Genomic DNA, 56,729 nt, shown 5'->3' with positions numbered 1-56,729 from the left:
TAGCCATTGCCCTGGCCGAGCGCGCGGTACTCGCTTTCGCTATAGCTGTAGGTGAAGTTCCACCAGCCCCACGGCAGGTTGTAAAACAGCACGCCGTTCTTCGAACCGACAGCGTGGTCACTGACCACATCGTGGCCACCGCGCAGCACCAGTTGGTCGGCCAGGCCCAGCGGGCTGTCCCATTCGAAGCCCAGGTTGACCTGCTGCTCGCTGGTGCTCTTCTGCCCGTTGTTGTTGCGCGAGATCGCTGCGCGCCAGGGTTTCTGTGCGGTATTGCGCACCAGCACGGTACTGCCTCCTACGGCAGCACCGGGGCTCAGTTCCATCTGTGCTTTGTTCGACAACAAGCGATTGAGCTGGTCGACCATCTGTTCGATTTCACGCAGGTTGACCGGTTCGCCTTCACGGCCAGGAAAGGTCATGCCCAGCTCGCGTGCGGACAGTTGACTGTCATCGGCACCGCGCAGACCTTCCAGTCGCCCTTCCACCACCAGCACCTGCAGGTGTCCTGAGGACAGGTCCTGTTGCGGCAGGTAGGCGCGGCTGGTCACCCAGCCCTTGTCGATGTAGAGGTTGGTGATGGCTTTGAGCACTTCATTGAGCTGGGTAACGCCCAGGCACTGGCCGATGTAGGGCTGCAGCACGCGGCTGCGCTGGGCGCTCGAGAGGCTGTCGGTGCCCTTGAGCTCGATGGTGTCGATCTGAAAGCAGCGGGCATCGGCCGGCGCCGGTGCAGTCTGGGTAGGGGCGGTGCTGCCAGGCAGCTCCTTGAGTTCCTGCAGTCGCCGCTGCTGCTCTTCAAGCAACCGCCCCTGACGCTCGCGAATCAGTTCCTGGTCACCCGGCAAGCTTGCGGCCGATACAGGGCCAGCAAGGATGCCCAACAACAGCCAGAAGCAGGACAGCTTTGTGCCAGACACCAAAAACGCCATCTTCCCATCCCTGGAAGCAAAAAACGAAGGCGCGATAGTAGAGAGACAGAACTATGGCGTCAATTTGCCATCATGGCAAATTGATTACATTTTATTCAAACAACGCATCCAACGCCTGCTCCAGGCGCGTCACCGCAATCACCTGCAGCCCCGGCGGCGCTTCCTTGGGCGCGTTGCCCTTGGGCACGATGGCGCGCTTGAAGCCGTGCTTGGCGGCCTCCTTCAGGCGCTCCTGCCCGCTCGGCACCGGGCGCACTTCACCGGACAGGCCCACCTCGCCGAACACCAGCAGGTCGTGTGGCAGCGGGCGGTTGCGCAGGCTCGACATCACCGCCGCCATCAAGGCCAGGTCCGACGCGGTCTCCAGTACCTTGACCCCGCCCACCACGTTTAGGAACACATCCTGGTCGTGGGTGGGGATGCCGCCATGGCGATGCAGCACCGCCAGCAACATGGCCAGGCGGTTCTGGTCCAGGCCCAGGGTCACACGGCGCGGGTTGGCCATGTGGCTTTCATCCACCAGCGCCTGCACCTCCACCAGCATCGGCCGGGTACCTTCCCAGGTGGCCATCACCACGCTGCCCGGCACTTCCTCCTGTGCACGGGTCAGGAAGATCGCCGACGGGTTGGAGACTTCCTTGAGGCCGCGGTCGGTCATGCCGAACACGCCCAGCTCGTTGACCGCACCAAAGCGGTTCTTCACCGCGCGCAGCAGGCGCAGGCGACCGTCGGACTCGCCCTCGAAATACAGCACGGTGTCGACCATGTGTTCCAGTACCCGCGGCCCGGCCAACGCGCCCTCCTTGGTCACGTGGCCGACCAGGAAGATCGCCGTGCCGCTCTGCTTGGCATAGCGCACCAGCAAGGCGGCACTCTCGCGTACCTGCGACACGCCACCGGGCGCCGACTGCAACTGTTCGGTGAAGATGGTCTGGATGGAGTCGATCACCATCACCTTGGGCTTTTCGACCCGCGCGGTGGCAATGATGGTTTCGATGCAGGTCTCGGTCATCACCCGCAACTGATCCTGCGGCAGGCCCAGGCGACGGGCACGCATGGCCACCTGCTGCTGGGATTCTTCCCCGGTGACGTACAGCGCCGGCATGCGCGTGGCAATGTTGCACAGGGTCTGCAGCAGGATGGTGGACTTGCCGATGCCCGGGTCACCACCAATCAGCACCACCGATCCATCGACCAGGCCGCCACCGAGCACGCGGTCCAGCTCGGCGCTGGCGGTGCTGAAACGCGGGATCTCCTCGACACTGACCTCGGCCAGGGTCTTGATCTGCGCCTGTTGCCCGGCCCAGCCGGTGCGCCCGGCAGGCGCCGCGGCGGCGCCACTTTCGATCATGGTCTCGACCAGGGTGTTCCACGCGCCGCATTCGCCGCACTGGCCCGCCCACTTGGGAAAGGTCGCGCCGCACTCGGTGCAGCCGTACATGCGCTTGGCCTTGGCCATGGGGCAGTCTCCTGGAAAAAGGGGCCATGATAGCCGAGCCGAACCAGCTGCGGGGCGCCGCCTGGGCGACAAAACTATTCGGCATAGCCGGGGTCTTTTACTGCAACGCGGAGCATGAAGCGCATAGCTGATTTACACTGCGATGACCAATCTCATCTGTTACAGGGAATAAACCATGGGCGTGATCAGTGAATTCAAGGCCTTCGCGGTCAAGGGCAACGTGGTCGACATGGCCGTCGGTATCATCATCGGCGCCGCGTTCGGCAAAATCGTTTCATCGTTTGTTGGCGATGTGGTGATGCCACCCCTGGGCCTGCTGATCGGTGGAGTGGACTTCAGTGATCTGGCGGTGGTGCTCAAGGCGGCCGAGGGCGACGCGCCGGCGGTGGTGCTGGCCTATGGCAAGTTCATCCAGACGGTGATCGACTTTCTGATCGTGGCCTTCGCGATCTTCATGGGCGTGAAGGTGATCAACCGCCTCAAGCGCGAAGAAGCGGTGGCCCCGACCCTGCCGCCGGTACCCACCAAGGAAGAAGAACTGCTGGGCGAAATCCGCGACCTGCTCAAGGCGCAGAACCAGCAGCCCTGAACCGGGCCTGCCTGACCGTAACGGCGCCTTCGGGCGCCGTTGTGCTGTCTACCAGTAGTTTTCCACCGCCACCTGGCCCGGCCGGCGGCTGAGGCTCAGCTGAAGATCACGTGCCTTGAGCACCTGGCGGGTGTCGTCGATCATCTGCGGGTTGCCGCAGAGCATCACCCGCGAATGTTCGGGGGTCAGCGCCAGGCCGGCCGCACGCTCCAGTTCGCCGTTCTCGATCAGGGTGGTGATACGCCCGTTCAGCGCACCCGGGTGTTGCTCGCGGGTGACCACCGGAATGAACTGCAGCTTGCCCGCATGTTCGGCCAGGTAGTCGCGCTGCTCCAGGCCGGCGATCTCCTGCTGATAGGCGAGCTCCCTGGCTTCGCGCACCGAATAGACCAGCTTGATGGTGTCGAACCGCTCCCAGGCTTCGAAGTCCTGCAGTATCGACATGAAGGGCGCAATACCGGTACCGGTCGCCAGCAACCACAGGTCCCGCCCGTCGGCGAAGCGATCAAGGGTCAGGAAACCGAACGCCTGGCGGTCGATCAACAGTTGGTCACCCTCGCGCAGCCGGCTCAGCTCACTGGTGAACTCGCCGCCGGGCACGACGATCGAGAAAAAGTCCAGGTACTCGTCGAACGGCGACGAGACCATCGAGTACGCCCGCCACACCACGCTGCCATCGGCACGGGTCACGCCCAGGCGAGCAAACTGGCCGGCCCGGAACCGAAAACCGGGATCACGGGTTACGCGCAGGCTGAACAGGTTGGGGGTCAGCGGCTGGACATCGAGCAGGGTCTGGCGGGTGAACTTCTCCGCACTGGCAGTCATGGTGTGCTCCACAATTCAGGTAAACACAGTGTCGCGCAAAGCTGACGGGATAAACACCGCCGCGATGTAATGGCATTACGCTCATGTGTTTCAACCACGTAACAAAACATGTAACGCGGGTTGTACAACCCTATTTTTATGTAGAGCACTGGAACATTTCTATAGCAAAAAAAACCTAGAACAACGTGCGACTTTTCCTACACTCGATCCAGGGTGACTAATTGTAAAGGTGCACGGAGGCTCAAATGCCATATTGGAAGCAGGAGCAGCTGCAACAACTGACGCAGGAGGAAAACCAGCAACAGATGTTTGCCACTGCACTGTCACTGGCCGAGCAACTGGACATGGAGTTTCTGGCATACCGCCTGAACGGCAGGACGGTCGCCGAAGGCCCGCAGGTCATGATGTTCAACAACTACCCGGCCGAATGGAACGAGCTCTACAAGAAGAACGAGTACGCGCGCATCGACCCGGTGCTTGTGCATTGCCATCATTCGAACATGCCGGTGCTGTGGTCCCCGCAGTTGTACAAGCAAGCCCCCGAGTTGCGACAGACGGCGTGCGAACATGGCCTGTGCCATGGTTGGAGCCAGGGCACCCAAGACCTGCGCGGCAACGAAAGCGTGCTGTGCGTATCACGCCGGCAGGGCGAAGTGAGCATGGCGGAACTGTACGAAAAGTCGGCCCAGACCCTGTGGCTGTGCAACCTGCTGCACACCCTGATGGTTGCCAAGTTGCATCCGCCCAAGGCCCGCGTGCAGGCACTCTCGCCCCGGGAACGCGAGGTGCTGCAGTGGACCGCTGCCGGCAAGACCGCCGAAGACATCAGTTGCATCCTCACGCTGTCCAGAAGCACGGTCAATTTTCATATCCGCAGCATCACCAGCAAACTCAACACCACCAACAAGACCAGCGCGGTCGCCATCGCCACCCAGTACGGGTTGATCTGAGGTTCTGCTCGCCAACACCCCCCTCCCCACCTGCAAAAACGCTGTAGAATCTGCGCCCGTCCAGCGCCAAGCCCCAGCGCGCGCGCCAAAGCCCAGAGCCCTACGCCATGCCCCTGTTGATCACCCCCTTCGCCGAGCTCGAGCTGCTTCGCCAGCCCGAATACGCCAACGACCCCTTGCAGGCCTTCGACGCGGCCGACGAGTACCTGCTCGAACACCTGGCCGCGCAGGCGCTGCCTGCCACGAGCCGGGTACTGGTACTCAACGACAGCTTCGGCGCACTGGCCATCAGCCTGCGCGCCCATGCCCAGGTGCTGGGCAGCGGCGACTCCTACCTGGCCCGGCTGGCACTGGAGAAGAACCTGGTGCGCAATGGCCAGGCATTCGACAGTGTGCCCTTCATCGCCGCCAGCCAGCATTGGCAGGGGCCGTTCGACCGGGTGCTGGTGCGCGTACCCAAGACCCTGGCGCTGCTCGAAGAGCAGTTGATCCGGCTGCAGGGCCAGTTGGCACCCGGCGCGCAGGTAATCGCCGGGGCGATGATCAAGCACCTGCCACGGGCAGCCGGCGACCTGCTGGAGAAGTACATCGGCCCGGTGCAGGCATCGCTGGCGCGCAAGAAGGCGCGCCTGCTGATCGCCACGGCCGAGCCCAGGGCGGCGGCAGCCTCGCCCTACCCCACCCGTTATCAGCTGGAGCAACCACCGCTGGAGCTGGTGAACCACGCCAATGTGTTCTGCCGCGAAGGGCTGGATATCGGTACCCGTGCCTTCCTGCCACATCTGCCCCGCGACCTGGGCGATGCGCGGGTGGCCGACCTTGGCTGCGGCAACGGCGTGCTGGGCATCGTCAGCGCGCTGGCCAACCCGCAGGCGCACTACACCCTGGTGGACGAGTCGTACATGGCGGTGCAGTCGGCCGAGCAGAACTGGCAGGCGGCGCTGGGCGAGCGAGCCGTGACGGTGCGCGCCGACGACGGGCTGGCCGGGCAGGCACCGCAGTCCCTGGACGTGGTGCTGTGCAACCCGCCGTTTCACCAGCAGCAGGTAGTGGGGGACTTTCTCGCCTGGCGCATGTTCCAGCAGGCACGCGAGGCACTGGTGGTGGGCGGGGCGCTGTACATCGTGGGCAATCGGCACCTGGGCTATCACAGCAAGCTGGCGCGATTGTTCCGGGGAGTGGAGCAGGTGGCAGCCACGCCGAAGTTCGTGGTGCTCAAGGCGCGCAAGTAGGCCGGGTACGGAGCCGACACCTTCGCCGGCAAGCGGCTCCTGCGCCAGGCGGCCGGAACAGGCAAAAAAAACCCTGCGCAGCTCACGCGGCGCAGGGTGTAAACCCGCCCAGGGCGGGATGGGAAATACCTTGGCTCAGTGGGTACTCAAGCCCGCCGCCGCCATGAACATCCGCATCAGCCAGGCCACCACGGCCAGGCTTGCCACGCTCACTGCCCAGATCAGCAGCAGCCAGCCCAGGCGCTGCATCAGCGGCTTTTTCTCCGGTTCGAAGGTGTCTTTGCCAGTCATTGCCAGGCCCTCCTAGTGATAGCCGTCGTCGTGGGTCACCTTGCCGCGGAACACGTAGTAGCTCCAGAAGGTGTAGCCCAGGATGAACGGGATGATGAACAGCGTGCCCACCAGCATGAAGCCCTGGCTCTGCGGCGGCGCTGCGGCGTCCCAGATCGAGATCGACGGCGGGATGATGTTCGGCCACAGGCTGATGCCCAGCCCGCTGTAGCCCAGGAAGATCAGCACCAACGTCAGCAGGAACGGGGTGTAGTGGGCATGGCGTGCCACCGCCCGCACCAGCCCGTACAAAGTGACCAGCACCAGGATCGGCACCGGCAGGAACCAGAACAGGTTGGGCAGGCTGAACCAGCGCGTGGCGATGTCCGGATGCGCCAGCGGCGTCCAGATACTCACCACACCGGTCACGGCCAGCAGCACGAAGGCCAGTGGGCGTGCCAGGTCATGCATCTTGCTCTGCAACGGGCCTTCGGTCTTCATGATCAGCCAGGTGCAGCCGAGCAAGGCATAGGCCACGATCAGCCCCACCCCGCAGAACAGGCTGAACGGCGTCAGCCAGTCCAGCGAGCCGCCTGCGTAGTTGCGTTCGACCACCTTGAAGCCTTCGATGAATGCGCCCAGTGCCACGCCCTGGAAGAAGGTTGCGGCCAGCGAGCCGCCGATGAACGCCTTGTCCCACAGGTGGCGCTTGTCGGCCTTGGCCTTGAAGCGGAACTCGAAGGCCACGCCACGGAAGATCAGCCCCATCAGCATCAGCATCAACGGCAGGTACAGCGCCGAGAGCACCACCGCATAGGCCAGCGGGAAGGCGCCGAACAGCGCCGCCCCGCCCAGCACCAGCCAGGTCTCGTTGCCGTCCCAGACCGGGGCGACGGTGTTCATCATCACATCGCGGTCGCGCTCGCCCTTGACGAAGGGAAACAGGATGCCAATGCCCAGGTCGAAGCCGTCCATCACCACGTACATCATGATGCCGAAGATGATGATCACGGCCCAGATAAGCGGAAGATCAATACCCATGAGTCAGTTCCCCTTGCTCAGGCTGGCGTGGTCGTCGGCATGGTCGTCGTCGGCAGCCGACAACGGCCGCGCCGGGGTGCGTTGCTGGCCAGGCCCGCCATGGGTCGGCTGGTCGCCCTCGCCGGTTTCCGGCCCCTTGCGCACCAGACGCATCATGTAGCCGAGCCCCGCGCCGAACAGCGCGAAGTACACCACCACGAACATCACCAGGGTGATGCCCAGTTGCGCATAGCTGTGGTTGGACACGCCATCGGCGGTACGCATCAGCCCGTACACCACCCACGGCTGGCGACCGACCTCGGTGGTGAACCAGCCGGCCAGGATCGCGATCAGCCCGGACGGGCCCATCCACAGGGTCAGGTAGAGGAACGGGCGCGAGCTGTACAGGGTGCCGCGCTTGCGCAGCCACAGGCTCCACAGGCCCACGGCGATCATCAGCATGCCCAGCCCGACCATGATGCGGAACGACCAGAACACCACGGTGGAGTTGGGCCGGTCTTCAGGCGGGAACTCCTTCATCGCCGGCACCTGCTTGTCCAGGCTGTGGGTCAGGATCAGGCTGCCCAGCGCCGGGATCTCCAGCTTGAAGTGGGTGGTCTCGTTCTTCATGTCGGGGATGCCGAACAGGATCAGCGGGGTCGGCTCGTCGCCGACGTTTTCCCAGTGGCCTTCGATGGCGGCGATCTTCACCGGCTGGTGCTTGAGGGTGTTGAGCCCGTGGAAATCACCGATCACCGCCTGCACCGGCGCCACGATCAGCGCCATCCACATGGCCATCGAGAGCATCTTGCGAATCGCCGGGTTGTCCTTGCCGCGCAGCAGGTGCCAGGCGGCCGAGGCGCCGACGAAGAAGGCCGTGGCCACGAATGCTGCCGTGGCCATGTGCGCCAGGCGGTAAGGGAAGGACGGGTTGAAGATCACCGCGAACCAGTCGACCGGGATCACCACGCCGTTGACGATTTCATAACCTTGCGGGGTCTGCATCCAGCTGTTGGACGCCAGGATCCAGAAGGTGGAGATCAGCGTGCCGACGGCGACCATGATGGTGGCGAAGAAGTGCAGGCCGCGCCCGACCTTGTTCCAGCCGAACAGCATGACCCCCAGAAAGCCCGCTTCGAGGAAGAACGCGGTGAGCACCTCATAGGTCAGCAACGGCCCGGTGATCGAGCCGGCGAAGTCCGAGAAGCGGCTCCAGTTGGTGCCGAACTGGTACGCCATGACCAGGCCGGAGACCACGCCCATGCCGAAGTTGACGGCAAAGATCTTCGACCAGAAGTGGTACAGGTCGCGATAGACGCTGTTGTGGGTCTTGAGCCACAGGCCTTCGAGCACCGCCAGGTAACTCGCCAGGCCGATGGTGATGGCCGGGAACAGGATGTGGAAAGAGATCGTAAACGCAAACTGGATTCGGGCGAGATCTAGAGCCTCTAATCCGAACATAGTGCTTCCTCTGTCAGGTTATCCGGCGTCAGGGTCACGGCCTTGGCGCCAACTGCCCCTACGTCATTGAGTGCGGCGAGTTGGAATTGTTCTGAAAACTTGCAATCGCAGGGAATTCGGCCCTCCGGCCACATCGTTGCATTTGAAACAGTTGCAAAAACAACAATTGATCCAGGTCAACGATTGCCTGAAAGCATAGTCCTGAACGGGCCGTATGGTTGTGTGGTGGTTTGCCGCGTGACCGGTTGCCTCACCCCCTTTACGCACACACGAATCGGTGCGCCTACCGCACAGGGATGACGGCTTTCGCAACCTGCTGTTACAAACTGGTGATAATCTGCCCCGCCGCCCCCGCAAAGGCTCTGTATCGCACATGTCAGACCATGCCCCGCTCCTGCTGCGCCATCACCGCCCCTTCCTGGCGTTCTGGTGCGCGCGAATTTTCACTGCCAGCGGCTTCCAGATGCTCACCGTGGCCATCGGCTGGCACCTCTATCAGCTGACCGGCAACGTGCTCGACCTGGGCCTGGTGGGCCTGGTGGAATTCGCCCCGCGGGTGCTGTTCATGCTGCACACCGGGCATGTGGCCGACCGCTATGACCGGCGCCGGGTGGCAGCGCTGTGCCAGTTCGCCCAGGCGCTGATCGCCCTGGCGCTGGTGGTGGGCAGCAGCACCCACAGCGTGACCCGCGAACTGATCTTCGTGCTGGCGTTCCTGCTGGGCAGTGCGCGCTCTTTCGAGATGCCGGCCACCCAGGCGTTGCTGCCCAACGTGGTGCCCTCGGCGCTGTTCCCGCGGGCAGTGGCCGCGTCGGCCTCGGCCATGCAGTCGGCGACCATCGTCGCGCCGGCGCTGGGGGGCTTTCTGTATGCGTTTGGCAGCGTGTGGGTGTATGGCCCGACCGTGGTGCTGTACGTGATCGCCTGCTGCCTGACCTTGCGCCTGAGCGCCGCCCGCCAGCCGGCCAACCGGGGCCGGGCGAGCCTGGAATCGCTGCTGGCGGGCATTCGCTTCATTCGCAGCCGCCCGGACGTACTCGGCGCGGTGTCGCTGGACCTGTTCGCCGTGCTGCTGGGCGGCGCCACGGCGTTGCTGCCGGTGTTCGCCAAGGACATCCTGCTGACCGGCCCGTGGGGCCTGGGCCTGTTGCGCTCGGCGCCGGCGGTGGGGGCGCTGCTGATGTCGGTGTGGCTGGCGCGCTTCCCCATCGAGCGCAGGGTCGGGCGGGTGATGTTCACGGCGGTAGGGGTCTTTGGCGTGGCGACCATTGCCTTCGGCCTGTCGACCTCGTTCTGGTTCTCGCTGGCGGTGCTGGCGGTGCTGGGCGCGGCTGACATGATCAGCATGGTGATCCGCAGCGCGTTCGTGCAACTGGAGACGCCGGACGAGATGCGTGGTCGGGTAAGCGCGGTGAACGGGTTGTTCATCGGCGCCTCGAACCAGCTGGGCGAGTTCGAGTCCGGGGTCACGGCGCACTGGTTCGGCACCGTGCCGGCGGTGGTGCTGGGCGGGGTGGGCACGCTGGTGGTGACGGGCGTGTGGATCAAGCTGTTCCCGACGCTGGCGGGGCGCGATCACATGCATACCCAGAAAAAGGGCTGACCGCGCGTACCCAATCGTGGGTCAAGCTTGCTCCCACAAGGGCCTCACTGAATCTGTGGGGGCGGGATTGACCCGCAATGAGGCCAGCCAGATCAAAGCATCAGGGTCATCTGCCGCTCATACCCCACCCGCCCGCGATACCCCTCGCCGCTGTCCACCCACCCCGCCGCGCGGTACAGCCTCAACGCCGCCTGATTGTCGGTATCCACCGACAGTTGCAGGCAACGCACCTGCGGCCACACTTCGCGCACCCGCGCCGGCAGCGCCGCCAGGCACCAGCGGCCAAGCCCCTGCCCCTGCGCCCGCCAGTCCACCTGCAGGGCATGCAAGGTGGCCGCATCATGGCGGGCCCACGGCGGCAGGTGTGCACCACGCTTGAGCAGCAGGAAGCCCTGCGGCACGCCCCCCACCAGCAGCGCCAGCCCGCGCACATCGTCGCCGGGCCGGTTCAGCAGGGTATGCAGCGCACCCTCGATGTCACCGCAAAACGCCCGCTGCGCCGCCAGCACCTCGATGCCGGGCAGGCCTGCGCGCTGGGCCGGGGTCAGCGCATCGTAGTGAATCAGCTGCACGGTCATGGTCCTGGTCCAAAAGTGGCGGTCTTGCTGATATGATGCGCGGCTTTTTTGCGGCCCATTCAAAAATCACTCAGTCCGGCACCCCGTGTCCGGTACAGTCTGTGCTTTGCTGATGGGGTCGAACATTCAAGGCGCCGCAGTGCGCCACGGGGAGCTGGCATGCTGGAAAGGCTGTTTCAACTGAAAGCGCACAATACCAACGTGCGCACCGAAATCCTGGCGGGGGTCACCACCTTCCTGGCCATGGCCTACATCCTGTTCGTCAACCCGAGCATCCTCGGCGAGACCGGCATGGACAAGGGCGCGATCTTCGTCGCCACGTGCCTGGCTGCCGCCATCGGTTCGGCGGTGATGGGGCTGATCGCCAACTACCCGATCGCGCTGGCGCCGGGCATGGGCCTGAACGCCTTCTTCACCTACACCGTGGTGCTGCACATGGGCCACACCTGGCAGGTGGCACTGGGGGCGGTATTCATTTCGGCGGTGCTGTTCTTCCTGCTGTCGATCTTTCGCATCCGCGAATGGATCGTCAACAGCATTCCGCTGCCGCTGCGTTCGGCAATTGCCGCCGGCATCGGCCTGTTCCTGGCGCTGATCGCCCTGCACAACGCCGGCATCGTGGTCGACAACCCGGCCACCCTGGTGGGCCTGGGCGACCTGCGCAACCCGGCACCGGTACTGGCCACCCTGGGCTTCTTCCTGATCGTCGCGCTCGAGGCGATGAAGGTACGCGGCGCCGTGCTGATCGGCATCCTGGCGGTCACCGTCGCCTCCATCGGCCTGGGCTACACCCCGTTCAACGGCATCGTGTCGATGCCGCCCTCGCTGGCCCCGACCTTCCTGCAGCTGGACATCAAGGGCGCACTGGATGTCGGCCTGATCAGCGTGATCTTCGCCTTCCTGTTCGTCGACCTGTTCGACAACTCCGGCACCCTGATCGGCGTGGCCAAGCGCGCCGGGCTGATGGGCAAGGACGGCCACATGCCGAAGATGGGCCGCGCCCTGATCGCCGACAGCACCGCGGCCATGGCCGGCTCGCTGCTGGGCACCTCGACCACCACCAGCTATATCGAATCGGCGGCCGGCGTGAGTGCCGGCGGACGCACCGGGCTGACCGCCATCGTGGTGGCTGGGCTGTTCCTGCTGGCACTGTTCTTCGCCCCGCTGGCCGGCAGCGTTCCGGCCTTCGCAACCGCGCCTGCACTGCTGTTCGTCGCCGTGCTGATGGCCTCGGGCCTGGCGGAAATCAACTGGGACGACGTGACCGAGGCCGCCCCGGTGGTGGTCACCGCGCTGGCCATGCCGCTGACCTATTCGATTGCCAACGGCATCGCCTTCGGCTTCATCTCCTGGACCGTGATCAAGCTGATCTCGGGCCGCCGGCATGAACTGAACTCGGCGCTGGTGGTGCTCTCCATCCTGTTCGTGATCAAGCTGGGCTGGTACGCCGCATGAGTTCCGTCTACGACCCGACTACCTACACCGCGCAGCTTGAGGCCAAGGTCGAGCGCCTGCGCGCACTGCTGGCGCCATTCGGCGCACCGGAGCCGGCGGTGTTCGACTCGCCGCGCGAGCATTACCGCCTGCGCGCCGAGTTTCGCCTGTGGCGCGAGAACGAGCAGCGTCACTACGCGATGTTCGCCCCGGGTGAAAAGCACCAGGCGATCCTGATCGACGACTTCCCCATCGCCAGCCAGCGCATCAACCAGTTGATGCCGCAGCTCAAGGCGGCGTGGCAGGCCAGTTCGGCGCTGAGCTTCAAACTGTTCCAGGTGGAGTTCCTGACCACCCTGGCGGGCGACGCGATGATCACCCTGTGCTACCACCGTCCACTGGACGAGCATTGGGAAGCCGCTGCCCGGCAACTGGCGACCGACCTGGGCGTGAGCATCATCGGGCGCTCCAAGGGCAAGCGCGTGGTGATCGGCCGTGACTATGCGGTTGAAGAGCTGGCCGTGGGCGGGCGCACTTTCCGCTATCGCCAGCCAGAAGGCGCGTTCACCCAGCCCAACGGCACGGTGAACCAGAAGATGCTCAACTGGGCCTACGAGGCCCTGGGCGAGCGCGAGGACGACCTGCTGGAGCTGTACTGCGGCAACGGCAACTTCACCCTGCCGCTGGCCACGCGGGTGCGCAAGGTGCTGGCCACCGAGATCAGCAAGACCTCGGTGAACGCCGCGCTGCACAACCTGGACGACAACGGCGTGGATAACGTGCGCCTGGTGCGCCTGTCGGCCGAAGAGCTGACCGAGGCCCTGAACGAGGTGCGGCCGTTCCGGCGCCTGGAAGGCATCGACCTGAAAAGCTATGCCTTTGGCAGCGTGTTCGTCGACCCGCCGCGCGCGGGCATGGACCCGGACACCTGCGAGCTGACCCGGCGCTTCGATAACATCCTGTACATCTCGTGCAACCCCGAGACACTGGCGGCGAACATCGAGCAGTTGAGCGATACGCACCGTATCGAGCGGTGTGCGCTGTTTGACCAGTTCCCGTATACGCACCATATGGAAAGCGGGGTGCTGCTGGTTCGGCGCTAGGCCCGGATCGGCGGTGTTCTATCGCGGGTCAAGCCCGCTCCCACAGGAATGTCACGGCTCTGAAGGGCAGTGGGGTACCTGTGAGAGCGGGCTTGATCCGCGATGGCCCTAATCTGAGTACATCAACAGCGGCACCACCTGGTCCGCGTCCGTCAACGCCCCATGGTGCCCGCGCCACTGGCTGGGGTGCTTCTCCTCCACGCTGCGAATGATCCCGCCGGCCCCGGTCGGAACCACGATCAGGTCCCCGATACGCCCCTCGGCCTGGCTCAGCATCACGTCCCCGAACAACCCCGCGCCAATCGCCTGGGCCTTGCTCAACACCCGGTATTCATCCCCCAGGCGGTTCTGCCAGCGCTCGTGCACGCGGTCCTGCTGATGCTCGTGGGTGTACAGGTAGCGCGCCCGGATGTCCCCGGCCATCGCCCGCACCCCGTCCTGCAAGGCACTGTCGGTATCGAAGTCATGCACCTGGGCGCGGTCCAGGTCGAGCATGCCGTGGTCGGCAATCACGAGCATGCGCGCCGAGCGCGGCAGGCGTCCGGCAATGTCGCGGGCCAGCTGATCGGCAATCTCCAGTTGCCTGCACCAGTCGGGCGAGCCCGGCCCATACAGGTGCCCGGCAAAGTCCAGGTCACCGAAATAGGCAAAGCAGAAGGCTGGCGCCTCCACCTCCAGTGCGCTACGCACCAGCTCGGGATAGGCATCGTAGGCCGGCGCGGCAAGGATGCCGCCGGCCTTGTAGATGGCACGGGTGAAGTCCGAGTCGGCAAAGCGCCCGAGCATGACCGTGCTGATCTGTACGCCCTGGGCGGCCGCGTCTTCCCAGGCGGTCTGCGGCACGATGAAGGAGGCCGCGACAGGCGCCGCGGTCGGCACGCTGCCCGTCTGCGCGGCCGCAGTGGTCCATGACAGCGGCGAGAACACCGAATGGGCATCCAGGGCGAAATCGCAGCCCACGATGCCATGCGCACCGCTGCCCATGCCGGAGGTCACGGCGGCCAGGCTGGCGGCAGTGGTGGCCGGGAAGCCGACCTTGAAATGGCTGTCGGGCTGCATCAGCGCGGCCAGGAACGGTGCATGCTCGGCGTGCGCCTTGAGCAGGTTCCAGCCCAAGCCGTCGATCAACAGCAGGCAGGTGGCTGTAGAGCGCTCGAGCCGGAACGGATTCCTGAAGCCCCTGGCGCCCAACCCGGCGAAAACCGACTGGGTCAGACTGGCCAGGCCCGGCCAGGTGTCGTGAACGTCCCGCATCTCTTCGAACTGCGCCGCCATGTCGCCCTCCGTGGTGCCGTGCAAAACAACAGGTTTAGCACAGCTTGTTCGATCAGCGAACAGAAACGATCAATGCACGGCCCGCCCCGATTGACCCTGTTAACCAGTCAGTACATTTTAGTCGTGACGCTCCCTCCCCCTGCCAAGAACAACAATGGAGTTTTACCGATGAGTTTGGCCTCCCCTTCCGGCATTCTCGCCGGCCTGATCGGCGCCGGCATCCAGGCCTCGCGTACCCCGGCCCTGCACGAGCACGAAGGCGCCGCCCAGGGCATCAACTACCTGTACCGGCTGATCGACCTGGACCAGCTGAAGCTGGACAGCAGCGCCCTCGAAGAACTGCTGACCGCGGCCGAGTACATGGGCTTTACCGGGCTCAACATCACCTTCCCGTGCAAGCAGGCGATCGTGCCCCTGCTCGACGAGCTGTCGCCCGAGGCGCGTGGTATCGGCGCGGTGAACACCGTGGTGCTCAAGGACGGTCGACGCATCGGCCACAACACCGACTGCCTGGGGTTTGCCGAGGGTTTCAGGCGTGGCCTGGGTGATGTTTCACGCCGTCATGTGGTGCAGATGGGGGCAGGCGGTGCGGGTGCCGCGGTGGCCCATGCGCTGCTCAGCGAAGGGGTGGGCCAGCTGACACTCTTCGATGTGGAGCCCGCCCGGGCCCAGGCACTGGCAGACAACCTCAACCAGCATTTCGAGGGCAGCCCGGCACGCTGCGGGCATGACCTGCAAGCGGCCATGGGCCAGGCCTGCGGGCTGGTCAACACCACCCCCATGGGCATGGCCAAGCTGCCGGGCATGCCGGTGCCCAGGGCTCTGCTGCGCGCCGAAATGTGGGTGGCCGAGATCGTGTACTTCCCGCTGGAGACCCAATTGCTGCGCGAGGCGCGGGCACTGGGATGCCGCACGCTCAACGGGGCCAACATGGCGGTGTTTCAGGCGGTGAAGGCCTTCGAGCTGTTCAGCGGCGTGGTGCCGGATGCACAGCGCATGATCGGGCACTTCAACAGCCTGGGGGATTGAACGCTTAGCCGGCACCTGTACAGGGTGGTCAACCCGCAGGTGCCGGCCCTGCCGGCGACTGGAGGCTCCCCGGCATCAGGCCTGCAGGTAGCGCAGCACCGACTCGCAGATCATCTCGCGGTGCTTGTCCTTGAGCGCCTTGTCCTCGAAATCCACCTGGAAGATCTCGCCAAAGGTGTGCCGGTTGGACACGCGATAGAAGCAGAACGAGCTGATCAGCAGGTGAACGTCCAGCGCCGTCAGGCCCTGGCGGAACACCCCCTCGGCAGCCCCGCGCTGGAGTATCTCGTCCAGCGCGGTGAGCACCGTCTTGTTCATCGAGCGGATCGCGGCCGACTGCTTGACGTACTCGCCGTGATGCATGTTTTCGTTGCACACGATACGCACGAAGTCGACGTTGCGATCATGGTGATCGAAGGTGAACTCGATCAGCCGGCGAATGCCCTGGCGCGGCTCCAGTTCAGCCAGGTGCAGGTTGCTTTCGGTGCTGCGGATATCGCCGTAAAGCTTCTCCAGCACCTCCACATACAGCTGCTCCTTGCTGTTGAAGTAGTAGTAGATCATGCGCTTGGAGGTCTGGGTGCGCTCGGCGATCGCATCGACCCGGGCACCGGCCAGGCCTTGCTGCACGAACTCGCTGATGGCCGCCTGCAGAATGTTCTCGCGGGTTTTCTCAGGATTGTTCTTGCGGCTCTTGCGCGGCGCCTCGGCAGGTGCCGCCAAGGGTGCTGGAGTTGTCGTCATACGGGGCTCTTGACCAGTCGGTTAACCGCGCGATTATGGCCCCGGGGTGCGCCAGAAGAAAGCCTGACGGGCGCTGACACGTTACAGCTTGGCATGCCGCAGCCCGCCGCTGCGCGCCTTGGCCATCGCTGCCAGGCGCACCGCGACGTTGGCCGCACCGTAACCGCTGTAGCCATTGCGCCGCTGCAGCACCTCGAAGAAGAAGCGCTCCTCGAACGGCTCGGTGTACACGTGGAACAGCTCGCCGCCCTGGGCATCACGGTCGTACAGCACGTTGTAGTAGGCCAGCTCGCTCAGGAACTGATCGTCGAAGTCGAACCGGGCCGCCAGGTCGTCGTAGTAGTTCAGCGGGATATCGAGCAGCGCCACGCCGGCTTCCTTGGCGCGCTTGACGGCGGCGAAGATGTCCTGGCAGTCGAAGGCGATGTGATGCACGCCCGAGCCGCGGTAGTTGGACAGCGCGTGGGCAATCGCAGTGTTGCGGTTTTCGGAGATGTTCAACGGCAGCCGGATCGAACTGCACTGGCTGCGCAGGGCGCGGCTCTTGACCAGGCCATAGGGATCGGGAAGCACCACCTCGTCATCGGCGCTGAAGTCGAGCAGGCTTTTGTAGAACAGCACCCAGCTGTCCAGGCTGTCGGCCGGCAGGGCCAGTGCCATGTGGTCGATGCGGGTCAGGCCCAGGCCACGGGCCGGTTGCTCGCTGAGGCTGAAGTCGGTGTCGTAGATGGTGCGTCCGTCCGCGCCCTGGTCCACCAGGTAGATCAGGCTGCCGTCGGGGGCGCGTACCGCTGCCAGCTCACGTTCGTTGGGCCCCACCAGGCCACGATAGGGCTGGCCGTGATAGGCCACCGCCCGGGCCAGCGCCTGGGCGCTGTGCCTGACCCGGATCGCCGTGGCGCACAGCGACGGGCCGTGGCTTTCGAAGAAGTTGTGCGCGAACGAATAGGGCTCGGCGTTGAGGATCAGGTTGATCTCGCCCTGGCGCAGCAGGCTCACATTCTTCGAACGATGCTTGCCGGCACGGGCAAAGCCCAGGCCTTCGAGCCAGTTGCCCAGCTTGGCGCCCGAGGCGTCGTCGACCGCAAACTCGAGAAACTCGATGCCATCGCAGCTGCTGGCCGGCGGCGGCGCGAACAGCAGCTCAGGGTCGGCCAGCGGTGCGGTGCGTTCGAGCAACTGACGGGTCTTTTCCTCCAGGTACAGCAGCGAACGCAGGCCGTCGGCGGCATTGGCCCGTGGCGGCGCGGCACGAAAACCGTCGTTGAAGATCTCCAGCGACAGCGGCCCGCGATAGCCGGCCTGCAGAATCGGCGCCAGAAACCCCGGCAGGTCGAACTCGCCCTGCCCCGGGAAGCAGCGAAAATGCCGGCTCCACTCCAGCACATCAATGGCCAGGATCGGCGCATCGGCCATCTGCACGAAGAAGATCTTGTCCCCCGGCACCTGCGCGATGGCGCTGGGGTCGCCCTTGAGCGACAGGGTGTGGAAGCTGTCGAGGATCATGCCCAGGTTGGCGTGATCGGCCTGGCGCACGATGTCCCACACCTGCTGCCAGGTGTTCACGTGCCGCCCCCAGGCCAGCGCCTCGTAGCCGATGCGCACACCGTGGGCGGCGGCCCGCTCGGCCAGCAGGCTCAGGTCGTCGACCAGCAGTTGCTGGCCGCCCAGCGCGTCGGCCGACACGTTGCTGCACACCAGCACCAGGTCGGTGCCCAGTTCCTGCATCAGTTCGAACTTGCGCTCGGCGCGCTCCAGGTTGCGCGCCAGGCGCCCGCGCGGGCAGCCCTCGAAATCGCGAAACGGCTGGAAAAGGGTGATGTCCAGCCCCAGGTCGGTGCAGCGCTGGCGAATCTCGCGGGGGCTGCCGTCGTAGTAGAGAAGGTCGTTTTCGAAGATCTCCACGCCGTCGAATCCGGCGGCGGCAATGGCTTCGAGTTTTTCCGGCAAGGTGCCGCTCAGGGACACGGTGGCAATCGAACGCTGCATCTTCAGGCTCCAACGGGCAGGCAGTGCCCAGCTGCACGAATTATTGGCTGGGGTTTATCCTAGCTCAATCAAAAGGTACGAACTGGTTAGTTTTGTGTGCGATTATCGCCCAGTACCCGCCCAGATCAATTGACCCTTTTTTGACCAATGCGCACCATTTCTTACCACCAGGCAGATGAGCATCTTGCCAAAAGCACCGACGAACCTGCCGTAGTCGACTGGTGTACCGCGTGTCATCCTGGCTTGACCCATAAACATAAAAATACGGGTAATCACCACATGATCCACAGCCAAAGCACTCCCCTGGCCCAGCCATCGGCCAGTACCCCGCACGCCGGCATCGGCGACAAGATCCGTGGCGCCATGGGCGTCGGCAAGACCCGCTGGGTGATGCTGGCGCTGGTATTCTTCGCCACCACCCTGAACTACATCGACCGCGCCGCACTGGGCGTGATGCAGCCGATCCTGGCCAAGGAAATGAGCTGGACGGCGATGGACTACGCCAACATCAACTTCTGGTTCCAGGTGGGCTATGCCATCGGCTTCGTGCTGCAGGGCCGGCTGATCGACCGCATCGGCGTCAAGCGCGTGTTCTTCTGCGCGGTGCTGCTGTGGAGCCTGGCCACTGGCGCCCACGGCCTGGCCACCTCGGCGGTGGGCTTCATGGTCTGTCGCTTCATCCTCGGCCTGACCGAAGCGGCCAACTACCCGGCCTGCGTGAAGACCACCCGGCTGTGGTTCCCGGCGGGCGAGCGGGCGGTGGCCACCGGCATCTTCAACGCCGGCACCAACGTCGGCGCCATGTTCACCCCGATGCTGCTGCCGCTGATCCTCACTGTGTGGGGCTGGCAGGCGGCGTTCATGGCCATGGGCGCGCTGGGCCTGGTGTGGGCCACGTTCTGGGGCCTGAAGTACTTCAACCCGGAAAACCACCCGAGCGTGAGCAAGGCGGAACTGGCGTACATCCAGAGCGAGGTCGAGCCTGAACAGGCGGCCGTGCCGTTCACCCGTATCCTGCGCATGCGTGGCACCTGGGCCTTTGCCCTGGCCTACTCGATCACCGCGCCGGTGTTCTGGTTCTACCTGTACTGGCTGCCGCCGTTTCTGAACCAGCAGTACAACCTGGGCATCAGCGTCACGCAGATGGGCATCCCGCTGATCGTGATCTACCTCAGTGCCGACTTCGGCAGCGTGGGTGGCGGGATCCTGTCCTCGTTCATGATCGGTCGCGGCATGGCGCCGGTGAAGGCGCGGCTGCTGTCGATGCTGCTGTTCGCCACCACCATCGTCGGGGTGATCTTCGCCGCAGGCGCCAGCAGCCTGTGGGTGGCGGTACTGGCCATCTCCCTGGCGATTGCCGCGCACCAGGCCTGGACCGCCAACATCTGGAGCCTGGTGATGGACTACACGCCCAAGCACATGATGAGCACCGTGTTCGGCTTTGGCGGCATGTGCGCGGCCACCGGGGGGATGTTCATGACCCAGATCGTGGGGCATGTGCTGACCAGCACCAACAACAACTACACCGTGCTGTTCACCATGATTCCGGCGATGTATTTCATCGCGCTGCTGTGGATGTATTTCATTGCACCGCGCAGGATCCCGACAGTCGAGGCGTAAGCCCGGGCTGCAATGCAGCCCTTCGCCAGCAACGCTGGCTCCTACAGGGAGCCGGCGTTCATTACCTTGCGGGCCTTCTCCAGCGCCCACTGCGCGCGCTGCAGCGCACTCACCCCCTGCTCCAGCAACTGGCGCGTGGGGATCTCCAGGCTCAGCGGCAGGTCGGCCGGCAAGCTGTGCAGCAACCCGTTCAGGTCGCACTCCCCATCCCCTGGAAAACGTCGCTCGTTACGCGCCTGACGCAGGATCTCGGCCATGTCGTCGGGGCGCGGGCCCGCCACGTCGCACAGTTGCGCGTAGCGGATGCGCGAGACCGGCAGGCGGCGCAGGTCTTCCAGGCGCGACGCCGAGCGATCGAAGTGGAAGGCATCGACCAGCACGCAGCCGTTGGCGCGCCCGGCGTTTTCGACGATGCGGGTGGCCTGGGTCAGGTCCTTGGCATCGGTCCACGGCATGAACTCCAGGTGCGGGTGCAGGCCATACGGCGCGGCCAGGTCGCACAGCGCCGCGAAGTTGTCGGTCAGGCGCTGTTCATCCGGGTCGTTGCCGGCAACCAGCAGCTCGCTGGCACCGAAGTCGGCGCCCACCGCGAGCAGGGCCTCAAAGTTGGCGACCAGGGTGTCGGGCTTGAGCCGCAGAATCTCCACATCGAGCACCCGGATGCCGGTGTCGCGCAGGCGCTCGGCTGTCTGCCGGCGCAGGCCGGCGTCGCTTGCCAGCGGGAAGTGATGCTCTTCGGGGGTGGCCGGCTCGAGGCGCAGGCCGACATGGCTGTAGCCGGCCCGGGCGGCGACTTCGACCATCCGGGGTGGGGACAGCTCAAGGACAGTGAGGGCGGCCAGGGACATGACACGTGGGTTCATGGAGGAGTCTCGGGTGCGTTGTTGTATTTGCATTATTTAGAACTTAGTTCCAATTTCAATGCAAGTACAAAAAAAACAGCTTTGCGCTCCGCAAAACTGCCTTTGTTTGCCTGAGGGCCGCTTCGCTGGCTTGCCAGCGAAGCGTCTAGACAAACAGCTCCGACGCCGGGCTGGCCGCCGACAGCTCGGCCGCCGCCGCCAGCAACGCCGGCGCCAGCTCGTGCAGGCGCGCCTCGTTCAGGCGCGCGGTCGGCCCGGCCACGCTCAACACCCCGACCACATGCCCATCCTGCGGGTGACGCACCACCGCCGCCAACGCCGACGTACCCAGCGCCGAACTCTCCACCACCCACGCATAGCCCAGTTCCCGCGCCATGCGCAGGCGTTCCAGCAGCTGGGCATTGGAAGCTGGCGCGTTCGGCCCGAAGTCCTCGCGCCGGCCCACGCCCTGGCGCTCCACCAGCAGCAACGCCTGGGCATCGCTCAGGCTGGCCAGCCAGGCATGCCCCGACGCGCTGTAGAACAGCGGCGCCTCACGCCCCATGTCCGGGTCGTAGCGCAGGCCGGAGCGGGCGCCCTGGGCCTTGGCGATCCACACCTGGCGCTCGCCGTCGATGATCCCCAGCCGCACCAGCTCGCCGGTCTGCGCGGCCAACTGGTCGAGAATCGGCTGGACGATGTCGGCACCGCTCTGGGCCAGGTAGCGAAAACCCATGCCCACCAGCTTGGTGCTCAGCAGGTACCGGCTGTTTTCCGGGTTCTGGCGCACGTAGCCCAGGCGCATGAGCTCGGCGAGCATGCGATGGGTCGCGCTCTTGGGGATGTCCAGCTGCTCGGCCAGGGTCTGCATCGGCAGCCCGCGCGGCTCGCTGGTGAGGCTTTCGAGAAGGCTGAAAGCACGTTCGATCTGACTGCCGGCCATGGTCACGGTCCCTGAAAATTTCGCCGATTCTAAAGAGCGCCGGGCAAAGCGCAAACCACTGTTCGATCTTCGCCCAACTTTGCAGGCGACGGCCTTGGCAGCCGACGTGCAATCATAGAATATGGAACTTCGTTCCAAAATAATAATTGCGCGCACTGCGAGGACCCAGCATGACTGCCCACACCCCTACCTCCCGCCCGGTGGACTGCGATGTCCTGGTCATCGGCTCCGGCGCTGCCGGCCTGAGCGCCGCGGTGACCGCCGCCTTTCACGGGCAGAAGGTCATCGTGGTCGAAAAGGACCCGGTGTTCGGCGGCGCCACGGCCTGGTCCGGCGGCTGGATGTGGGTACCGTGCAACCCGCTGGCACAGCGCGCCGGCATCGTCGAGGACCGTTCGCTGCCGCGCACCTACCTGCAACACGAACTGGGCGAACACTTCGAACCGGCGATGATCGATGCGTTCCTGGAGGCGGCGCCCCACATGGTGTCGTTCTTCGAACGCCATACCGCCCTGCAGTTCGCCGACGGCAACGGCATTGCCGATATCCACGGCGACACGCCCGGGGCCGGCACGGGCGGGCGCTCGGTGATCGCCGCACCGTATGACGGGCGCAAGGTCGGCAAGCTGCTCAGGCAGCTGCGCCGCACGATGCGCGAAACCTCATTCATGGGCATGCCGATCATGGCCGGCAAGGACCTTACCGCCTTTCTCACCCTGACCCGTTCGTGGCGCTCGCTGCTGCATGTGGGCAAGCGCCTGGCACGCCATCTGCTCGACCTCGCACGCTACGGCCGGGCGATGCAGCTGGTCAACGGCGTGGCCCTGATCGCGCGCCTGGCCAAGTCGGCCGAAGACCTCGGCGTGCTGCTGTGGGCATCGGCCCCGGCGCAGCGCCTGCTGCACAACGCTGGCCGGGTGACGGGGGCGGTGGTGCAGACGGCCAACGGCGACGTGAGCATTCATGCGCGCAAGGCCGTGGTGCTGGCAGCCGGCGGCTTCCCCAACGATATCGAGCGGCGCAAGGCGCTGTTCCCGCGTACCCCCACCGGGCATGAGCACCTGGCCTTGCCGCCGCTGGGCGCCAGCGGCGATGGCCTGCGCCTGGGCGAGAGCGTGGGCGCACACGTGGTCGACGACCTGGCAAGCCCGGTGGCCTGGGCCCCGGTGTCGAAAGTGCCGTACAAGGACGGCAGCTTCGGCCATTTCCCGCACATCATCGAACGTGCCAAGCCCGGCATCATCGGTGTGCTGGCCAACGGCAAGCGCTTCGTCAACGAAGCCAACGGCTATTACGACTACGTGAGTGCAATGGTCGCCAACGCGCCCGGCGAGCAGGTGGCCTCGTGGCTGATCTGCAGCCACGCCTTTCAGCGCCGCTACGGCCTGGGCATCTCCCGGCCCTTCCCACTGCCGGTGGAGCCCTTCATTCGCAGCGGCTACCTCAAGTGCGGCGACAGCATCGAGGCGCTGGCCATCGCCTGCGGCATCGACCCCCAGGGCCTGAGTGCCACGCTCAGCGACTACAACCGCCATGCGCGCCACGGCGAAGACCCGCAGTTCGGCCGTGGCAGCACGCCCTACAACCGCAAGCAGGGCGATGCGCTGCACCGGCCCAACCCGTGCGTGGCGCCCATCGAGCAGGGGCCGTTCTATGCGGTGAAGGTGGAGCCGGGCTGCTTCGGCACCTTTGCCGGGCTCAGGACCAATGCCCACGCCCAGGTACTGGATGCACAGCAGCAGCCAATTGCCGGCCTGTATGCCGCCGGCAGCGACATGCTCAGCATCATGGGCGGGCATTACCCGGCGGGCGGGATCAATCTGGGGCCGGCGACCACCTTCGGCTACATCGCCGGGCGGCACATTGCCGGGGTCAGTGCCTACGAGTAGGCGCGCCGGCTGCTGCTAGACTGGCGACCCGACTCCTTCATGAGAGCCAGCCGACCATGGACCAGATCAGCGCGATGCAGGCGTTTCGCCGCGTGGTAGAGAGTGGTGGTTTCAGCGCCGCTGCGGCCCTGACCGGGCAATCGCACACCGTGCTGTCGCGCCAGGTCAAGAACCTGGAGCGCCACCTCGGCACCCAGTTGCTCAGCCGCACCACGCGGCGCCTGCACGTCACCGAAGCCGGCGCACTGTGCTACCGCCATTGCGTGCAGGTGCTGGAGCAGCTCGAAGCCATGAGCCTGGAGATTTCCGAACACCAGCAGCAACCCACAGGCACCCTGCGCCTGAGCGTGGCCACGGCATTCGGTGAACTGGAGCTGGGGCGCTGGCTACCGGACTTCGTCGAGCGCTTCGACCAGTTGCAGGTGGAGCTCATCTGCACCGACCGCTTTGTGGACATGCTCGAAGAAGGGGTCGATGTGTGCCTGCGGGTGACCACCCACCTGCCCGACTCCAACCTGGTGGCCCGGCAACTGGCCGTCAGCGAAGTCGTGCTGGTAGCCGCCCCCGCCTACCTGCAGCGCTGGCCGGCCCCCATCGAACCGCACACCCTGGGCGAGCATGCGTTGCTCGGCTACAACCGCCTGGCCCAGCCGCAACGGCTGAGCCTGCAGGGGCCCGACGGGCAGCGTCTGGACGTGGCAATGCCCAGCCGGCTGAGCGCCAACTCGCCGATGGCGTTGCGTGCGGCGGCCATTGCCGGCCTGGGTATCGCCAGCTTCGACCGCTTCATCGTGCATGACGCCCTGCTCGACGGGCGCCTGGTACAGGTGCTACCCGAATGGCAGCAGCCCTCCCGGCACGTGTACGCGATGTTCCCCCAAAGCCGCTATCTGGCGCCCAAGGTTCGGGCATTGGTCGAGTATGCGCGGGCGTACTACGCTGAACCACGATGGGAAATCAAGATGTGATCTGTGCAAGAAGCACACAGGTTCTGGGCTGCTTCTGCCGTATTTGTGCGTTCGTTGTTTGATTAACCTTCTTTCGATTGTTCATCAGAGGGTTTCAACCATGAAAGCACTTCGAGTTACCGCCGCCGGCTTGCTGCTGGCAGCTTGCGCCACTACCGCCGTGGCTGCGGTCTGCTACTGCACCGCCCCACTCATCTCCCTGCCGAAAAATGCGCTGACCTGGAAAGTGGTACCGGGCACCAACAACAACGTCACCTACGCCAACGTGCAGGGCGACATCCTGGGCAATGGCGCCTACGAGGCCTTCGTCAGTTTCCGTCCCGGTGTGGACAATGGCTACCACACCCACACCGAGACGTTGCCGACCGTGGTGATGAGCGGCGTGTTCTACGCCCGCATCAAGGACAAGAACGGCAAGCTGGTCGAGACCGAGTACCCGGCCGGTTCGTACTACCAGTTGCCGGCCGGGCTGGAACATGAGAGCGGTTGCAAGATGACCGCCAAGAAGGAGCCTTGCCTGCTGTTCCAGTACCAGCGCAACCACTTCGACCTGAACCCGGTGCCCCGCTAGGCGGCCTCAGAAATCGAAGAACACCGTTTCGCCTTCACCCTGGATGCGGATATCGAAACGGTAGGCCAGCTTGCCATCCACTTCGCAGCGCCGCGCGACCAAGGTCTCGCGGCGTTGTGGCTGTTCGATCAGGTTGAGCACCGGGCACTTGGCATTGGCCTGGCCCTCGTCGTCGAAGTACAGCCGCGTGTGCAGATGGATGTTGATGCCGCGGGCGAACAGGCTGACATTGATATGCGGTGCCATCGGCACGCCGGCGGCATTGGCGACCACACCGGGCTTGACCGTATGCAGCGTCCATTCACCGGCATCGAAGGTGGTGGCGGTGCGTCCGAAGCTGTTGAACGGTTGTTCCAGGTTGAATTCGCTGTGGTACTGCCCGGCCGCGTCGGCCTGCCAGAACTCCAGGAACGAGTCGCGCACCAGGTGGCCGTTGCCGTCGTAGACGTGACCGATCAGCAGGATGTGCTCGCCGGGCGCATCGCTGCGCGCCATGCGGTTCCAGATTTCCTGGTCACGGGTCGGGTTGCCGGCCGCTTCCAGGGCCAGGCCGATGTGCACGTAGGGGCCGGCGGTCTGCGATGGGGTTTCCGGCAGCAGTTCGATAGGCATGGCGGGGCTCCTCAGCGGTTTTCGAAGTGGGTCTTGCGCTGGCCGCGCAGAACGATGTCGAAGCGGTAGGCCAGGCAGTCCATGGGGTTGGCATTGGCCATGTCGAGCCGGGCGATCAGGCTCTGTACCGCGTCCGGGTTGGCGATCGACTTGACGATCGGGCACATCGGGATCAGAGGGTCGCCTTCGAAGTACAGCTGGGTGATCAGACGCGTGGCAATCGACGGGCCGCTGATCGACACGTGGATATGCGCCGGGCGCCAGTCGTTGGGGCCGTTGCGCCACGGGTACGGGCCCGGCTTGATGGTACGGAAACTGTAGTAGCCCTCGCTGTCGGTCAGCGCGCGCCCCACACCCCCGAAGTTGGGGTCCAGCGGCGCCAGATAGCGATCGTTCTTGTGGCGATAGCGGCCGCCGGCATTGGCCTGCCACATTTCGACCAGGGTGTGCGGGATCGGCTTGCCATACTGGTCGCACACGCGCCCGGCCACGATGATGCGCTCGCCGATGGGCAGGCCGCCGTGGTTGAAGTTCAGCAGCAGGTCATTGTCGTGCTCGGCAAATTTCAGGTGGGAGAAATCCGGCCCAGTGCTTTCGCTGACGGACTGTGGAATGCTCACCAGCGCCTGGCGAGGCGAGCGCGCGACGGAGGTCTTGTAGTCGGGGGTAAGGGCTTTCGGATGCCAGTTCCGATCACGGATAACGAAACGACTGGTGTCTTGTGCAGACATGCCGTTCTCCTCTTATTGGATTTTTGGAGGCCTGTACGGGCAGGAGTGATGGGCAGTGTGGCCGAGGCATGCACCGGCGAACATTGAAAAGAATCCTTGAACCCATAACCGTATGGTTATGTCCAAAGCGCTGACGCCGCCGGGCCGGGTGGACTAATCTTTATCTTCATATTTCAAGCTTGGGAGAACGCTCATGCTCTGGCGAAAAGGCAGGCGCAGCGACAACGTGGTCGACGCTCGCGGTGAAGGCGGCGGTGGTGGTGGCATGCGCCTGGGCGGCAAGGGCCTGAGCCTGACGGCGGTGGTACTGATCGTGGGGATCGGCCTGCTGACCGGGCAGGACCCGATGCAGATCCTTGGCCAGCTGAGCGGGCAGATGAGCGAACAGAGCGCGCCGGCAAGCACCGGCGAGCGCAAGGCACCACCGGCCGGCGACGAACAGGCCGAGTTCGTCGCCAGCATCCTGGGCGACACCGAGGACACCTGGCGCGCCCTGTTTGCCCAGGCCGGGCGCCAGTACAAGGACCCGACCCTCAAGCTGTTCAGCGGTCAGGTCAACTCCGCCTGTGGCTTTGCCTCGTCGGCGACCGGCCCGTTCTATTGCCCGGCCGACCAGCAGGTGTACCTGGACATGAGCTTCTTCAAGGAGATGGAAACCCGCTTCGCGGCAGCGGGCGACTTTGCCCAGGCCTACGTGATCGCCCACGAGGTCGGCCACCATGTGCAGACCCTGCTGGGGGTGTCAGCCAGGATCGACCAGGCCCGTCGCAGCGGCCAGCGCCTGCAAGGCGACAACGGCCTGCTGGTACGTCAGGAACTGCAGGCCGACTGCCTGGCCGGCGTGTGGGCCTACCAGGCACAGCAACGCCATAACTGGCTGGAGCCGGGCGATATCGAAGAGGCCCTGAACGCCGCCAACGCGATCGGCGATGACCGCCTGCAGCAGCAGAGCAAGGGCCGCGTGGTGCCCGACTCGTTCACCCACGGCACTTCCGCGCAGCGCGTGCGCTGGTTCAAGACCGGCTTCGCCAAGGGCGACCTCAACCAGTGCGACACCTTTGGCGCCAGCAGACTCTGACGCCTGTAATGGGGTGTTTGCGGCCTGGCGCAAACACCCTAAACATTTTGTTGATGGTTTTCGTCGGAATTGGAGAAAAAGCGTTTCAGCTCTGCAACATCCCGCCGATAAAGGCAGCTCACGTCAGCTGGCCTCCAAGAAAAACAACCTCCAGCGATTTAGATCAAAGAGCGCACAGAATCCTGGAGGGATCGCATGAACAGCTGGTTTGCCAATATCAGCGTCAACCTGAAACTCGCCCTGGGCTTCGGCCTGGTGCTGCTGCTGACCGGCCTGTTGGCCCTGACCGGCTGGACCAGCCTGGGCGGTCTGATCGACCGCAGCAACTGGATGAGCGACATCACCCAGCTCAACAACGAGCTCACCGAACTGCGCATCGCCCGCCTGCAGTACATGATTGCCGACGGTGACGACAAGCTCGCGCAGAATGTCCAGGCCAAGCTGGATACCTTCAAGGCCCGCCAGCAGAACCTGCTGAACACCTTCAAGAGCCCGGAGAACGTCAAGCTGCTACGCGAACAGGCGCAGGTGGTCGCCGCCTACGAGGTGTCCCTGGCCAAGATGCGCAGCGCCTACAAGCAGGGTGGCGAAGCGCGCCGCAGCATGGGCGTTACCGCCAATGAGGCCGGTGCCCTGATGGAAACCCTGCTGGCCGACAGCCTGTCCTCTGGCCAGAGTGACAGCGAGCGCCTGGAACATCTCAAGCGCCTGACCACCGTACGCCAGCACCTGCTGCTGGCCCGCTTCGAGGTGCGCGGCTACATCGCCGACCTCACCCCGGAAACCGAACAGGTCGCCGCCCGCCAGCTCGACGCCACCCTGGCCGAAACCCGCCAGCTGGCCGCCACCGATGCTCGTGCCCGACCGCTCGAGGCCGCCACCCTGCACTACGCCGAAGCGGTGCGCAGCTTCAAGGCCGCCAACACGGCGATCGGCGAGGCGCGCAAGGAAATGACCACCCAGGGCTACGACATCGTGCGCCTGAGCGATGAGCTGTACGCCATCCAGCTGCAACGTCGCGACCTCGAAAGTGCCCAGGCGCGTACCTGGCAACTGGCAAGCACCCTGGCGGCGCTGCTGTTCGGCGTGCTGGCGGCGATCATCATCACCCGCCAGATCACCCGCCCGCTGCGCGAAACCCTGGAAGTGGTGGAGAAGATCGCCACCGGCGACCTGACCCACACCCTGCGCGTCACCCGCCGTGACGAACTGGGCGTGCTGCAACAAGGCATCCAGCGCATGGGCGAAACCCTGCGCGACCTGATCGGCGGCATCCGTGACGGCGTGACCCAGATCGCCAGCGCGGCCGAAGAGCTGTCGGCGGTCACCGAGCAGACCAACGCTGGGGTCAACAGCCAGAAGGTCGAGACCGACCAGGTGGCCACCGCCATGCACGAAATGGCGGCCACCGTGCAGGAAGTGGCGCGCAATGCCGAGCAGGCGTCCGAGGCCGCCACCGACGCCGACGGCCAGGCCCGCGCCGGTGACCAGGTGGTGGCCCAGGCCATCGCGCAGATCGAGCGCCTGGCGGTCGAGGTCAACCGCTCCACCGAGGCCATGGGCCAGTTGCAGCAGGAAAGCCAGAAGATCGGCAGCGTGATGGACGTGATCAAGTCGGTGGCCGAACAGACCAACCTGCTGGCGCTCAACGCCGCGATCGAAGCGGCACGGGCGGGTGAAGCCGGGCGTGGTTTTGCCGTGGTGGCCGATGAAGTGCGCGGCCTGGCGCAGCGCACCCAGAAGTCCACCGAGGAAATCGAGGTGCTGGTGGCGGGCCTGCAAAGCGGCACCCAGCAGGTGGCCAACGTGATGCATGGCAGCCGCAGCCTGACCGACAGCAGCGTGGAGCTGACGCGCAAGGCGGGTGCCTCGCTGGAGAACATCACCCGCGTGGTGTCGAACATCCAGTCGATGAACCAGCAGATCGCCGCGGCGGCCGAGCAGCAGAGCGCGGTGGCCGAAGAGATCAGCCGCAGCATCCTGAACGTGCGTGATGTGTCGGAGCAGACGGCGGCGGCGAGCCAGGAGACGGCGGCATCCAGCGTCGAGCTGGCGCGCCTGGGCAATCAGTTGCAGATGCTGGTCAGCCACTTCCGCGTCTGACCGAATCGGACGGCGTAGCCATCGCGGGTCAAGCCCGCTCCCACCAGGTTCAGCGAAACCTTGTGGGAGCGGACTTGGCCCGCGATGCTGTCAGCCCTTACTTGACGACCTGCCCCACCCCGCGTCCACGCGGGTCAGACGCGGTTTCCAGCGCCGAACCCGTCACCCGGATCGCCTGGATATCGCCCATCTCCCAGCCCTGGTCCTCCAGGGTGTAGCCCATCTTCTTCAGTTCCTCGGCCACCTTGCCATCGAGCGGCGCATAGGCGTCGTAGTAGATAGTGTCCTTGGGCAGCAACTGGTGGTGCACACGCTGCGCCGCCACCGCCTTCTCCAGCGGCAGGTTGTAGTCGTACAGGTTGTTGAGCACCTGGAAGATCGAGGTGAAGATCCGCGAGCCACCCGGCGTACCCAGCACCAGCGTGACCTTGCCATCGCGGGTCACCAGGCTCGGGGCCATCGACGACAGCATGCGCTTGCCCGGCTCGATGGCATTGGCATCGCCACCGACCACACCGAAGGCGTTCGCCACACCCGGCTTGGCACTGAAGTCGTCCATCTCGTCATTGAGCAGGAAGCCCGCGCCCTTCACCACCACGCCGCTGCCGTAGTCCCAGTTCAAGGTGTAGGTGTTGCTGACCGCGTTGCCCTGCTTGTCGACGATGGAGAAGTGCGTGGTCTGGTGCGGCTCCAGCCCCGGGCGCACCTTGGCGGTGTCGGAGATGGCGGTCGGGTTGACCTCTTGCGCGCGCTTGGCCAGGTAGTCCTTGGCAATCAGCTGCGCCACCGGCACCTTGGAAAACGCCGGGTCGCCCAGGTAGTCGGCACGGTCGGCGAACACACGCTTCTCGATTTCCGAAAGCAGGTGGATGTAGCGTGCCGAGTTCAGCTCGACACCCTTGAAGTCGGCTGCGCGGTTTTCCTTGATGCCCAGCAACTGCGCCAGCGCGATGCCGCCCGAGCTGGGCAGCGGCGCGGTGTAGACCACGTTGCCACGCCATTCGATGCCCATCGGCTCACGCCACACGGCCTTGTAGTCCTTGAGGTCTTCCTTGCTGACCAGGCCCTTGTCGGCCTGCATCTGCGCCACCAGCAGGTCGGCGGTCTTGCCCTGGTAGAACTCGCTCACACCCTTGTCGGCAATGCGCTCCAGGGTCTGCGCCAGCTCGGGCTGCCTGAAGGTCTCGCCCACCTTCATGCTGCCGAAATAGTCGTTGAAGTTGGTGCTGTCCTTGAACAGCCCCTGGGCATCTTCGCGGTACTGGTACTGCTTGGCGGCGATCTTGAAGCCGTTCTTCGCGTAGCCCACCGCCGGGGTCAGCAGCTCGGCCCAGGGCAGCTTGCCGAACTTCTGGTGCGCCTCCCACAGGCCCATCACCGTGCCCGGCACCCCGGCGGCCCGGGCGCCCACCAGGCTGAGGTTCTCGATGATCTCGCCTTTGTCGTCCAGGTACATGTTGCGGCTGGCCGCCTTGGGCGCCACCTCACGGTAGTCGAGGAAGTAGGGTTTGCCATCCATGTACAGGGTCATGAAACCGCCGCCGCCGATGTTGCCGGCCTCGGGGTAGGTAACGGCCAGGGTGAAGGCAGTGGCCACCGCGGCGTCCACTGCGTTGCCGCCCTTCTTGAGGATGTCGGCGGCGACCTGTGCACCATATTGATCGGGCGCGGCCACCGCGCCGCCGTCCAGCGTCACGGCATAGGCTGATGAGCTGGCGACGATCGCAGCGCTCAAGGTCAGCGTTCGAAACATCAGAGTGCGCATGCGGGTTTCCTTGGTGTTGTTTTTATCGAACAACCATTAAGGCGCATGCCCAGGGATTTTTCAAATGCCGCCTGCGGTTTTCAGCAGGCGTAGATCGACAGCTTGTGCTGGATGAAATCCAGAAAGCACTGGATACGCAGGGCCAGTTGCGAGTTGCGGTAGTACACCGCGTTGATCGGCTGGCGATAGCCGCTGTTGGCCTCGGCCAGCACCAGTTGCAGGCGGCCGGCCTGGAGGTCTTCGTGGGTCATGAAGTGCGACAGGCAGGCGATGCCTTCGCCGGCCAGCGCCAGGTGGCGCAGGGTTTCGCCGCTGGAGGCGCACAGGTCGGGGCGGATCGCCAGGCGGTCGCCTTCGGTGTGGCGCAGCGGCCAGTGATTGAGGGTTTCGGTCTGGGTGAAGCCCAGCAGCGAATGCCCGGCCAGTTCCTCCACATGCCGTGGCGTACCGCGCCGCGCAAGGTACGCGGGGCTGGCCAGCACATGCAGCGGGCTGCACCCCAGCGAGCGGGCGTGCAGGCTGGAGTCGGCCAGCTCGCCGATGCGGATGGCGATATCGGTGCTCTGTTCGAGCAGGTCGATGATCAGGTCGTCGGTGTTGAGCTCCAGCTGGATATCCGGGTACAGCTGGCGGAACTCCCCCACCCAGGGCACGATGGCATGCAGCATGAACGGCGCCGCCGCATTGATGCGCAAGCGCCCGGACGGGGTCTGGCGGTGCAGGCTCAGGCGCTCTTCGAGTTCGTCCATCTGTTGCAGGATGGCCTTGGCACGCTCGAAGAAAAACCGCCCCTCTTCGGTGAGGTCCATGCGCCGCGTGGTGCGGTTGATCAGCGTTGTGCCCAGCTTGGCCTCCAGCCGCGACAGGCTGCGGCTGATGGCCGACGGGGTCTGCCCGCCCTGTTCGGCGGCGGCGGAAATAGAGCCGCACTCGATGACCGAGACGAACATCTGCAATTCATCGGACCTGGCTTTCACGGCTGTTCCCTGGTGTGGCGTTCAGCCGTGATAGATAGCCGCTTGGCGTTGCCCGCGCAACCCTTCATCAGGCGCCAGTGTGGAAAACCCGGGCCAGGTGCTGCTCGTAGCCGGCCACGGCAGCCTCGACGTTGGGGTTCTTCATCACGTCGGTGGCCAGGTAGGTCGGCAGACCGCTCATGCCCAGGAACTGGTTGGCCTTGTGGAACGGGAAGTACACCGCGTCCACGCCCTTGCCTTCGAAAAACTGCGCCGGATCGTCGAACGCTTCCTGCGGTGCGTTCCAGGTCAGCGACAGCATGTACTGCTTGCCCTGGATCAGGCCGCCGCTGCCGTACTTGCTCGACGCATCGGAGCGGGTGCGCCCGTCGCTGGCGTAGAGGCTGCCGTGGCCGGCGGTGAACACTTCGTCCAGGTACTGCTTGACGGTCCACGGCGCGCCCATCCACCAACCGGGCATCTGGTAGATGACCACGTCGGCCCAGAGGTACTTCTGCACTTCTTCGGCAACGTCGTAGCCGCCATCGATGTAGGTGCTCTTGACGTCGAAACCGGCGCGGTCGAGAAACGCCAGCGCGGCCTCGTGCAGGGTCTCGTTCAGGCGGCCATCGGAGTGGGCGAACTGCTTGCCGCCGTTGAGCAACAGGATCTTCTTCATCATCTGCCTCATGTGTGTTCGGGGCGGCCAACAGAAGGGCGGCCCGGTGAATGTGATGGCGGCAGATTAATCAGTTCAGCGCAGCGGAAATACCCTCGCGCGGGCAAAACGCTTTTGACCAAAAAGCACGAATTGAGCGCTTATTGTTGAAATAAGATTGGCTCACTTTTTACAGGAGCCTCCCCATGAGCGAACCCTACGGTTTCATCCTCAAAGCCAAGACCCGCCCCGAAAAGGCCGAGGAGTTCGAGGCGCTGTTTCGCAGCTACGTAGAACCCAGCCGTGCCGAGCCCGGCTGCATCGAGTACCACATGCTGCGCGACCGGCAGGACCCGAGCCTGTTCGTGTTCTACGAAATCTGGGCCAGCAAGGCCGCATTGGATGTGCATTCGGCGCTGCCGCACATGCAGCAGTTTGCCGAGCGGCGCATGGAGTACCTTGAGCGCGACTTCGACATCCAGCTGATCGAGATGCTCAGCCCGTCCTCGGCTAGCCGTTGAGCGCCAGATGGGCGCCCAGCAGCGCCAGGCCGATGAAAAAGCAGCGTTTGAACAGCACGGCACTGATGCGCTGACGCAGGCACTGGCCCAGCCACATGCCCAGCAATGCCGGTATCAGCACCACCAGCGAGGCCCCCAGCGCCTCGCCGCCCAGTGCGCCCTGCCCGGCAAGGCCCACGGCCAGCGCCAGGGTCGAGACGGTGAACGACAGGCCCAGCGCCTGCACCATCTGTTCACGGTGCAGGCCCAGGGCCTGCAGGTACGGTACGGCCGGTATCACGAACACCCCGGTGGCGGCGGTGATGATGCCCGTCACCAACCCGCACAGCGGGCCCAGCCAGCGCTCGTGGCGGGGGGCCAGGTGCAGGCCTGGGTGGCACAGGCCGTACAGCGCATACACCAGCAACGCCGCGCCCAATGCGTGCGCCGCCCACGCGCCACTGTCGATGCCCAGCCAGACACTGCCCAGCAAGGTACCGATGAAGATCATCAATTGCATCGGCCAGAGCCTGCGCAGCAATGCACGCAAGTGGCCACCCGCCGCCAGCTGCCAAAGGTTGGTGACCGTCGACGGCACGATCAGCAGCGCGGCAGCCTGCGCCGGTGACATAGCCAGCCCCAGCAACCCCATGGCCACGGTGGGCAGGCCCAGGCCGATCACGCCCTTGACCGTGCCTGCCAGCACGAAGGTAAGCACAACCAGCAGCGATAGCGCCGGGCCGATAGCCTGATAGAAGCCGAATAAAGTCGTCATGGGCCCATGCTGCCCTGCCCGCACGTCTCTGAACAGTTGCCATATACTGAGCCAGACTATTGCCCAGGCAGAGGCTCATGCATTTCGATCTGATTGACCTACGACTGTTTCTGCACACCGTGGAGTGCGGCAACATCACTGCCGGCGCCCAGCGCAGCCACCTGTCGCTGCCGGCGGCCAGCGCGCGCATTCGCGCCATGGAAAGCTCGCTGGGCGTACCGCTGCTGCAGCGCAACCGGCGCGGCGTGCACCCCACGGCCGCCGGCCAGGCCCTGGTCAACCATGCGCGCCAGATCGGCCAGCAGGTGCAGCGGCTGCAATTCGACCTGGGCCAGTATGCCCAGGGGTTGCAGGGCCAGGTGCGGCTGCTGTGCAACACCGCGGCGCTGACCGAGTACCTGCCCGAACTGCTGGCGACGTTTCTGGCCCACCACCCGGCCATCGACGTGGACGTGGTCGAATTGCCCAGCCTGCGTATCGTGCAGGCGATCACCCAGGGCGAGGCCGACCTGGGCATCATCTCCAATGCCGTGGCCAGCGAGCACCTGCAGAGCGTGGCGTTTCGCGACGACCCGCTGGTGCTGATCATGGCGCCGGATCACCCGCTGGCCAGCCACCCGCACCTGCGCTTTGCCGACACCCTTGAACATGGCCATGTCGGCCTGCAGGCAGACAGCGCCCTGGCCCTGTACATGGAGGAACAGGCCCTGCACCTGGGGCGCCGGCTGCAGGTGCGGGTACGTGCCGAAGGCTTCGACGGGGTGATACGCATGGTGGCCCATGGCGCAGGCCTGGGCATCGTGCCGCAGGCTGCCGTGCAACGCTGGCAAGGGGTACTGGCGCTGCATAGCCTGGCGCTGGACGAACCCTGGGCACAACGCCAGCTGCGCCTGTGCAGCCGCAATTTTTCGGCGCTTCCCGGGCACACGCGCACACTTCTGCAAAGCTTGTCGGCAGGCGCTATTGCCCCGGCAGGGACAATCCACCCACAATCGCCTTCGCGCACCGCTATGTAACAAGACAATGCCGTGCCTACGAGCCGTAAAGGGAGTTTTCCGTGCCGTCGATCTACCAGTTGAAACCGCGCTTCCAGGCGCTGCTGCGCCCTATGGTCAAGCGTCTGTACGAGCGCGGCATAACTGCCAACCAGGTGACGGTCGCCGCCGCCGTGGTCAGTGTGGCGCTCGGCCTGCTGCTGGCCGCCGCACCGCACATCACCTGGCTGTTCGCCCTGGTGCCGGCCTGGATGCTGCTGCGCATGGCGCTCAATGCCATCGACGGCATGCTCGCCCGGGAATTCGGCCAGCAGTCACGCCTGGGTGCCTACCTCAACGAGCTGTGCGACGTGGTCGCCGACAGCGCACTGTACCTGCCCTTCGCCCTGCTGCCGGGCGTGTCGCCGGCGCTGGTGGTGATCGTGGTGCTGGCCGCGCTGGTGAGCGAATACGCCGGTGTGATGGGCCCGCTGGTAGGCGCCGAACGCCGTTATGACGGCCCGATGGGCAAGAGCGACCGTGCCTTCGTGTTCGGTGTGCTCGGTGCCGGCGTGGCCACCGGCCTGCTGAGCGCAGCGTGGCTCAACGGCGTATTGCTGGTGGTGCTGCTGCTGTCGCTTCATACCCTCTACAACCGGGTGAGCCGAGGCCTGGCGCAACCCCGCTGAAGCCCTCCGAGCCAGATAAGGATATTTGCCATGCGCACCGCGCAATCCCTGCATTTCACCACCCATGACGGCGTAGAGCTGCATTACCGCCACTGGCCGGCCAACCGCCAGCCCGGCCAACCGCGCCGCGCCGTGGTGCTGTTCCACCGTGGCCACGAACACGGCGGGCGCATGGCCCACCTGGTGGATGAACTCGACCTGCCCGGCCATGACTTCTTCGCCTGGGACGCCCGTGGCCATGGCGAGTCGCCCGGGGCCCGTGGCGACAGCCCGAGCTTCGCGTGCAGCGTGCGCGATGTGCAGACCTTCATCGAGCACATCGCCCGCGAGCACGCCATCGACGAACAGGACATGGCGGTGCTGGCGCAAAGCGTCGGCGCCGTGCTGATCGCAACCTGGGCGCATGACTATGCGCCGAAGGTGCGCTGCCTGGTGCTCGCCTCGCCGGCCTTCAAGGTCAAGCTGTACGTGCCGTTCGCCCGCCCGGGGCTCAAGCTGATGCGCGCCTGGCGCGGCAACTTCTTCGTCAACAGCTACGTCAAGCCGCGCCTGCTCAGCCACGACCCCGAGCGCATCGCCTCGTATGAAAACGACCCGCTGATCAGCCGGCCGATTTCGGTGAACATGCTGCTGGGGCTGTACGAAGCTGCCGATCGCGTGGTGGCCGATGCCCAGGCGATCCAGGTGCCGACCCAATTGCTGATTTCCGGCGCCGACTTCGTGGTCAAGCGCCAGCCGCAGGAGCAGTTCTTCGAGCGCCTGGGCAGCGTACACAAGGAAAAGCACGTGCTGCCCGGCTTCTTCCACGACACCCTCGGCGAGCGTGATCGCGGGCATGCGCTGGCGCGTATCCGGCGCTTCGTGGAGCACTGCTTCAGTGTGGCGCCCCAGCGCCCGTCGCTGCTCGATGCCGACCAGCTCGGCGCCAGCTGCGCCGAGGCCGAAAGCCTGGCCGCGCCGCTGCCACGCAACTCGCCGGCCGACCTGTACTGGCGCGCAACCCGCGCCGGCCTGCGCCTGGGCAAGGGCCTGTCGAGCGGGGTCAAGCTGGGCTTCGACACCGGTTTCGATTCGGGCAGCACGCTGGACTACGTCTACCGCAACCAGGCCACCGGCAAGGGCAAGCTGGGCCGCATGATCGACCGCAACTACCTCGACGCCATCGGCTGGAAGGGCATCCGCCAGCGCAAGCTGCATGTGGAAGAGCTGTTGCGCCTGGCCATCGAGCGCCTGCGCGAACAAGGCGCACCGGTGCATATCGTCGACATCGCCGCCGGCCATGGCCGCTACATTCTCGAAGCCCTGCAGGGCCTGGAGCAGCGCCCGGATTCGATCCTGCTGCGCGACTACAGCGAGCTCAACGTGCGCGAAGGCACGGCGCTGATCGAACACAAAGGCCTGGCCGACATCGCCCGCTTCGTGCAGGGCGATGCCTTCGATGCGCAGAGCCTGGCCACCCTTGAACCGCGTCCGAGCCTGGCGGTGGTATCGGGGCTGTATGAACTGTTCGCCAGCAACCAGATGGTCGGCGACTCGCTGGGTGGCCTGGCCCAGGCCGTGGCGCCGGGCGGCTACCTGGTGTACACCGGCCAGCCGTGGCACCCGCAGCTGGAGATGATCGCCCGCGCCCTGACCAGCCACCGCGCCGGTCAGGCCTGGGTGATGCGTCGGCGCAGCCAGGTGGAGATGGACCAGCTGGTGGAAGCGGCAGGCTTTCGCAAGGTGTGCCAGCGCATCGACGAGTGGGGCATCTTCAGCGTCAGCCTGGCCCAGCGAGTTGCTGAATGAGCACAGTGCGCGAGCCGGGCCTGATCCGGCGCGGCGTGCTCTGGCTGCTGTTGCTCGGGCCGCTGTTCTTCTTGAGCTATGGCCTGAGCAACACCTTCACCGCCGGGCGCAGCGACGTCGGCAGCCTGGTGTTCGCCTGGGAAAGCAGCATCCCGCTGTGGCCGTGGACCATCCTGCCGTACTGGTCCATCGACCTGCTGTACGGGTTGTCCTTCCTGCTGCCGCTCAGCCGCCTGGAGATGGACCGGCATGCCTTGCGCCTGCTGAGCGCACAGTTGATCTGCATCGCCGGCTTTCTGCTGTGGCCGCTGCGCTTCACCTTCGAGCGCCCTGAACTGCAGGGTGTGTTCGGCTGGCTGTTCGATGTGCTGATGGGCTTCGACAAGCCGTTCAACCAGGCCCCTTCGCTGCACATCGCGCTGTTGGTGATCATCTGGGCGATGTTCGCCCGGCACACCCGTGGGCGGCTGATGCGCTGGCTGCTGCATGGCTGGATGGGGTTGATCGGTTTGTCGGTGCTGACCACCTGGCAGCACCACTTCATCGACGTGCCCAGTGGCGCAGTGGCAGGCGCGCTGTGTGTATGGCTGTGGCCCGTGGAGGGCCGGCCGGTACTGGGCAGCCTGCAGCCGACCCGTGACCGCCGGCGCTGGCGCCTGGCCGCGTACTACGCGCTGGGTAGCGCCGTGCTGGGTGGGCTGGCGCTGTATGCCGGCGGTATCGCCCTGTTGCTGCTGTGGCCCGCCCTCGCACTGCTGATGGTGGCGCTCAACTATGCCGTGTTGGGCGCCGAGGGGTTTCAGAAAGGCCCGAGCGGCCACTTGTCGTATGCCGCGCGCTGGCTGCTGGCGCCGTACCTGATCGGCGCCTGGCTCAATTCGCGTTGGTGGACGCGCCGCCATCCACAGGCCGACGAGGTGTGCGAGGGGGTGTACCTGGGGCGGGTGCCTGCACGAGGTCAGGCGGCATCGTTTGCTGCGGTGGTCGACCTGTGTGCAGAACTGCCGGTGGCACACACGCCGGGCCAGGCCTATTGCAGCCTGCCCTGCCTGGACCTGGTGGTGCCCAGTGCCGAACGTTGCCGCGAGGCGGCCCAGGCCATCGAGCGACTGCGCCAGCAGGGCCCGCTACTGGTGTGCTGCGCCCTGGGTTACTCGCGCAGTGCCTGCGTCGTGGCCGCCTGGCTGGTACTCGGCGGGCGCTGCCAGAACGCGCAGCAGGCCCAGCAACTGATCGCCCAGGCCCGCCCCGGGGTCGTGCTGCACCCGGCGCACCGCCAGGTGATCGACAGCCTGCCGGCGGGGGGCGGCCTGTGAGTAGCCAGACCCACCTGGCGCTGGTGGCCAGCCTGCTGCGGCGCGGGCGCCAGGTGGAACGCCTGTCGGACGGCATCAGCCTGCTGGCGCTGGCCTATGGCCTGGCGCCACTTGCCGGCGCGCCGGCCCCTGTGATTGGTGCCCTGTTGTGCGTGCTGCTGCTGGCAGCCGGCCTGCTGCAAAAATACTGGGGCATGCGGGTTGCGCTGGACGCCGAGCTGTTCGCGCACCTGGCCACCCAGGCCGCAACCTTGTCGCCAACTACCCGCGCGCTGGACCAGGCGCTGTTCGACCTGGGCCTCAAGCCCGCCCCGGTCGACGACCGCGACTGGCAGGTGCGCAGCCGGGCCGCACTGCGCCTGATGCGCCAGCAACTGCTGTGCCTTGGCGTGCAGGTACTGCTGGCGATTGCCGGCATACTGTGCCTGCCCTGGCTTTCTCTCGTCGGATAAGGACCTCGTCATGCTAGCCGCCCTCACCGCCTTCGGCATCACCTCGGTGGCCCGCCTGATCACGGGCGCCCGCGCCCTGTGGCTGGGCTGTACACCGCAGCCGGTGCAACGCCTGTACTACGCCAACCACAGCAGCCACGGGGACTTCGTGCTGATCTGGGCCTCGCTGCCCCAGGAACTGCGCCGGCACACCCGCCCGGTGGCCGGGGCCGATTACTGGCAAAAACCGGGTATTCGCCAATTTCTGATCAACCGGGTGTTCAACGGCGTGCTGATCGACCGCCAGCACAGCGAGGCCCAGAGCGACCCCTTGCAGCCGATCCATGCGGCGCTGGAGCAGGGCGACTCGCTGATCTTCTTTCCCGAAGGCACGCGCAACCTGGGCGACGAGCCCTTGCTGGCGTTCAAGAGCGGGCTGTTCCATCTGGCCAGTGCCCACCCCGAGGTGGAGCTGATCCCGGTGTGGATCGCCAACCTCAACCGGGTGATGCCCAAGGGCCGTGCCCTGCCCCTGCCGCTGCTGTGCACCCTGAGCTTCGGCGAGCCGCTGCAACGCTTGCCCGATGACAGCAAGCACGCGTTTCTGGAACGGGCACGCCTTGCCCTGCTGGCCCTGGCCCCCAAGGAATCCTGAGATGGACCACAACACACTTCTGCTGTTTGCCGGTATCGGTGGCCTGCTGCTGCTCGCCAGCCTGATCGGGCGCCTGCTCAAATGGCGCGCGGGCCCGGCCCCGCACGCGGTCATCGACAACCTCAATGCGCGCATCAATGCCTGGTGGGTGATGGTGCTGGTGATCGGCCTGGCCTTCGTGTTCGGCAAGCTGGGGGTCATCCTGCTGTTCTATTGCGTGTCGTTCTATGCGCTGCGCGAGTTCCTCACCCTCACGCCCACCCGGCGTGGCGACTACCCGGCACTGGTGGCGGCGTTCTATGTGGCGCTGCCGGTGCAGTACCTGCTGATCGCGATGGACTGGTACGGGTTGTTCAGCATCTTCATCCCGGTGTACCTGTTCTTGCTGCTGCCGATCCTGGCCAGTTTCGGCGGCGATACCACGCGCTTTCTGGAGCGGGCCTCGAAGGTGCAGTGGGGGCTGATGATCGCGGTGTACTGCCTGTCGTCGGTACCGGCCCTGATGACGCTGGATATCCCCGGGTTCGAGGGGCGCAACCTGCTGTTGATCGCCTGGCTGATTCTGGTGGTACAGATTTCCGATGTACTGCAGTACGTGTGCGGCAAGCTGTTCGGCAAGCGCAAGGTAGCGCCGCGGCTGTCGCCGTCCAAGACGCTGGAGGGGTTGCTGGGCGGTGTGGCGCTGGCCACGCTGATCGGCGCGACGCTGTTCTGGATCACCCCGTTCACCTTCTGGCAGGCGGCGCTGATGGCGCTGACCGTGAACGTCATGGGCTTCTTTGGCGGGCTGGTGATGTCGGCGATCAAGCGTGACCGCGGGGTGAAGGACTGGGGGCACATGATCGAGGGGCACGGCGGCATGCTGGACCGCATGGATTCGGTATGTTTCGCGGCGCCGGTGTTCTTTCACTTTGTACGGTATTGGTGGGCTTGAGGGCCCTTTCGCCGGCAAGGCCGGCTCCTACAGGCAACAGGTTCGCCTGTAGGAGCCAGCCTTGCTGGCGAAGCTTTTCTACTCGGGCTTGCGGTAGCCCTCGATGATCGCCGAGAAGTCCTTGCCACCCTCCCCGCGCAGGCTCATCGCCTGGTACAGCTGCTGCGCCACCGCGCCCAGAATCACCGGCTGGTGCGCCTGACGCGCCGCCTCGGTGGCCAGCCCCAGGTCCTTGAGCATCAGCTCCGCACCAAAGCCACCGGTGTACCCGCGTGATGCCGGCGCCGTCTCGACGATGCCCGGCCACGGGTTGTAGGTGTCCGAACTCCAGCAACGCCCGGTGGAGCTGTTGATGATGCCGGCCAGCACCTTGGTGTCGATGCCCAGGGCATTGCCCAGGGCCATGGCCTCGGACACGCCGATCATCGAGATGCCCAGCAGCAGGTTGTTGCAGATCTTGGCGATCTGCCCGGTACCCACCTCGCCGCAGTGCACGATGTTGCGCCCCATCTGCGCCAGCACCGGCTGCAGGGTGGCGAACAGCGCCTCACTGGCGCCGACCATGAAGGTCAGGGTACCCGCCGCCGCGCCGCCGGTGCCGCCCGACACCGGTGCATCGGCCAGGTCCACACCCTGCCTGGCCGCCGCTGCATGCACCGCACGCACGGTCTGCGGGTCGATGGTGCTGCAGTCCACTACCGGGGTACCGGCGCGTACGCCGGCCAGCACGCCGTCTTCGTTGAGGTACACGCTGCGCACATGGGCAGCGGCCGGCAGCATGGTGATGACCAGCTCGCTGGCGCTGGCCGCGTCCTTGGGCGAGGCACTGATCTGCCCGCCGAGTTCGGCCAGCTCTGCCAGTACGTCCTTGTTCAGGTCGAACAGACTGAGCTGATGGCCGGCCTTGATCAGGTTGCGCGCCATCGGCGCGCCCATGTTGCCCAGCCCGATGAATGCAATACGCATGGTCGACTCCTTAACGCAGGCTGATGGTGGTGTTCACGCCATCGTTGACGCTGTCGTCGTCGAACCAGCGCGCGGTGACGGTCTTGGTCTGGGTGTAGAACTGCACCACTTGCTTGCCGTAGGGGCCCAGGTCACCCAGCTTGGAGCCGCGCGAACCGGTGAAACTGAAGAACGGTACCGGCACCGGGATCGGAATGTTGATGCCCACCTGGCCCACGTCGATCTCGCTCTGGAACTTGCGCGCCGCGGCGCCGCTCTGGGTGAACAGGCCGGTGCCGTTGCCGAACGGGTTGCGGTTGACCAGCGCGATGGCCTCGTCGAGGGTGTCGACCTCCAGCACCACAAGCACCGGGCCGAAGATTTCCTGGGTGTAGATCTGCATGTCGGTGGTCACGCCGGAGAACAGCGTGGGGCCGACGAAGTTGCCCTGCTCGTAGCCGGGCACCTGCACGTCGCGGCCATCGAGTTCGAGGGTGGCGCCTTCCTTGATGCCGCTTTCGATCAGGCCCAGCACACGCTCCTTGGCGCGCTTGGAGATCAGCGGGCCCACATCGGTGCCAGGCTCGCTGCCGGCGTTGACCTTTAGCTTGGCGGCCAGGGCCTTGAGCTCCGGCAGCCATTCGCGGGCCTTGCCCACCAGCACCGCCACCGAGGTGGCCATGCAGCGTTGGCCGGCAGCGCCGAAACCGGCACCTACCAGGGCATTGAGGGTTTGCGTGCGGTTGGCGTCGGGCAGCACCACAGCGTGGTTCTTGGCGCCCATCATCGACTGCACGCGCTTGCCGTGCTGGCCGGCCAGGTTGTACACGTGGGTGCCGACCTCGGTGGAGCCGACGAACGAGATCGCCTTGATGTCGGTATGGGTGCACAGCGCATCCACCACCTGCTTGCCGCCGTGCACCACGTTGAGCACGCCGGCCGGCACACCGGCTTCCAGCGCCAGCTCCACCAGCATCATGGTCGACAGCGGGTCCTGCTCGGACGGCTTGAGCACGAAGGTGTTGCCGCACACGATGGCCATCGGGAACATCCACAGCGGAATCATTGCCGGGAAGTTGAACGGGGTGATGCCGGCGCACACGCCGATGGGCTGGCGCAGGGTGTAGGTATCGACGCCGCCGGCCACGTTCTCGGCGAACTCGCCCATCTGCAGGGTGCCGATGGAGCACGCATGCTCGACCACTTCAAGGCCGCGGAAGATGTCGCCTTCGGCGTCGGCGATGGTCTTGCCCTGCTCGGCGCTCAGGGTCACGGCGATGCGCTTGGAGTGTTCGCGGATCAGCGCCTGCAGCTTGAGCATGATGCGCATGCGCGCGCCGATCGGGGTGTCGCGCCAGGTCTTGAACGCACGCTGGCCGGCAGCGATGGCGGCATCGACTTCTTCGGCGGTGGCAAAGGGTACGCGGGCCAGCACCTGCTGGGTGGCCGGGTTGACCACGTCGCGCCATTCGGTGGTTTTCGACTCGACCCACTGGCCGTCGATCAGCAGCTTGACGCTGTCGACCTTGGTCTGGCCGGGCGTGAGGGATGCGTTCATGAGGGGTTCTCCTGGATTTATTGTTAGGGAGAGAAACGCCGACGCGGCAGCCGCGACGGTGCTTGGGTCCTGGGCTGAATTGGAGTATAGATGTGCAAACTTCTAATAAGAACGCACATAAAAGCCGGACCAACATGCAAAAAAACATCACATCCCTGGGGTCGCTGAACTGGGACGACCTCAAGTTCTTCCTCGAAGTGGCGCGCACGCGCAAGGCCAGCAGCGCGGCCAAGCGCCTGGGCGTGGACTACACCACGGTGTCGCGGCGCATCAGTTCGCTGGAGGTGGCGCTGGGCACGTTGCTGTTCGAAAAGTCGCGCACCAGCGGCTTCGTGCTCACCGCCGAGGGGCAGCGCCTGCTCAGCTATGCCGAGGCCATCGAGAGCACCCTGCACATGGCCTGCGAGCAGGTGTCCGGCTCGGGCGTGGCGCTGTCGGGGCATGTGCGCATGGGCTGCACCGAAGGCTTTGGCAGCTTCTTCATCACCCCGCAGTTGAGCCACTTTGTCGATGCCTACCCGGCGATCTCGGTGGATATCCTGCCGCTGCCGCACTTCATCAGCCTGTCCAAACGCGAGGCCGACATCGTGATCGCGCTGGAGCGCCCGGAACACGGACCCTATGTGTGCTGCAAGCTGTGCGACTACCGCCTGCGCCTGTACGCCACCCGCGACTACCTGGACAACCACGAGCCGATCCTGCGCAGCAGCGACCTGGCCCGGCACCCGTTCATCAGCTACGTGGACGACCTGGCATTCAGCTCCGAGCTGCTGTACCTGGCCAACCTGCTGCCCACCGCCACCGCACACCTGCGCAGCACCAGCGTGATCGCCCAGTACGTGGCGGCCCAGCAGGGTCGCGGGCTGGCCATCCTGCCGTGTTTTCTGGCCGCACAGGACCCGCGGCTGGTGCCGGTGCTGCCGGGGGAAGTGGAGATTACCCGGCAGTTCTGGATGTACTGCCGGGAAGACTTGCGCAAGCTCAAGCGCATCACGCTGCTGTGGGACTACATCCGCGACGTGACCGAGCGCAACGCGCCCCTGCTGATGGGCGAGTCGCACACGATGAGTTTTGCCGACTAGTCGGAGGCGACCACGATCGCCACGCGGCGGTTTTCGGTGCGCCCGGCGGCGGTGTCGTTGCTGGCCACCGGCTCGCGGCTGCCAAGGCCACGGGTCTCGACGTTCTCGGGGCGCATGCCCACGCCCACCAGCACCCTGGCCACGCTGGCCGCCCTGCGCGCCGACAGCTGTTCGTTGTAGCTGGCCTTGCCGGACGAATCGGTATGGCCATCCACCCGCACCCGCTCGATGTGCACCGACAGCAGCGCCTTGCCGATACGCTCGACGATCTCGCGGCTCTGGGTGTTGAGTGCATCCAGGTCGCTGCCGAACAGCACCTTGCCGGACAGGCCGAAGGTCCAGCCCTCGTCGGTGGGGGTGAACCCCTCCTGTTTGAGCACGGCTATCTGCTCGGGGGTCAGGCCCTTGGGCGGCGGGGTCTGGCAGCCGCCGAGGGCGAAAAAGGCCAGGGCCAGACAGGCCAGGTGCAAGCGAAGGTATCGAGTCAGGTGAATCACGGTTCAGCTCCTGTTTTTGCGCTGGACGCAGAGAACTCCGCCTCTGCCGACTGGGGCCCGTCACGGGTGTGACGCTTGGCCTGGTACATCGCCGCATCGGCGGCATTGAGCAACTCGGCCGGGGTACGGCCGTCATCGGGAAACACTGCGATACCTACGCTCAACGAGGTAACGACGCACTGGCCGTCCGGCAGGCGGATAGGCAGGCTCATGCTGGCGGCTATCTTGTCGGCGATACGCTGGGCGTCCTCGAAGCGATGCAGAGGGGTAAGCAGCACCGCAAATTCGTCCCCCCCCAGACGCGCCACCAGGTCGTGCTCGCGCAGCTGCGCACGCACCCGGCTGGCCACGGCGACCAGCACCTCGTCGCCTGCGGCATGGCCGTAGCTGTCGTTGATTTCCTTGAAGCGGTCGCTGTCCAGAAACAGCAGCGCCAGCCCGTCGCCATGCTTGATCGCGTTGCGCAGGCTGCGGCTCAGGCGGCCCTCGAAGAACGCCCGGTTGGGCAGGCCGGTCAGGCTGTCGTGGCTGGCCTGGTGGGCCAGGGTCTCGTTCTCGCTCTGCAGGTGGTTTTGCCAGGCTTCCATTTCGTCGAGCAGGGCATTGAAGTCGTTGCCCAGCTCGTTGAGTTCGGCGATCTGGGTGGAGGGCACGCGCCGGTCGAAGCTGCGTTCGCGCCGCGCCGCATGGGCCACGCTGGCCAGCCCGCGCAGGGGCCCCACGATATCGGCGAACAGCCGGCGCGACAGGTACAGCGCACTTACCGCGCTGAGCGCCGTGCACAGCAGGATGCCCGCCAGGCCACTGAGCAGAAAGCGCATCAGGCTGCCGCCCTGGCCAACCAGCTCGATGCGCCCCACCTGCTGGCCCTGGTGCACCACCGGCAGCCGGATCGGCTCTTCGAGCAGGGTCCGGGCGATCTTGAGCTCCAGCTGGTCGAGCATGCCGCCTTCACTGCGCTCCCAACTGGCCAGCAACTGGTCCGCATCGTCGAAGACCTTGACGTTGGCCACTTCCTCGGCCGCAGCAATCAGCGCCAGGGCTTCGTTGGCGGCGCTGCTGTCGTTGAACACCACCGCGGCCTCGACGGTGTAGTTGATCGAACGGGCAATCAGGTGAAGGTTGTGGTTGGCATAGACGCGCAATGCCAGCACCCCCAGCACGGTCAGCGAGATGCCGGCCAGCCCGATGGCCAGCAACGCAACGCCCAGGTGCCCGCGGCTGAGCACCGCGCGCAACGTGGTCCGTTCGCGTGTCTTGAGCCAGCCGATCATGGCTGCAGCGCTCGGCGCCGCGACAATTGCAGCACGCTGGGATGGATGCGCACGCCGCTGCGCGCCACCGAGTCGAGGTTCACGTCAAAGGCCACCTGGGTGTCCTTGACCCGCAGGCAGAACAGGCTGCCGACCGTACAGGGGTCATCCGCTTCGCTGATGCTCAGCACCGGCTTGCCGTTGATCGCGCTGATGAGCTGGCTGCGCGCCTCGCCACTGAGCTTGCCGATGTACACCGCGTCGCACTGGGTGAGGATACGCGGATCCCCCGCCAGCAGGCGACGTACGGTCAGCGGCCGGCCGGTGGCCTGGGTGGTCCCCTTGACCAGGTCGTCGGCATATTCGGTAGGGCCGATCAGGCACAGGCGCAGTTGTTCGGGTTCCACCGGCCAGCGCGCGTAACTGAGGATACCCAGTACCACCTGGGTCACTGCCTTGGCCCGCTGCTCGGCCAGTGTGGCGGCCGCGGCGCCCTGGGCCATGCCGTGCAGCGGAAGTACCAGCACCAACGCCGCCAGCAGCATGAGCCTCCAGCGTTTTACACGTCCCGGTGTAAGGGCGGCGACCTTCATATAGGAAATCTCTTAAGACCATGCCTTGCGTGGGGGCAAGATAGCATAACGCCTGCTTTTCCCGCGAGGTCGCCTCCAAGGGCGGATCAGCCGAATCGTCGGCTGCGCCGGCGCCTTACACCTGTTCCAGCATCAGCCCGGAAATACGCTTGACCTTGCGCCGCACCGCCTCCTCGAAAATGCCCTGGCGCGGCTCTATCAGGCTGAAGCAGTCCTTGGCGCGGGTGATGCCGGTGTAGATCAGTTCCTTGGTCAACACCGGGTTCAAGGCGTCGGGAAGCACCAGAACCGTGTGGGAGAACTCCGAGCCCTGGGACTTGTGCACCGTCATGGCGTACACGGTTTCAACCTCACTTAACCGGCTGGGCAGGACGAATCTGACGCCGCCCTGGCCATCGTTCCGAGGAAACGCCACCCGCAGCAACGGTGTGGAGGCCTGGGCGTCCGGCAGGCGCAAGGCAATGCCGATATCGCCGTTCATCAGGCCCAGACCATAGTCGTTGCGCGTCATCAGCACCGGGCGACCTTCGTACCAGGGCTGTTCGCCATCGATCAGACCGGCCGCCGTCAGCACCTTGCCGACCCGCTGGTTCAGGCCCTCGACGCCCCAGGGGCCCTTGCGCACCGCGCACAGCAGCTGGAAGCGCTCGAAGGCGCGCAGCACCTTCAGTGCCCACGCTTCCCAGCGTGGATCGTCAGCGGCGGTATCCGGCGCCGGGCGGGTCTGGCGAATCAGGTGCAGGTACTCACGATAGCCCTGCGGGCTGTCGCCACCGCGGCCCAGCCCCTGCAGCAGCAGGGTGTCGAGCTTGCGGTCGTGCTCGCCACTCAGGCGCAGGCTGTGCACGTCGGCAAGACCTTGCTCGAGCAGCGCACGGGCCTGCTCCGGCTGCTGGCCGTTGACCTGGCGCGCCAGCTGGCCGATACCGCTGCCCTCACCAAAGCGGCGCGAATGGCGCAACATCACCACTTGCTGAGGCAAGGGGTCGCGCTGGGCATCGCCCTCGACCAGGCCGCTGCCGGCCAGCGACTCGCCACTGACCTGCTCCAGCCAGCTGCGGGTGGCAGCGCTGTAGCGCCCGGCCTCGGCATCGCGGCACAGGTCGCCCAGCACTGCGCCGGCCTCGACCGACGCCAGCTGGTCCTTGTCCCCGAGCAGAATCAGGCGCGCATGCCCCGGCATCGCCGCCAGCAGGTTGGCCATCATTTCCAGGTCGATCATCGAGGCCTCGTCGACCACCAGCACGTCCAGTGGCAACGGGTTGCCGGCATGGTGACGAAAATGTCGCGAGCCGGGGCGATTGCCCAGTAGGCGGTGCACGGTGGAGACATCGCTGGGGATGTTGCTGCGCACGGCGTCACTGACGGCCAGCCGCTCCACCTGCTGGCCGATGGATTCGGTGAGACGCGCCGCTGCCTTGCCGGTCGGTGCGGCCAGGCGGATACGCAACGGGCGCCCGACCTCCACGGCCGGGGCCTGCAACAGGGCCAGCAGACGCACCACGGTGGTGGTCTTGCCGGTGCCGGGGCCGCCGGTGATGATGCTGAAGGCACTGCGGGTGGCCAGCGCGCAGGCGAGCTTCTGCCAGTCGACCTGACCGGCCAGCGCCGAGCCTTCGAACAGCGCATCCAGGCGGGCGCGCAAATCGGCGGGCGTGGGTTCGGCCTGTTCCAGGCGTTCGCGCAGGGCACTGTCGATGCGCCGTTCATAGGCCCAGTAGCGGCGCAGGTACAGGCGCTGCCCACTCAACACCAGCGGGCGCGAGGCCTGCGCTTCACTGCTGCCCAGGGCAACCAGCGCGCTGCCTTGCAGGCGCTGGCACCAGGTGGCCAGATCGAGGCGCTCCAGCAGTTGCGAAGGCAGCAGCAAGGGGCCGGCCAGGGCATCGCCCTCGGGTGGCAACGACAGGGCAAAGTCAGGCTCGGCCAGGGTTTCGGCCAGGTCCAGACACACGTGCCCGTGCCCCAACTGGTGGCTGGCCAGTGCGGCGGCCAGCAGCACCAGCGGGTCGGCCTGCGGGTCGCGTTCGCCGAGGAAAGCCACGAAGGCGCGGTCCAGTGCTCGCAGCCAGCCGCGCTCGACCCATCGATCAAGCAGCGCCAGCAGGTCGGCGCCCACCGTCAACGGCGCCAGGGCCGCCAGATGCCCGGCATCCAGAGGGGTGGGCAACAGGTCGTCGAACGTGCGGCTCATGCGCTGTCTCCGGAAAACAGATCAGGTTGCTGCGGTGCGCTTGCGCCGCTGAACAGGGCATCGAGCCGCTCGATCAGCACGCGCGGCGGCTTGATGAAGTACAAGCCCTGGCTGGCCGCGTGCACCCCACGCAGGAACAGGAACACCGCGCCGCCCACATGCCGGTCGTAGTCGTAGTCGGGCAGGCGGGCACGCAGCTGACGGTGCAGGGCCAGCAGGTACAGCACGTACTGCAGGTCGTAGCGATGCTCGAGGATCGCGCCCTCCATCGCCAGCTCGCTGTAGGCCTGGTCGTCGGTGCCCAGCCAGTTGGATTTGTAGTCGGCCACGTAGTAGCGCCCGTCGTGCTCGAATGCCAGGTCGATGAAGCCCTTGAACATGCCATTGAGCAGCGCCGACTGCGCGGCCGGTCGGGCTGCGCCGTCGTGGGTGTGGGTGCATACCAGGCGGTCGAGGGCCAGCACGTCGACCTGATGGCTGGCGAACCAGAACTCCATCTCGATCTGGTACTGGCTCAACTGGCCCAGGGCAACCGGCGCACTGTCCGGTGCCAGGTGCAGCGGTGCGTTCAGCAGGTGTTCGAGCCAGTTGCCGAGGGTGTTGATCCAGCCGGTCCAGTCGCGCCGGTTGCAGCGCTGGGCCACGGTCTTGTGCAGTTGCTCGGGCGCCGCGACCACCTGGCCGAAGCCTTCGTGACCGGCCCATTCGAGCAGCCCGTGGAGGAAGGTGCCGGGGTTGGGGCCACGCGGGAAGCGGTGGATGTCGCCGCCCGTCGCCACGACTTCGCGCAGGGCCTGCGGATCGGCCGGTTCATCATCGAGCAGTTGCTGGGCCTGGGAGCTGTCGGCGGTGAGCAGCTCCTCGCCGATGCGCAGTGCACTGTAGGAGGCGATCCACCAGTTCTCTGCGGCGCGGCGGCGCGGCTGGCGGGCCGGAAGCAGCTCGGCGGTGTTGCGCGGGGCCTGGTAGCGCTGGGTGTCGGCAATCGGCAATACCTGGCTGTGGATGGTCGCGCAACCTTCCTGCAATGCCTGCAGCCAGCCCTCAAGGGCGGTGGAAGCCGGCAGTACAGCGCCGCCGCCCAGCAGGTAGCCGAGCGCGCAGCGGTGCAGCAGCGACTCCTTGCCGGTGCCGCGCTTGAGGTCCGCCACCCCCAGCCAGCACGCGTGCTGGGCACGGGTCAGGGCCACGTAGAGCAGACGCAGGTCTTCGGCCAGGCGCTCGTCATCGGCCAGGGCGATCTGCTCGGCATCAGGGGTCAGGGTCAGCTGGGCATTGCCCTGGGCGTCGTGCCAGCCCAGGGGCAGGCGCTTTCCGTCCACCGGCTTGGCGGTGCTGATGAAGGGCAGGAACACCAGCGGGTATTCCAGCCCCTTGGATTTGTGGATGGTCACCACCTTGACCAGTTGCTCGTCGCTTTCCAGGCGCAGGATCTGTTCTTCACCGGCCTGGCCGGAGCTGGCCAGGTGTTCGCTCAGGTGGCGGATCAGCGCCTGCTCGCCGTCCAGCTCGGTGGCCGCCTGCTGCAGCAGCTCGGCCAGGTGCAGCAGGTTGGTCAGCACCCGTTCGCCATCGCTGCGGCGCATCAGTACCTGGGGCAGGTCGAAGTCGTGCAGCAGGTGACGCAGCATCGGCAGCACGCCCTGGGTGCGCCAGAGGTGGCGATAGTCGCGGAACTTCATGACCCAGTGTTCCCACACCCGCTCGTCCTGGTTGAGCTGGGCCAGCCGGGTCAGCGGCAGGTCGAGGGTGACGCTGGCCAGCGCCGCCTTGAGCAGGCGCTCGCTGTCGGGTTCGGCGCAGGCCTTGAGCCACGCCAGCAGGTCGTGTGCCTCCTGGGCGGCGAACACCGAGTCCTTGTCCGACAGGTAGACGCTGCGTACGTCGCGGGCGGCCAGTTCGGCGCGGATCAGCTGGGCCTCGCGACCGTCGCGAACCAGGATCGCAATGTCCGATGGCAAACAGCCACGCAACGCCTGGCCTGGCTGGACAAAACCGCAGGTGCCCAGTTGGCCGCCGTTGAGCAGGCTGACGATCTGGGTGGCGCAGCTGGCGGCTACCTGTTGGCGATAGACCGCGCCGGACAGCGGCTCGTCGCTTGCCAGGTGCCATAGGTTGAGCGCTGCCAGGGGCTGCCCGTCGACCTGCAGGTGCTCCTTGCGCCCCTGCGCCCTGACCGCCACGAAGGGGACGGGGTTGTCGTCGCCGTCGCGGAACAGGAACGCCCCGCGACCGGCCTCGCGCTGTTCGGCGCGCATGAATACATGGTTGACCGCATCGACCATCGGCTGGCTTGAGCGGTAGTTGGTGTCCAGGCTGTGCAGCCGGCCGTGGGTGGCGCGTCGGGCGCCCAGGTAGGTGAAGATGTCGGCGCCGCGGAAGGCATAGATGGCCTGCTTGGGGTCGCCGATCATGAACAGCCCGGTTTCGCGCACGTCCTCCTCGATGCGATAGATACGCTGGAAGATGCGGTACTGCACCGGGTCGGTGTCCTGGAATTCATCGATCAGGGCCACCGGGAACTGTTCGCGGATCAGCCCGGCCAGGCGCTCGCCGGCCGTCCCGCCCAAGGCCGAGTCGAGACGCAGCAGCATGTCGTCGAAGCCCATTTCGGCGCGGCGGCGCTTTTCCTGCTCGAAGCGTTTCGACACCCAGTTGGCGGCGTGTTCGAGCAGGCGGGCGTCCGGGGTCGGCAACGCCTGCAGCTCCAGGCGCAGGCCGGGCATGGCATCCAGCGCCGGGTGGCTGGGCGGCTCGCCCTTCCAGGCTTCGGCCATGCCTTGCGGGGTGAAGCGGGTGAACCCGGTGCCAATATCCAGCTCCACCGCCTGCTCGTCCTGGGCCCAGGCCGCGATCTTCTCGCACCAGGGTTCGAAATAGCGCGGCTGCATCTTGCGCCCGTCCACCTGCTTGGCGGCATGTGCGGCATGGCACAGTTGCAGCAGTTCCTGGGCCCACTGTGCCCAGGGCGCCTTGAGCTGGCGCAGCCGTTCGGCACGTTGTTGCACCACCGCTTCGATCAGCGCCTGTGGGTCGGCGCTGTCTTCCTCGCTCCGCGTGCGGCCGAACAGCGCGCGCACCCTGGGCAGCAATGCCTCGGGGCTGCTCCAGTGGCTGCGCACCCAGGCCAGGGCCTCGCCGTGCATGGGGTAGCAGAAGCGCCGCCAGTAGTCGCGCATGACCTGGCCGAGCAGCTCGCTGTGGTCGGTCTCCAGGGTCTGGGTGAACAGGCTGCCGCTGTCGAACGCGTGCTCGCGCAGCATCCGCTGGCACCAGCTGTGGATGGTCGAGACGGCGGCTTCGTCCATCCACTGCGCGGCAACGTCCAGGCGGTTGGCGCAGGCGGGCCAAGTGTCCGGGGCGTAGTGCTCGCGCAGTTGCACCAGCAAGGGGTCGGCTTCGGGCAGTTCGCCACGGAAGAAGCGCGCCGCTTCGGCCAGGCGGGTGCGAATGCGCTCACGCAGCTCTTTGGTGGCCGCATCGGTGAAGGTCACCACCAGGATCTGTGGCGGCAGCAGCTCGCGCCCGAAGCCCTGCTCGCCGCCATGGCCGAGCACCAGGCGCAGGTACAAGGCAGAGATGGTGAAGGTCTTGCCGGTACCGGCACTGGCTTCGATCAGTTGGCTGCCGTGCAGCGGGAAGGTCAGTGCCAGCGGCGGCTGGTGTGCGTGGGCAGTCATGGATGCACCTCTTCACTGCCCAGGCGTTGCCAGGCGGCTTCGAACATCGGCCGGTACAGTGCCTCGCACCAGCCCTCGAATTCTTCACTCGCGGTCAGCGCCGCGAAATCACTGAACTGCCGGGCCAGTGCGGTGCTTTCGCTGCGCTCGCCGCGGGTGTTCTGGCCGTCGCCGTCGTAGGCCTTGGCTGCGGCCGTCAGGGCTTTTTCAGGGTCACTCTGGCCGAGCCAGGTGAAGGCGGTCTTGATCGCCACCGGCAGCGGCGCATTCATGCCGGCCTGCCGGGCCACCAGCAGGTCGCCAAGCAGTTCCGCGGCACGCGGTTGCTCCAGCGGGTCGAGCAACAGGGTCACGTCGGTGGCGACCACTGCGCTGCTCAACCGGTGCCCCACGGCACACGCTGCCAGGTGCATGACCCAGGTCGCCACCAGTCGGTGCCACTTGAGTGATTTGCCGCTGCTGATGCCGTTGGGCAAGGTGGTGATGCTCAGCAGCGCCTGGTCGTCACGCTGGTACACCCGCCCCAGCCAGCCTTCGAGCCGCAGCTGGCGATACTCGAAGCTGATCGGCAGCGCACTGTCGATCAGGGTTGGCCATTGGCCGAGCAGTTGAGCGTGTCGCAACAGCAGGTCGGGCAATGGCTCGATCAATTCGGCCTGCAGGCATTCACCGAAGCCGGCCAGCGGCAGCATGCCGCTGCGTTGCAGGCGACGGGCCTGGGCCTGCAGGGCGTCGGTGCTGTTGGTGGGGTCGGCCAGGGCTGCGCCCAGCAAGCTTTCGCTCAGGCTGTAGCGCTGCAGGGCGTCGAGCACGAAGGGCTCTTCGTCGGCCAGGGGGGCTTCGGCGGCTTCGAAGAACACCTTCAGGCGCTGGCTGAAGAAGTGCCGAACGGGGTGGCGCATGAAGTCCTGGAGCAAGGTCAGGCTCAGGGGCTCTTCGGGCACGAAAGGCTCCAGTTGGTCGGCCTCGGTCGGCAGCTGCGTTGGCGGCAGGTGCAGGGCGCGCCATTCGCTGGCATAGCTGAACAGGTTGCTGTGCTTGTGGAAGTAGCGGGCGCTGAACGGTTGAAGGGGGTGTTCCTGCGTCAAGGCGTGCAACAGTTGCAGACCGCCCTCCACAGGGTCGTCGGCCTTGGCCTTGGGGCTGCGCCAGCCGGCGGCGAGGTGATCGCGCAACTGGCCGATGAGCACCGACGCCGGCCGCTCGCTGTTGTCGCGAATGCTGCGGCCCACCCAGCTGACGTACAACTGCTCACGCGCCGAAAGCAACGCTTCGAGCAGCAGGTAACGGTCGTCCTCGCGCCGAGAGCGGTCGCCGGGGCGGTAGTCGCTGCCCATCAGGTCGAAGTCCAGCGGCGGCTGCGCACGCGGGTAGTCACCATCGTTCATGCCCAGCAGGCACACCACCTTGAAGGGGATGGCACGCATGGGCATCAGGGTGCAGAAGTTCACCGAGCCGGCCAGAAAGCGCTGGGACAAGCGCCCCTGGTCCAGGCCGGCGAGCCAGGCTTCGCGCACCACCGTCAACGGCAAGGCGTCCTCGAGCCCGACCGACTCGCAGGTTTGCAGCCAGGTTTCGCACAGGCCCTGCAGTTGCACCAGCAGGTAGTCATCGTGTTCGGTTTCGGCCAGGAAGAACACCTGCAGCAGGGCATGCAGGCGCGTGCCCCATTGCGCCGCCGGTGCCGGCTGCGAGAGCTCGGCATGGGCCACCTCGAGCGCATCGAGCAGGGCCACCAGCGGGCCGATCAGGGCAGCATCGAGGCCGCCGATTTCATCATAGGGTTCGATGTCGTCGCAGCTGTCGCCCGTGCCCACCGCATAGCCCAGCAGCATGCGGCGCAGGCCGAATCGCCAGCTGTTCTGCTCGAGGTCATCGGGCAGGCCCAGGCCGGCACGCTGCTGTGCATTGAGGCCCCAGCGCACGCCGGCCCCTTCGATCCAGCGGTGCAGCGTGGGCAGGTCGCTTTCCTTGATCGCGAAGCGGGCACGCAGGGCGGGAACATCCAGCAGATCGAGAATCTCGCTCACCGGGAAGCGGCTGTCCGGCAACTTGAGCAGGTGCTCCAGGGCAATCAGCAGCGGGTCACGGCCGCGCTGGCCCTGGTCGGTCAGGGTGAAGGGAATGTAGCGCGGGTCGTTGCGCCCAAGCTGGCCGAACACGGCGCGGATGTGGGGCGCATAGGTGTTGATGTCCGGCAGCATCACGATCACGTCGCGCGGGCGCAGACCGGGGTCGGCGCTGAAGCGGGCGAGCAACTGGTCGTGCAGGATCTCGACCTCGCGCTGCGCGCTGTGGGCCACATGAAAACGCACCGAGCGGTCCTTGGCCGGGTCGACGGCGGGCCACAAGGCGCGGGTCTCGACCAATGGGCGCAGTTCGAGAATGTCGTCCTGCAACTGGTTGAGCAGAGTGGCCTGCCCGTTTTCGGTGAACAGGTCGATGCGCCCGTCACTGAACACATTGCGATAGTTGCCCGGGTCATCGTAGCTGTCGAGCAGGTTGATGTAGTCCCGGCCCTGCTTGCCCCAGGCCGCAAGCAGCGGATGGGCATGCTGGTGCAGGGTGTCGGCGTCGATCAGGCTGGGCATGCCTTGCTTGCGCTGCTGGCGCTTGTACTGATGGCGCAGCAGGTCCTTGTCGGCGACGATATCGGCCCAGTGGTGACGGCAGGGGTTGTGCACGCATAGCAGCACCTGGCTGAAACGTGCCAGGCCTGCCAGCGCTTCAAGGGCCTGGGCCGGCAACGAAGAAATGCCGAACACGATGACCCGCGATGGCAGGCCCTTGGGGGCTTGTTCCAGTGCATTGATGCGCTCGACGAAACGCTGGTGCACGCCGGCACGGCTCTGGGCCATGCCTTCCTCCCCCACATCCAGCAGCAAGGCACGCCACAGCTCTGCCTGCCAGCAGTTGGCGGGGGCCAGCGCACGGGAGTCGCCACGAGCGTTGCTCAGCACGTGACGTCCGGCTGCCCAGTCCTTCAGCCAATCGGCACGGTACACCTGGTATTGGTCGAACAGGTCGGCAAGGCGCTCGGCCAGCTGGTAGCGCTTGCGCAGGTCGCTGTCATCGGTAAGAAAGCGCTGCAACGGCTCGAAATGCGGCTGGTTGATCACTTCCGGCAGCAGGCGCATCAGGCGCCAGGTCAAGGGCGCCTTGTCGAGCGGGGAGGTTTCAGGAATCTCTTCGCGGCCAAGTACCCGGCGGTACAGCTGCCACATGAAGCTACCAGGCAATTGCACATCGATGGCGGCCGCGATGCCGCAACCGCCCTGGTCATCGTCCTGCGGGTCTTCGGCCAGGGCTAGCTTGAGCCACTGGGCGATACCGTTGCTCTGCACCAGCACCATCTCGTTTTCCAGGGGTGCCAGCGGATAACGCCGCATCAGGCTCACCACCAGGCCACGCAGTTCATCCAGGTGGTTGCCGTGAACGACCATGAATCCCGGTTGAAGCGTGCTTGCATGCGGCATGGGGCATCCCTTGGGCTGTGCGGATTTTGGGGGGAACCTTATCACGGTCTGCGTACAGACCGAGGGCCTGCAGCTTTTCGGCCCACAAAGACAAAACCCCTACCTGCAGATGCAGATAGGGGTTTCGGAATTTAATCTTGACGATGACCTACTCTCACAT

47 protein-coding genes and 1 pseudogene are annotated in these 56,729 nt (G+C 65.7%); 22 read left to right on the top strand and 26 right to left on the bottom strand.

The genetic code is table 11. The annotated features are described in order from the left end of the window. Positions 1-2: 2 nt before the first annotated feature. A pseudogene (locus NJH59_RS23645) lies at positions 3-932 on the bottom strand (ShlB/FhaC/HecB family hemolysin secretion/activation protein); the annotation flags it as partial. A gap of 91 nt (positions 933-1,023) precedes the next feature. Continuing rightward, on the bottom strand, positions 1,024-2,391 hold the full coding sequence (gene radA, locus NJH59_RS23640) for a DNA repair protein RadA (RefSeq protein ID WP_253087385.1): 1,368 nt from the start codon (positions 2,389-2,391) through the stop codon (positions 1,024-1,026). Positions 2,392-2,566: 175 nt separating this feature from the next. On the opposite strand from radA, the gene mscL reads away from it, so the two are divergent. Continuing rightward, positions 2,567-2,980 carry a large-conductance mechanosensitive channel protein MscL gene (gene mscL / locus NJH59_RS23635; RefSeq protein ID WP_054916565.1) on the top strand — a complete coding sequence of 138 codons (414 nt, stop codon included), beginning with the start codon at positions 2,567-2,569 and terminating at the stop codon, positions 2,978-2,980. Positions 2,981-3,028: 48 nt separating this feature from the next. Here the strand turns inward: mscL and NJH59_RS23630 are convergent, their stop codons facing one another. Further along, positions 3,029-3,805 (bottom strand): ferredoxin--NADP reductase, encoded by a 777-nt coding sequence (locus NJH59_RS23630; RefSeq protein WP_043860573.1) that lies wholly within the window; start codon positions 3,803-3,805, stop codon positions 3,029-3,031. A gap of 245 nt (positions 3,806-4,050) precedes the next feature. Here NJH59_RS23630 and NJH59_RS23625 point away from each other — a divergent pair, with 245 nt between their 5' ends. Together NJH59_RS23625 and NJH59_RS23620 are read left to right on the top strand one after the other, a co-directional pair. Further along, positions 4,051-4,755, top strand: coding sequence for a LuxR family transcriptional regulator (locus NJH59_RS23625; RefSeq protein ID WP_043860574.1), 705 nt, complete (start codon positions 4,051-4,053; stop codon positions 4,753-4,755). 107 nt (positions 4,756-4,862) lie between these two features. Then, entirely contained in the window at positions 4,863-5,987 is a 1,125-nt protein-coding gene (locus NJH59_RS23620) for a methyltransferase (RefSeq protein WP_043860575.1), read from the top strand. Between the two features lie 135 nt (positions 5,988-6,122). Here NJH59_RS23620 and NJH59_RS23615 read toward each other — a convergent pair whose 3' ends face one another. Genes NJH59_RS23615 through NJH59_RS23605 form a run of 3 tightly spaced genes read right to left on the bottom strand, consistent with a single transcriptional unit; the run spans position 6,123 to position 8,738 of the window. Continuing rightward, entirely contained in the window at positions 6,123-6,278 is a 156-nt protein-coding gene (locus NJH59_RS23615) for a DUF2474 domain-containing protein (protein WP_043860576.1), read from the bottom strand. A gap of 12 nt (positions 6,279-6,290) precedes the next feature. Beyond that, entirely contained in the window at positions 6,291-7,298 is a 1,008-nt protein-coding gene (cydB, locus tag NJH59_RS23610; protein WP_043860577.1) for a cytochrome d ubiquinol oxidase subunit II, read from the bottom strand. Between the two features lie 3 nt (positions 7,299-7,301). Continuing rightward, positions 7,302-8,738, bottom strand: coding sequence for a cytochrome ubiquinol oxidase subunit I (locus NJH59_RS23605; RefSeq protein ID WP_253087384.1), 1,437 nt, complete (start codon positions 8,736-8,738; stop codon positions 7,302-7,304). A 373-nt stretch (positions 8,739-9,111) separates the two neighbouring features. Here NJH59_RS23605 and NJH59_RS23600 point away from each other — a divergent pair, with 373 nt between their 5' ends. Continuing rightward, positions 9,112-10,341 (top strand): MFS transporter, encoded by a 1,230-nt coding sequence (locus tag NJH59_RS23600; RefSeq protein WP_253087383.1) that lies wholly within the window; start codon positions 9,112-9,114, stop codon positions 10,339-10,341. A gap of 92 nt (positions 10,342-10,433) precedes the next feature. Here NJH59_RS23600 and NJH59_RS23595 read toward each other — a convergent pair whose 3' ends face one another. Next, positions 10,434-10,919: an N-acetyltransferase gene (locus NJH59_RS23595; RefSeq protein WP_054916561.1), complete on the bottom strand. Its 486-nt coding sequence runs from the start codon at positions 10,917-10,919 to the stop codon at positions 10,434-10,436. 159 nt (positions 10,920-11,078) lie between these two features. On the opposite strand from NJH59_RS23595, the gene NJH59_RS23590 reads away from it, so the two are divergent. Both NJH59_RS23590 and trmA read left to right on the top strand, forming a co-directional pair. Then, on the top strand, positions 11,079-12,374 hold the full coding sequence (locus NJH59_RS23590; protein ID WP_043860685.1) for an NCS2 family permease: 1,296 nt from the start codon (positions 11,079-11,081) through the stop codon (positions 12,372-12,374). Beyond that, entirely contained in the window at positions 12,371-13,456 is a 1,086-nt protein-coding gene (gene trmA / locus NJH59_RS23585; protein ID WP_043860686.1) for a tRNA (uridine(54)-C5)-methyltransferase TrmA, read from the top strand. Before NJH59_RS23590 ends, trmA begins: the two co-directional genes overlap by 4 nt. A 108-nt stretch (positions 13,457-13,564) precedes the next feature. On the opposite strand, the gene NJH59_RS23580 is transcribed toward trmA, so the two are convergent. Beyond that, entirely contained in the window at positions 13,565-14,731 is a 1,167-nt protein-coding gene (locus NJH59_RS23580) for an alkaline phosphatase family protein (protein WP_088513889.1), read from the bottom strand. 174 nt (positions 14,732-14,905) lie between these two features. Here NJH59_RS23580 and NJH59_RS23575 point away from each other — a divergent pair, with 174 nt between their 5' ends. Continuing rightward, positions 14,906-15,760 (top strand): shikimate dehydrogenase, encoded by an 855-nt coding sequence (locus tag NJH59_RS23575; protein ID WP_253087393.1) that lies wholly within the window; start codon positions 14,906-14,908, stop codon positions 15,758-15,760. Positions 15,761-15,835: 75 nt separating this feature from the next. On the opposite strand, the gene NJH59_RS23570 is transcribed toward NJH59_RS23575, so the two are convergent. Continuing rightward, positions 15,836-16,504, bottom strand: a complete 669-nt coding sequence (locus tag NJH59_RS23570; RefSeq protein ID WP_043860689.1) for a TetR/AcrR family transcriptional regulator — start codon at positions 16,502-16,504, stop codon at positions 15,836-15,838. Between the two features lie 81 nt (positions 16,505-16,585). Next, a complete protein-coding gene (gene quiC / locus NJH59_RS23565) occupies positions 16,586-18,493 on the bottom strand; it encodes a 3-dehydroshikimate dehydratase QuiC (protein ID WP_253087382.1) in 1,908 nt (635 codons plus the stop codon). 279 nt (positions 18,494-18,772) lie between these two features. Here quiC and NJH59_RS23560 point away from each other — a divergent pair, with 279 nt between their 5' ends. After that, positions 18,773-20,113 (top strand): MFS transporter, encoded by a 1,341-nt coding sequence (locus NJH59_RS23560; RefSeq protein ID WP_253087381.1) that lies wholly within the window; start codon positions 18,773-18,775, stop codon positions 20,111-20,113. Between the two features lie 41 nt (positions 20,114-20,154). On the opposite strand, the gene NJH59_RS23555 is transcribed toward NJH59_RS23560, so the two are convergent. Together NJH59_RS23555 and NJH59_RS23550 are read right to left on the bottom strand one after the other, a co-directional pair. Next, positions 20,155-20,976, bottom strand: a complete 822-nt coding sequence (locus tag NJH59_RS23555) for a sugar phosphate isomerase/epimerase (RefSeq protein WP_078481786.1) — start codon at positions 20,974-20,976, stop codon at positions 20,155-20,157. 145 nt (positions 20,977-21,121) lie between these two features. Next, positions 21,122-21,898, bottom strand: a complete 777-nt coding sequence (locus NJH59_RS23550) for an IclR family transcriptional regulator (RefSeq protein ID WP_043860693.1) — start codon at positions 21,896-21,898, stop codon at positions 21,122-21,124. 170 nt (positions 21,899-22,068) lie between these two features. Here NJH59_RS23550 and NJH59_RS23545 point away from each other — a divergent pair, with 170 nt between their 5' ends. The 3 genes from NJH59_RS23545 (at position 22,069) to NJH59_RS23535 (ending at position 25,326) form a co-directional block, all read left to right on the top strand. Next, positions 22,069-23,787 carry an FAD-dependent oxidoreductase gene (locus NJH59_RS23545; protein ID WP_253087380.1) on the top strand — a complete coding sequence of 573 codons (1,719 nt, stop codon included), beginning with the start codon at positions 22,069-22,071 and terminating at the stop codon, positions 23,785-23,787. A gap of 56 nt (positions 23,788-23,843) precedes the next feature. Next, positions 23,844-24,755, top strand: coding sequence for a LysR family transcriptional regulator (locus tag NJH59_RS23540; protein WP_078481788.1), 912 nt, complete (start codon positions 23,844-23,846; stop codon positions 24,753-24,755). Positions 24,756-24,855: 100 nt separating this feature from the next. Beyond that, positions 24,856-25,326 (top strand): hypothetical protein, encoded by a 471-nt coding sequence (locus NJH59_RS23535; protein WP_078481789.1) that lies wholly within the window; start codon positions 24,856-24,858, stop codon positions 25,324-25,326. A gap of 6 nt (positions 25,327-25,332) precedes the next feature. Here NJH59_RS23535 and pcaG read toward each other — a convergent pair whose 3' ends face one another. Both pcaG and pcaH read right to left on the bottom strand, forming a co-directional pair. Next, positions 25,333-25,938 carry a protocatechuate 3,4-dioxygenase subunit alpha gene (gene pcaG, locus NJH59_RS23530; RefSeq protein ID WP_078481790.1) on the bottom strand — a complete coding sequence of 202 codons (606 nt, stop codon included), beginning with the start codon at positions 25,936-25,938 and terminating at the stop codon, positions 25,333-25,335. A gap of 11 nt (positions 25,939-25,949) precedes the next feature. Beyond that, entirely contained in the window at positions 25,950-26,669 is a 720-nt protein-coding gene (gene pcaH / locus NJH59_RS23525; protein ID WP_043860698.1) for a protocatechuate 3,4-dioxygenase subunit beta, read from the bottom strand. Positions 26,670-26,862: 193 nt separating this feature from the next. Between pcaH and NJH59_RS23520 the strand changes: the two genes are divergently transcribed. Then, entirely contained in the window at positions 26,863-27,747 is an 885-nt protein-coding gene (locus NJH59_RS23520; RefSeq protein WP_043860699.1) for a neutral zinc metallopeptidase, read from the top strand. A gap of 195 nt (positions 27,748-27,942) precedes the next feature. Next, on the top strand, positions 27,943-29,850 hold the full coding sequence (locus tag NJH59_RS23515) for a methyl-accepting chemotaxis protein (protein WP_043860700.1): 1,908 nt from the start codon (positions 27,943-27,945) through the stop codon (positions 29,848-29,850). A gap of 97 nt (positions 29,851-29,947) precedes the next feature. Here the strand turns inward: NJH59_RS23515 and ggt are convergent, their stop codons facing one another. From ggt to NJH59_RS23500, 3 genes are all read right to left on the bottom strand, one after another. Beyond that, the gene (gene ggt / locus NJH59_RS23510; RefSeq protein WP_043860701.1) at positions 29,948-31,615 is read right to left on the bottom strand and encodes a gamma-glutamyltransferase; all 1,668 of its coding nucleotides are present in this window, start codon (positions 31,613-31,615) and stop codon (positions 29,948-29,950) included. A gap of 80 nt (positions 31,616-31,695) precedes the next feature. Further along, on the bottom strand, positions 31,696-32,592 hold the full coding sequence (locus tag NJH59_RS23505) for a LysR family transcriptional regulator (protein WP_054916552.1): 897 nt from the start codon (positions 32,590-32,592) through the stop codon (positions 31,696-31,698). Positions 32,593-32,659: 67 nt separating this feature from the next. Continuing rightward, complete coding sequence (locus NJH59_RS23500; protein ID WP_043860703.1) at positions 32,660-33,250, bottom strand: NAD(P)H-dependent oxidoreductase; 591 nt, start codon at positions 33,248-33,250, stop codon at positions 32,660-32,662. A gap of 185 nt (positions 33,251-33,435) precedes the next feature. On the opposite strand from NJH59_RS23500, the gene NJH59_RS23495 reads away from it, so the two are divergent. Further along, positions 33,436-33,750, top strand: a complete 315-nt coding sequence (locus NJH59_RS23495) for a putative quinol monooxygenase (RefSeq protein WP_043860704.1) — start codon at positions 33,436-33,438, stop codon at positions 33,748-33,750. Here the strand turns inward: NJH59_RS23495 and NJH59_RS23490 are convergent. Then, entirely contained in the window at positions 33,740-34,504 is a 765-nt protein-coding gene (locus NJH59_RS23490) for a sulfite exporter TauE/SafE family protein (RefSeq protein WP_078481792.1), read from the bottom strand. The genes NJH59_RS23495 and NJH59_RS23490 overlap by 11 nt on opposite strands. Positions 34,505-34,581: 77 nt before the next feature. On the opposite strand from NJH59_RS23490, the gene NJH59_RS23485 reads away from it, so the two are divergent. The 7 genes from NJH59_RS23485 to NJH59_RS23455 are packed head-to-tail and all read left to right on the top strand — an operon-like array spanning position 34,582 to position 41,291. Further along, positions 34,582-35,520 (top strand): LysR family transcriptional regulator, encoded by a 939-nt coding sequence (locus tag NJH59_RS23485; protein ID WP_253087379.1) that lies wholly within the window; start codon positions 34,582-34,584, stop codon positions 35,518-35,520. Positions 35,521-35,561: 41 nt separating this feature from the next. Continuing rightward, positions 35,562-36,167 carry a CDP-alcohol phosphatidyltransferase family protein gene (locus NJH59_RS23480; RefSeq protein ID WP_100634997.1) on the top strand — a complete coding sequence of 202 codons (606 nt, stop codon included), beginning with the start codon at positions 35,562-35,564 and terminating at the stop codon, positions 36,165-36,167. Between the two features lie 30 nt (positions 36,168-36,197). Continuing rightward, positions 36,198-37,955, top strand: a complete 1,758-nt coding sequence (locus NJH59_RS23475; protein WP_043860708.1) for a bifunctional alpha/beta hydrolase/class I SAM-dependent methyltransferase — start codon at positions 36,198-36,200, stop codon at positions 37,953-37,955. Then, positions 37,952-39,271 (top strand): phosphatase PAP2/dual specificity phosphatase family protein, encoded by a 1,320-nt coding sequence (locus NJH59_RS23470; RefSeq protein ID WP_253087378.1) that lies wholly within the window; start codon positions 37,952-37,954, stop codon positions 39,269-39,271. Before NJH59_RS23475 ends, NJH59_RS23470 begins: the two co-directional genes overlap by 4 nt. Beyond that, positions 39,268-39,723 carry a hypothetical protein gene (locus NJH59_RS23465; RefSeq protein WP_253087377.1) on the top strand — a complete coding sequence of 152 codons (456 nt, stop codon included), beginning with the start codon at positions 39,268-39,270 and terminating at the stop codon, positions 39,721-39,723. Before NJH59_RS23470 ends, NJH59_RS23465 begins: the two co-directional genes overlap by 4 nt. Positions 39,724-39,733: 10 nt before the next feature. Beyond that, complete coding sequence (locus NJH59_RS23460; protein ID WP_043860711.1) at positions 39,734-40,357, top strand: lysophospholipid acyltransferase family protein; 624 nt, start codon at positions 39,734-39,736, stop codon at positions 40,355-40,357. A gap of 1 nt (position 40,358) precedes the next feature. Next, the gene (locus NJH59_RS23455) at positions 40,359-41,291 is read left to right on the top strand and encodes a phosphatidate cytidylyltransferase (RefSeq protein ID WP_043860712.1); all 933 of its coding nucleotides are present in this window, start codon (positions 40,359-40,361) and stop codon (positions 41,289-41,291) included. A gap of 78 nt (positions 41,292-41,369) precedes the next feature. On the opposite strand, the gene mmsB is transcribed toward NJH59_RS23455, so the two are convergent. Then, positions 41,370-42,257: a 3-hydroxyisobutyrate dehydrogenase gene (mmsB, locus tag NJH59_RS23450; RefSeq protein WP_078481798.1), complete on the bottom strand. Its 888-nt coding sequence runs from the start codon at positions 42,255-42,257 to the stop codon at positions 41,370-41,372. A gap of 10 nt (positions 42,258-42,267) precedes the next feature. Continuing rightward, positions 42,268-43,794 carry a CoA-acylating methylmalonate-semialdehyde dehydrogenase gene (locus NJH59_RS23445; protein WP_043860714.1) on the bottom strand — a complete coding sequence of 509 codons (1,527 nt, stop codon included), beginning with the start codon at positions 43,792-43,794 and terminating at the stop codon, positions 42,268-42,270. A gap of 134 nt (positions 43,795-43,928) precedes the next feature. Here NJH59_RS23445 and NJH59_RS23440 point away from each other — a divergent pair, with 134 nt between their 5' ends. Then, on the top strand, positions 43,929-44,876 hold the full coding sequence (locus tag NJH59_RS23440) for a LysR family transcriptional regulator (RefSeq protein WP_043860715.1): 948 nt from the start codon (positions 43,929-43,931) through the stop codon (positions 44,874-44,876). Here the strand turns inward: NJH59_RS23440 and NJH59_RS23435 are convergent. From NJH59_RS23435 to recC, 6 genes are all read right to left on the bottom strand, one after another. Next, positions 44,873-45,364 (bottom strand): OmpA family protein, encoded by a 492-nt coding sequence (locus tag NJH59_RS23435; protein ID WP_043860721.1) that lies wholly within the window; start codon positions 45,362-45,364, stop codon positions 44,873-44,875. The genes NJH59_RS23440 and NJH59_RS23435 overlap by 4 nt on opposite strands. 5 nt (positions 45,365-45,369) lie before the next feature. Next, positions 45,370-46,647: a diguanylate cyclase gene (locus NJH59_RS23430; protein ID WP_043860716.1), complete on the bottom strand. Its 1,278-nt coding sequence runs from the start codon at positions 46,645-46,647 to the stop codon at positions 45,370-45,372. Beyond that, positions 46,644-47,219: a YfiR family protein gene (locus tag NJH59_RS23425; RefSeq protein ID WP_043860717.1), complete on the bottom strand. Its 576-nt coding sequence runs from the start codon at positions 47,217-47,219 to the stop codon at positions 46,644-46,646. The genes NJH59_RS23430 and NJH59_RS23425 overlap by 4 nt, the downstream gene beginning before the upstream one ends. Before the next feature lie 115 nt (positions 47,220-47,334). Next, the gene (gene recD, locus NJH59_RS23420) at positions 47,335-49,413 is read right to left on the bottom strand and encodes an exodeoxyribonuclease V subunit alpha (protein ID WP_253087376.1); all 2,079 of its coding nucleotides are present in this window, start codon (positions 49,411-49,413) and stop codon (positions 47,335-47,337) included. Then, a complete protein-coding gene (gene recB / locus NJH59_RS23415) occupies positions 49,410-53,093 on the bottom strand; it encodes an exodeoxyribonuclease V subunit beta (RefSeq protein ID WP_253087375.1) in 3,684 nt (1,227 codons plus the stop codon). The genes recD and recB overlap by 4 nt, the downstream gene beginning before the upstream one ends. Continuing rightward, positions 53,090-56,569 (bottom strand): exodeoxyribonuclease V subunit gamma, encoded by a 3,480-nt coding sequence (gene recC, locus NJH59_RS23410; protein ID WP_253087374.1) that lies wholly within the window; start codon positions 56,567-56,569, stop codon positions 53,090-53,092. Before recC ends, recB begins: the two co-directional genes overlap by 4 nt. Positions 56,570-56,729 lie beyond the last annotated feature (160 nt).

This window comes from Pseudomonas sp. VE 267-6A, assembly GCF_024126555.1.
Lineage (GTDB): Bacteria > Pseudomonadota > Gammaproteobacteria > Pseudomonadales > Pseudomonadaceae > Aquipseudomonas > Aquipseudomonas palmensis.
Note: the sequence above shows the minus strand (reverse complement) of the source record. Positions and strands in the feature narration are given on the sequence as shown.

Bases quoted from the DNA above. Each gene is read 5' to 3' on its own strand.
- NJH59_RS23630 (WP_043860573.1), bottom strand. From the start codon at position 3,805: ATGACTGCCAGTGCGGAGAAGTTCACCCGCCAGACCCTGCTCGATGTC.
- NJH59_RS23555 (WP_078481786.1), bottom strand. From the start codon at position 20,976: ATGAACCCACGTGTCATGTCCCTGGCCGCCCTCACTGTCCTTGAGCTG.
- NJH59_RS23470 (WP_253087378.1), top strand. From the start codon at position 37,952: ATGAGCACAGTGCGCGAGCCGGGCCTGATCCGGCGCGGCGTGCTCTGG.
- NJH59_RS23490 (WP_078481792.1), bottom strand. From the start codon at position 34,504: ATGACGACTTTATTCGGCTTCTATCAGGCTATCGGCCCGGCGCTATCG.
- NJH59_RS23520 (WP_043860699.1), top strand. From the start codon at position 26,863: ATGCTCTGGCGAAAAGGCAGGCGCAGCGACAACGTGGTCGACGCTCGC.
- recD (WP_253087376.1), bottom strand. From the start codon at position 49,413: ATGAGCCGCACGTTCGACGACCTGTTGCCCACCCCTCTGGATGCCGGG.
- NJH59_RS23560 (WP_253087381.1), top strand. From the start codon at position 18,773: ATGATCCACAGCCAAAGCACTCCCCTGGCCCAGCCATCGGCCAGTACC.
- NJH59_RS23545 (WP_253087380.1), top strand. From the start codon at position 22,069: ATGACTGCCCACACCCCTACCTCCCGCCCGGTGGACTGCGATGTCCTG.
- NJH59_RS23595 (WP_054916561.1), bottom strand. From the start codon at position 10,919: ATGACCGTGCAGCTGATTCACTACGATGCGCTGACCCCGGCCCAGCGC.
- NJH59_RS23600 (WP_253087383.1), top strand. From the start codon at position 9,112: ATGTCAGACCATGCCCCGCTCCTGCTGCGCCATCACCGCCCCTTCCTG.
- NJH59_RS23445 (WP_043860714.1), bottom strand. From the start codon at position 43,794: ATGAACGCATCCCTCACGCCCGGCCAGACCAAGGTCGACAGCGTCAAG.
- NJH59_RS23485 (WP_253087379.1), top strand. From the start codon at position 34,582: ATGCATTTCGATCTGATTGACCTACGACTGTTTCTGCACACCGTGGAG.
- NJH59_RS23515 (WP_043860700.1), top strand. From the start codon at position 27,943: ATGAACAGCTGGTTTGCCAATATCAGCGTCAACCTGAAACTCGCCCTG.
- recC (WP_253087374.1), bottom strand. From the start codon at position 56,569: ATGCCGCATGCAAGCACGCTTCAACCGGGATTCATGGTCGTTCACGGC.
- NJH59_RS23425 (WP_043860717.1), bottom strand. From the start codon at position 47,219: ATGAAGGTCGCCGCCCTTACACCGGGACGTGTAAAACGCTGGAGGCTC.
- NJH59_RS23590 (WP_043860685.1), top strand. From the start codon at position 11,079: ATGCTGGAAAGGCTGTTTCAACTGAAAGCGCACAATACCAACGTGCGC.
- mmsB (WP_078481798.1), bottom strand. From the start codon at position 42,257: ATGCGTATTGCATTCATCGGGCTGGGCAACATGGGCGCGCCGATGGCG.
- pcaH (WP_043860698.1), bottom strand. From the start codon at position 26,669: ATGTCTGCACAAGACACCAGTCGTTTCGTTATCCGTGATCGGAACTGG.
- NJH59_RS23570 (WP_043860689.1), bottom strand. From the start codon at position 16,504: ATGACGACAACTCCAGCACCCTTGGCGGCACCTGCCGAGGCGCCGCGC.
- ggt (WP_043860701.1), bottom strand. From the start codon at position 31,615: ATGCGCACTCTGATGTTTCGAACGCTGACCTTGAGCGCTGCGATCGTC.
- NJH59_RS23495 (WP_043860704.1), top strand. From the start codon at position 33,436: ATGAGCGAACCCTACGGTTTCATCCTCAAAGCCAAGACCCGCCCCGAA.
- NJH59_RS23605 (WP_253087384.1), bottom strand. From the start codon at position 8,738: ATGTTCGGATTAGAGGCTCTAGATCTCGCCCGAATCCAGTTTGCGTTT.
- radA (WP_253087385.1), bottom strand. From the start codon at position 2,391: ATGGCCAAGGCCAAGCGCATGTACGGCTGCACCGAGTGCGGCGCGACC.
- NJH59_RS23620 (WP_043860575.1), top strand. From the start codon at position 4,863: ATGCCCCTGTTGATCACCCCCTTCGCCGAGCTCGAGCTGCTTCGCCAG.
- NJH59_RS23430 (WP_043860716.1), bottom strand. From the start codon at position 46,647: ATGATCGGCTGGCTCAAGACACGCGAACGGACCACGTTGCGCGCGGTG.
- NJH59_RS23455 (WP_043860712.1), top strand. From the start codon at position 40,359: ATGGACCACAACACACTTCTGCTGTTTGCCGGTATCGGTGGCCTGCTG.
- pcaG (WP_078481790.1), bottom strand. From the start codon at position 25,938: ATGCCTATCGAACTGCTGCCGGAAACCCCATCGCAGACCGCCGGCCCC.
- NJH59_RS23540 (WP_078481788.1), top strand. From the start codon at position 23,844: ATGGACCAGATCAGCGCGATGCAGGCGTTTCGCCGCGTGGTAGAGAGT.
- NJH59_RS23550 (WP_043860693.1), bottom strand. From the start codon at position 21,898: ATGGCCGGCAGTCAGATCGAACGTGCTTTCAGCCTTCTCGAAAGCCTC.
- NJH59_RS23580 (WP_088513889.1), bottom strand. From the start codon at position 14,731: ATGGCGGCGCAGTTCGAAGAGATGCGGGACGTTCACGACACCTGGCCG.
- mscL (WP_054916565.1), top strand. From the start codon at position 2,567: ATGGGCGTGATCAGTGAATTCAAGGCCTTCGCGGTCAAGGGCAACGTG.
- trmA (WP_043860686.1), top strand. From the start codon at position 12,371: ATGAGTTCCGTCTACGACCCGACTACCTACACCGCGCAGCTTGAGGCC.
- NJH59_RS23535 (WP_078481789.1), top strand. From the start codon at position 24,856: ATGAAAGCACTTCGAGTTACCGCCGCCGGCTTGCTGCTGGCAGCTTGC.
- NJH59_RS23475 (WP_043860708.1), top strand. From the start codon at position 36,198: ATGCGCACCGCGCAATCCCTGCATTTCACCACCCATGACGGCGTAGAG.
- NJH59_RS23460 (WP_043860711.1), top strand. From the start codon at position 39,734: ATGCTAGCCGCCCTCACCGCCTTCGGCATCACCTCGGTGGCCCGCCTG.
- NJH59_RS23615 (WP_043860576.1), bottom strand. From the start codon at position 6,278: ATGACTGGCAAAGACACCTTCGAACCGGAGAAAAAGCCGCTGATGCAG.
- cydB (WP_043860577.1), bottom strand. From the start codon at position 7,298: ATGGGTATTGATCTTCCGCTTATCTGGGCCGTGATCATCATCTTCGGC.
- NJH59_RS23500 (WP_043860703.1), bottom strand. From the start codon at position 33,250: ATGAAGAAGATCCTGTTGCTCAACGGCGGCAAGCAGTTCGCCCACTCC.
- quiC (WP_253087382.1), bottom strand. From the start codon at position 18,493: ATGCAGCGTTCGATTGCCACCGTGTCCCTGAGCGGCACCTTGCCGGAA.
- recB (WP_253087375.1), bottom strand. From the start codon at position 53,093: ATGACTGCCCACGCACACCAGCCGCCGCTGGCACTGACCTTCCCGCTG.
- NJH59_RS23440 (WP_043860715.1), top strand. From the start codon at position 43,929: ATGCAAAAAAACATCACATCCCTGGGGTCGCTGAACTGGGACGACCTC.
- NJH59_RS23625 (WP_043860574.1), top strand. From the start codon at position 4,051: ATGCCATATTGGAAGCAGGAGCAGCTGCAACAACTGACGCAGGAGGAA.